Origin of the sequence: Desulfovibrio subterraneus, assembly GCF_013340285.1 — a bacterium.
GTDB classification, from domain to species: domain Bacteria; phylum Desulfobacterota; class Desulfovibrionia; order Desulfovibrionales; family Desulfovibrionaceae; genus Halodesulfovibrio; species Halodesulfovibrio subterraneus.
In genome coordinates, this window is the sequence record NZ_BLVO01000013.1 from 1,153,101 (window position 1) to 1,197,568 (window position 44,468).

Below are 44,468 nucleotides of genomic sequence, written 5' to 3' on the forward strand. Positions count from 1 at the left end.
CACAATTCCTTATGTGGCGGGCACTGCACGCCAGTTTCATAAAACGGTAAATGCCTTGCTACAGGACGCAAGGATAATTTGCAAGCAGATGAAAATGTGTATTTTTTCACACAATTCAACAGAAAACAGCCTGAACACCAACAGCATGTTGCGATGATTATCCAAGCTGCAGCCATGCTTTTAAAAAACTACTGAATCACTCCCCGGCAAGGGGCAGAACTGTCAGCACATTCCGACGGGCCTCTTCAGGCATTTCCGACCAGTCCACAGGAGCAAAGCGAGGTTCATCGGCCCTTCCGGTGCGGGAGACCGAACCGAAAAATTCATCATACGGGCGTGTAAACAAAGCATATTCAGAGGCATACAGAGTGCGGTACACCACCACGAGCCCTTCGGTCGCGGTATCCAGCGCTGTGCCTATTACCTGATAATACTTCCCCTTGAAATGTCGATAGTAGCTGCTCATGTTTTCCTCCGGCAAAGTGATAAGACGGGTGCCGTCCGGCTCATATCCGTTCAGAGAGCAGGAAGCAATACCACACGCGCTCTGGCAACCCCTTGAAAAAAAGCGCCGGAAGAAATCTTCCGGCGCTCTGATTTGCGAGTCGGCGAACCGACGGCTGCGTTTAGTCTACAACGAACACGATCAGGTCCGTGGGACCGTGCACGCCGAACTGCAGAATCAGTTCGATATCTGCAGTCTTGGAAGGACCGGAGATGAGCAGCGCGTTGGTGGGAGCCTTAGCGTTCCAGTCCAGAGCTTCAATGGCTTCAGCAAAGGAAGTCCAGATCTTGTCGGCCTTGACCACGGCAAAGTGTACCGGAGGAACAAGGGACAGAAGACGGGGTTCCTGAGGAGAAGGCCACAGAATCATGGCTGCGGATTCTGCGATACCGCCCATGGTGGTGGTGATGCCGGCAGAAGCTTCGAAAAGCTCATCGCGGAATTCTTCCACATCGGCAGTCCACGGAACGAGCGGAGCGATATCCTTCTTGCCCTTCCATGCGGATTCAAGCTTCTTGGAGATATCGGTATCCTGACCATATACGAGGTTCTTGAGACCACGTTCGGCCATGATTTCCTGAAGCTTGCCGATCCATTCGTCGCCCTTGACCTGATGCACTTCCGTGCGCATGGCGCTCATCAGTTCCACAAAGCGTGCAACGCGTGCGGCCTTGTCTTCGATGGGAGCGGGAACCCACTTCTCGGCAGCGGGAACATAGGAAGCACCGGAGATGCTGGCACTGTGGAGACGGGCGAATATATTTTCGCGGGCGCTAGTATTACTCATTACGGATACCCTCTTTCTTCGCCAGATCCTTCAGGCTCTGACGGGCGAACTTGGGAGAGGTGCGGACACTGGTCCACGCCTTCAACGGACCAACCTTGGGAAGCATGTTGCCGAACCACTGCACGCCCATGAGCATGAGCTTGTTGCAGGTAGAGTTCACCTGAGTGAGCTTCCAGCCCTTCCAGACCATGGTTTCCACAAGGCTTTTCTTGTAACCGTGGCCCTTCACAACGCCGTCGCCGTCCATGTCGTAGCTTTCGTCACGCAGGCGGCGGATAAGGTTGGGGATCGGAATCATGACCGGACATACTTCTTCACAGGCATTACACAGCGAAGAGGCTGTGGGCAGGCTGCCCTTCTTGTCCAGACCTTCCACCTGCGGCATCAGGATTTCACCGATGGGGCCGGGGTAGGTGGAACCGTATGCATGGCCGCCGATGCGGGTATATACGGGGCAGTGGTTCAGACAGGTACCGCAGCGGATACACTGCAGGGTCTGGCGCAGCTGCTTGTCGGCAAGGATCTTGGAGCGGCCGTTGTCCAGAATGATGAGGTGGACTTCCTTGGGGCCGTCCTTTTCGCCGGGCTTGCGGGGTCCCTTGATCATGTTGAAATAGGTGGTGATACGCTGGCCGGTGGCAGAACCACACAGCAGGCGATACAGCGGAGGAATGTCTTCCAGCTTTTCAACCACCTTCTCAAGGCCCATCAGGGCAACATGCACGGGCGGAACAGCAGTACACATACGACCGTTGCCTTCGTTTTCCACCAGGCACAGGGTGCCGGATTCGGCAATGGCGAAGTTCACGCCGGAAAGGCCGATGTCTGCGGTGCGGTAATGTTCGCGCAGCTGACGGCGGGCAATAACGAGAAGTTCGGAAGTGTCTTCGGTGTAGGAAACACCGGGGATGTTATCGGCAAAGATCTGGGCGATCTGCTTGCGGTTCTTGTGCACCGCGGGAACAATGATGTGCGACGGAGGCTCATTGTTCAGCTGAATGATGTATTCGCCAAGGTCAGTTTCCAGAGGCAGCTTGCCCTTGTCTTCGAGGAACTTGTTCAGGTGCATTTCCTCGGACACCATGGACTTGCCCTTCACCATCTTGTGGGCGCTGTGCTTTTCCATGAGGTCGAGCACAATATTGTTGGCTTCGTCCACGGTTTCAGCCCAGTGAACGATGATGCCGTTTTCCTTGCACTTGGCTTCGAGCTGTTCGAGCAGCTGGGGCAGCTTGGTCAGCACGTTACGCTTAAGACCGTTGCCTACCTTGCGCAGATGTGCAGTTTCAACGGGGTCAGAGAACACTGCAAGGCGCTTGCCGCGCAGGGCATCGGTGGCAAACTTGAAGTTGGCGCGCAGCTGCTTGTCGGCAAGGGCTGCATTAATGCTCTGCTTGAAATTGAATTTTGCGTTGCTAGCCATTGATGCGCTCCAGAATGAATTCAGCAATGTGCTGGCCTTCGATGGCTACTTTCTCTTTTCCCATGTGGCCGGTGATGTTCATCATGCAACCGCAGTCGCCGGTGAGGAACTTGCGGGTGCCGGTGTTCTTGATATCTTCGACCTTATCATGAACCATTGCCGCAGAGATCTCAGGCTGCTTGATGGAGAAGGTGCCGCCGAAACCGCAGCACTCGTGCTCGCGCTCGATCTCAACCAGCTCAACGTTCTTGAGCTGACGGATAAGGGCCTTGGAATCATCCGTGCAGCCCATTTCGCGACGGGCATGACAGGAAGAATGCCAGGTCAGCTTAACAGGATTACCCTTATCGGTGTACTGCACGTTGAGAACAGTGTTGAGGAAAGAAGTGAGTTCGTGCACGCGGTCACAGAACTTCTTCACTTCGTAGTATTCCGGATCATCCTTGAACAACTCGAGATAGTGATACTTCATCATGCCGGCACAGGACCCGGAAGGCACGATGATAGGATAGTTGTTGCCGGAGAAAATCTGTACCTGCTTCCATGCAACATCCTTTGCTTCCTGACGGAAACCGGAGTTGTAGGCAGGCTGGCCGCAGCAGCCTTGTTCCTGCGGGAAAATAACTTCCACGCCTTCACGCTGCAGCAGTTTGATACCGGCCATACCTGCTTTGGGATAGGCCATATCCACCAGACAGGTGCCAAAATAGTAGACTGTTTTCACTTTTGCTGGATTATTACCCATTATTCCTCTCGCTTCGTTAATCAGGCCCGAAACCGTAGAATACGGCACCGGACCCTGCTGATATGTCCCTTGAGCCATCGGGCAAACCCCAAGCCGGATGAGGGACATGTGACGGACTTGAACCATACCATAAAAACCCGAAGATCGTCGACATATCGATTGGTTGAACCAATGATAAATCATGGTTGTTTTATCAATCAACCCCTTGAAGACACAGGAACAAGAGCGTACAAGCCTTTCGTCTTCACAAATCACTTTTTTTTCACAACCCGCCGGAACCCGGATCTTCAAAGATTCGAAAACGTGTAACTATCTGAAATAACAAGAAGCAGAAAAAACCATCCACCAGTGGTTTGACCAATTACATTTTGTGTTCCTTTCGCCTTCCCATTGGGATATAGAATGGAATTACCCTACTTGCCGCAACTCACAAACAAGGAAACCATCATGGAACACATCACGCTGTTCATTTCCACATATATCAAGATGTTCTTCGTGCTTGCCCCGTTTTTTGTCATGACCATGTTTCTGGCCCTGACAAAGGACATGCCGGCACAGCGACAGAAGAAAATCGCGCTACGTGTCACCCTTGCAGTTGTCATCATCTGCATCACCCTGTTCTTCTTCGGTGACACAATCTTTGCCATCTTCGGCATTACGCTGGATTCCTTCCGCATCGGTGCAGGCGCTCTGCTCTTTCTTTCCGCTGTTGAGCTTGTGCGCGGCACCAAGACAGCCGTGAAGCCGGATCTGGAAGGCGACATAAGCGTTGTTCCGCTTGCCATTCCCATTACGGTTGGCCCCGCCACCACCGGTGCCCTGCTCATTCTTGGTGCACAGATGAAGGGGGTTACCGCCTTAGCTGTAGGCACCGCCGCTCTGGTTGCCGCCATCCTTTCTCTGGGCACCCTGCTCTACCTTGCCCCCAAGGTGGAGAAGATCATCGGCGGCATCGGCCTTTCCATCATGACCAAGATCACCGGTCTGGTACTGGCAGCTCTTTCCGCGCAGATCATATTCACCGGCGTAAAGAACTTTCTTTCTTAGCTTCTCCCACAAAGAACTTTGCGGCCCGGATGGTAGAAGTACCTTCCGGGCTTTTCTTTTTCCGATCCGCTCTATCCATACTCCGCCATGAACTTCTCTTTGTAGCCCACCTCGTCCCCCGAAGCTTTCCACACCGTCTCTGGCGACCGCTTAAAAGACCGATGGCGGACTTGCTTCCGCGCTCCCCTGGACACCCTTGAGCACCGCATTTGAGCTATTACACGTTCCTTCCGGCAGCGGGACCCATCCCCCCTGCCCGTCCCGCAGAATAATAAAAAAGGCCGGAGCGTTACACTCCGGCCTTTCAGAATTCTTATGCAGTGCGGCTTAGCCGCTTACATGAACAATACCCAGACGGCTCTTGATGAACTGCTTCATCAGGTCGTTGATCAGCTCATCTTTATTAAGGTGATCGGCATAGCCCGCATCCTTGATAAGCTTCTGGAACTCGCTGCGGGAAAGTACGTCGTCCTTGGCAGCCACGAGCTCAACCTTGCGACAGAAGGGCTGCAGAGAAGCCACGAGTTCAGCTTCGGGAGCAGACTCGAAATGCCGCATCTGCTGTGCAATGTCCTCTGCCGGAGGCAGGTTGGAATCCTCGATGATACGGCGGAAGCCGTCGAGGAAACGCCGCGTACCGGAAATGATGTGGCTGCGCTTTACCACGTTGAGATTCGCCCAGCCCGCCTTCAACCATTTGAACACGGTATACTGGGTGGTCCTGCTGCCGGGGCCCTTATCAAAGAATACGGTCACAGTGGAGGAATCGTACATATACGTGTCCATCCAGCCTATACCACGGGCTGTGGCACCGTCTTCGTTGGTATAGACATAGTCCCAGTTGGTATCCTTGCCGACAATCGCTCCCTTCTTGCCGACGGAGGAAGTATCCTGCTGACGGGAGACGGAAACGAACATCCGGTGTCCTTTGTAGGGCATCACGATGAGCAGTCTGTCAAGGTTATAGCCGTAGTAGGAGCCGCTGAACTCGTCAGGAGTGATTTCCTCGTATTCAACGCCGCGCATAACCACAGGTTCTTCCAGCCCGCCGAGCACTTCCCACAACTTTGCCCCCTTGGTGAGGATATCGCTGCCCGCGAGCCAGTGGCCTCTGCGGATGGAGTTGGGAAAGAGTACCGACGGCGGAATGGCCGGATCGTAGCAATAGCGGACCAGCTTCTCCATGGGAACCTGAATCTCTTCACGCATGAAGATGCCGTATCCCTGCTCGCGCTTGCGGGGCATTTCCTTCTGTGCATCGGGAGTGTTTGATGCCAGAGCGAAGTCCAGAACAGGGGCAAAGTCGGCTGCATCCACTGCGCCGTTTTTGTCCCTCACGGCCTTGATGAGAGTATCAAGGCCCGCCTCCACGTCCTTTGCCATGCCGGTTTCTACAGAATCAGCAGCACGGGAATCGTGCAGGGCAACTCCGCAAACCAGAAACGCCATAACAGCAAAACAGACTATTGATCGGGTAATAATGGAATTTCGAATCAAGGATGTTCTCCGGAAAGGTCAGAAAAAAGAAGCTGGATGCTCCTTGTGAGCAAAACAGTAATGCGTTACCTTTAATGCGTCAAGGAACGACAAGGCCGGAAAAAGGGGCTTTTCCGCCCCGGGCAGATGATTCCGAACACGGATGGTGAGGGATGCTGCGGAGATGTCATGTAAGGACAATTCCATTGCATGGGGGAAAACACCATGACGTTCGACAGATCCACAATGTGGGATGCCATCACCGCGCTGGCAACGGTTTCCCATTCCTACGCGAGCAATAATCAGCGCATGCTGAGCAAGGTTTTCAAAAACCTCAATTCGCTGGGGCTTGCATCGCCTCAAATGCCGCAGACTGTGAGCATACACCCCACCATCGAAGCCACGACCGGCAAAGTCATCAGCAAAATAACCTGATTACCGGCCAGCTCTTTCTGCTACCGGAGCATTCGGCCCATCAGCCGGAAAGAATTCATCATCCGTATACTGGCAGACTACAGGCAGCTCTGCGGGCATGCGTAACGCATGTCCGTGAAGCAGGTTCTGTTGTGTCGAATACAGACGAATAAACCTGCTCCCTTCCCCCCCTCCGACGCTCAATCCCCCCCTGTCGGCGTTGCTCCATCTCCTGCTTCCTGCTATTGCGTGGCAAAACAATTCTCCATAGGAATACCACAATGATCTGGCTACTGATTAAGCTCTATTTCGCGGTCATGATTATCATATCCCTCATCTCGTATTTGCTTTTCTGGTACGAGGAGGGCAGCCGTCCCTATGGCCCCCATCCGGGTGTCTGCACCCGTGCAGGCTGCATTCTGCGTGGTCTGGGTATGAGCTTGATGAGTCTCATCATGGTTACCGCAACCTACCCGTTGGCGTTTTTTCCAACCCGGCTACGTGTAAAAAAACAATCCCCGGCCTCTTCCACCAATCCTCCCATACTGTTTGTTCACGGCCTCTATCACAACGCATCGGCATGGCTGGCATACCTCCGCTGGTTCGAACAGGCGGGCTTCTCGAATCTGCACTCTTTTACCTATCTGAGCTTTCTGACCAACGTTGAGCATCTGGTGAACAAGCTGGATGAGAATGTAGCCAAACTGGAAGCAAGTGCGCCTGACCACAAACCGGTGCTTGTGGGGCATAGTCTGGGCGGACTCATTATACGGGCTTGGCTCTCCCGTGCGGAGAATGATCAACGTGTGGCCGGGGTCATTACCCTTGGTACCCCTCATCAAGGCAGCAAACTAGCCGGATTAGGTGCCGGAGGCTTGTGCCGCAGCATCATTTTCAGAGGGCCGCTGATTCGTACCATTGAAGCCAACGATATCTCGCCAAGCATCCCCTGCTACAGCCTGTCATCCGCACTGGATAACATGGTCCTCCCGCAGGAGGGGCTGCATATCCGCAATGCCGCATGGATTGAAGAACGCACGCCGCTGGTAAGCCACATAGGCATGCTCTACCACAAACCCACAGCCCGTCAGGTCCTGGGGATTCTTCGTGATATAGTGGAAGAACAGGTTGAGCCCTGCGATGTGCTTGCAGGTGTGGAAGCTGGCGAAGACAGGTAATACCCTGATGCACTGATTACTGCATAGACAGGGTGCGGCAGAACAGAATGGATGCCCCAGCCGCCGCTGCACTACAGGCGTTTCAATTATGCCTGCAGCACGCGGGCATAAAGGGCAAGGTAGCCCCGCACCATTCTATCCTGCGTGAACTTGCGGGCATATGCCTCAATACCGGCAGCAACAAGAGCACGGCGTGTTCCCGCTGAACTGAGCACGGATACGCAGGCATTCACAAAGCCCGGCCAGTCGCCCGCAGGGACAAGAAGGCCGGTTTCACCATGTTGCACCTGCTCCCGCAGCCCCCCGACATCAAAGGCAACCACGGGACAGCCGAGCGACATGGCTTCCAGCACCACCAGCGGGTGATTATCCGCAATGGTCGGATAAGCAAAGCAGTCGGCCGCGGCCATGCAAAGCTGCGCGTGTTCACGATCCAGATAGGGCCAGCGTATACAGTCTCCGCCCCTGTCATGCACCTCGCCCCCGACCATGAAGCCCAACACTCCGTCCGCACGCTGCCGGATGGACTGCCATACTTCCTGCCACCGGTCGCCGGATTTATAGGCGGCCTGCTCTCCCCCATGCGCCATGAAGAGAACCAGCTTTGCGTCGGGGTCTATGCCAAGCTTCTTTCGGGCCGCACTACGCGTAACGCCCTGCATGGGAGGCTCCACCCCGTTGGGCACCACCGAGCATGGCATCTGCGGAAGCACGGACCTGACCAGCCCTTTCAGCCAGCCGGAAGGGGAAACGAGCTGCACGCCTGCAAGACGATGCGCCTCGGCCAAGGCTTTGTGCCGCCTGCGTTGTTCGGTTGTGGCGTTTGCATACCCGCGCGGGCAGGGAGTCAGACAGCCCTCGAAAATTCCGGGGCAGTCGAGCGGATAGGGGCAGCCCCCCGTCAGAAGGGAACAGTCGTGCAGTGTGATAACGGCGGGCCGTGCCGCTTTGGCGATCGACTCAAGGCAGGCGACCCAATCAAGGGAACCGTGCACATGCAGCAACCGCCCTGCCCCCACGGAACCGACATTGGAACCGGTAATGGGACCGGCAATGGATGCCCCGGCTACCGGAGTGTGCGGCATGGTGTTATCTTGCGCCGTTCCTGCGTCGTTCACCTCGCAGCTGGCGGAGCAGCGTACGTCACAGGCCTCAAGACCGTACCGGAGCATGGACGCCACCCTTGCGGCACCGCCACGCCACGCCAACACCGTGTGCATATGCACTCCAAGCAGTGCGCCGTGCAGCACACCTTGCCGTGTATCAGCTGCACACGGGGAGCGGGAAATATCATCGGCAGCGTGGTGCGCGTCAGCCTCCGAGCCATCGGCCCCGTGGCAGCCCATATCCAGACCGCCCATACCGGCTCCTTGCATCCCCTCTGTTCTACTCATTGCGGTATCCGCTCCAGAAAGTCGTGCTTGAGCGCCCAGAGCAGCAGCGCCTGCGCACGGCACTCTATCATAGGCGAATCCGTCACGCCCGGGGCGGGCTGAGAGAGGTCAGACACGGACGGGTCAGGCTCAAACGAGTCAGGTAGTGCCGAGTCAGGTAGTGCCGAGTCAGGTAGTGCCGAGTCAGCGTTTCCGAAACCGGGTTCCGCGCCGCTTTCAGCAGAAGAGTTTGCCCGTTCTGCCCGTTCTACCTGTCGCATTCTGTCTGCGACAAGTACGGTCAACGCTCCCGCAGAAATTCCCTTGCGGGCGCTGAAGAGCATGAACCGGAGAAGCTCCGCATCCACAATATCCGCCACACCTTCATAGACAACCGGCTGCTCGACTCCCCGATACACAGCCTCACCGGAGCGGCTCCACCTGATCTGCATGTCAGCGGTAAGTCCTGCAGAAGGATACCCGCCGAACAGATCAGCATACGCCGTGCGCAAAGGATGCTGGGCAGAGCGGAGGGCAGACTCATTCACGGGCAGGCTGTTCAGCCTGTCCCACAGGGCCAGATACTGCCCGATAACGGCTTCCCAGCCGTAGTTTGCCCGTACATGACGGGCCGCCTGCGCGCCCATACGCCGCCTTGCCTCCGGATCTGCTATCAGCGCATGCAGAGCCCCGGCCAGAGCTGGCACATCCACCACCGTACGCTGGGCCATTTCCAGATGCGTAGCGGTATCAAAGACGAGGTGTGACAACATATCAATATCAAGCGTGGCGGCGGGACCGAGCGTCGGCACCAGCAGTCCCGTTTCTCCATCAACCACAAGATCGCGGTAGCCGTCGTAGTCTGAAGCAACGACAGGCAGCCCCATGGCCCCTGCCTCAAGCAACGTCAGGCCAAACGTCTCCTGCATGTTATCCACAGGAGACACAAATATATCCGCCGCGCCGTACAGCCTGTTCCGCTCCGTATCGGAGGGAGCAGGAATAACGTGCAGCCGTATGCCGAGCGCCTTGGCAAAGCCTCCCAGCACATGCGGCGTGGTATCGCCCTGCTGCATGAAACCGGCAACAACCAGATGCAGGGTTTCCTGACCTATCCCCATGCGGCCAAGCCGCTGGATAGCGCGCAGCAAGGGCAGCAGGTCCATCTTGGAATAGTGGGAGATGCGGGCAAATGCCAGAAGGATTGTATCATTATCTCCTGCCCCCAGCCCCGCACGAACAGCATGCCGTGTAGCCCTGTCAGGCAGAGGAAGTGAAGACAGGTCAATGCCGAGAGGAATGCGCTCTATGTCCGGCAATGCAAAGCCGTTACATTCCGCGCCATATTCCCTGCCCAGCCGTGCAAAAACGGAAGAAACCATACCCACGGCAGCGCGCGATGTTGCTATCACCACATCCCGTGCGCTTGTTCCCGCCCACATCTGCTGCAGAAACAGAGGCATATAGCGGGCATAGCTGAGGGTATGGGTACAACCCGTAACGGGAAAAATACGCCGTGCATACCGGTTGCGCAGCATGGCGAGCTGGCTGTTATGCAACAGACAGTCTGACAGATGAAAACAGTGAAAATCGTACTGCCTGAGAGCCTGCGGCAACTGAGCATGAGTACCCAGCACGAACCGACCATCACGCAGCATGCCGCCGAACTCCTTGGCGAGCCGCTCACGCAGGATGGAAAGCTGGTTGTTGTCGGAAAGATAGAAATGATACGCGGCAAAGGGGTCTTTCCGTAACAACGCACGGATGAATCCTTCGTTGGCCACGCTGCGGCCCATAATCTCGCCACCCTCGAAAAAAGGATGCAAGGTTCCCCAAATACCAGTGTTTTTCATGAAATGAAAAGGACACATATTCCGGCCATTGTCAAACCGGTTTTTCCACGCGCCAGTCTCGCCCGCCCTCTGCCTTTTTAGCACATTCCTCTTCCTGTCATTCGGTTTCCGGCAATGCTCATGCCACCAGAGGCACATGGTGCCATTTTTCTGACAGCATTATCAATTGCCTGAACTCCCGCCGAACCGTCTTGCACTCGTCGGCAGCAAGAAACCTTACAGCAATTCAAACTCTTCTCAGCAAAACCAAGCCCAACAGCTCAAATACATTGAAATATCCCGAACCCGGCTAAATACGGGGCCTGATATGGTCCTCATCTTGCAAGGTTAGTGGCAACGCCACGTCTAATTTGAAAGAATGGGCAGATTATGCCGTTTCTCCGGGAGGGATTCACGCTATGCGCGGTACTAACAAAAAGACAATGTGGGGCCTCGGACTTCTGCCCGATGATGCCGCCCTCATTGACTCGGTCGGCAACACCGAGTTCACTCTTATCTCGTTGCCATCGGGAACCGTCCCTGACGCCGAAGCCATGGACAAGGACGAGCCCTGTATCCTGTGGATATCCAAGACAGCATGGGATGAGATCAAAACTCTGCCTCATACGGCCACGCGCCATCTCGATATCATTCCACGCGTTCTTCTGCTCGGCGGCGAATACCGCATGGAGGAGCTTGAAGAAGCGCTCGATAACGGCTTTACCGATGTCATCAAACCGCCGTTGACCGAATCACGCATCAAGGACGTGCTCATGCGTACGTCCGAAACGCATAATCTGTATCACGACATCATGCGCATGACGCGCGAAATATGTCTTGAACGGGAGCTGCTTGAGCGCAAGAACGACATTCTGTCCTTCATTGTGTCCTTTCTTTCCCGTGCAACGGAAAGCCTTGAGCCGTCCGAGATTCTGCAAAGCGCCCAGGAAGAGCTTGCCACCCTGCTGCCGATAGCAGCCATGGGTGCCATATGCTGGGCACCCGGCACAGGGCGTGACCTTGATGCGAGCCTCTATATTTCAGCCAACGATGATCACCCCGCCCGCAAGGAATGGGAAAATCTGCTCCTCGGCGGCGCTGAAAAACTCTCCGGCAGAAAGGTGAGGAACTACACGAGCGAACAGATCCATTGTCAGGAAGAGGCAGACGACCTTATGCCCGAGCCCGGCAAGGTGGCCATTCTGCCCCTGAAGACCGCAGGCGAGACATTTGGTGCAGTGGCTCTGCTCTCCCGTTCCGACCTGCATCTGGGCAAAGATCAGGTGCAGATACTCAAGTCTGCCATGAAGCATCTTGCGCTGGCTTTGAAAAACGCCATGCTCTACCGCCAGATGAAGCAGCATGCCGACCTGGACGGTCTGACGCTCGTACACAACCGAAGGCACTTTGATAACCGGCTCAAGGAAGAGGTTGACCGGCACATCCGCTATAGTCACCCCCTGTCGCTGCTCATACTGGACATTGACCATTTCAAGCAGATCAACGACATGCATGGCCATCAGGCCGGAGACACGGTACTCAAGGAGCTGGCAGCCCTGCTGCGCAGCACGCTGCGCACCACGGACTATGTCGCCCGCTACGGCGGAGAGGAGTTCACAATCATCCTCCCGCACACACAGGAAGAACCTGCTGCCCAGCTGGCGGAACGCCTGCGTATCACAGTAGCGGACTATACGTTCATGCATGAGGCGGTCCGCATTCCGATCACAATCAGCATCGGTCTTTCCAGCCAGAAGGAATCGACGCAGCTTCCCGCAGACCTTATCCTTGAAGCAGATAAAGCCCTTTACAGGGCCAAGGCGCAGGGAAGAAACAAGGTCTGCATGCCCGACTACTGTCTGAACAAGTGCAGCTCCGCCGCGATCTGACACAAGGGGGGCTCAGCTTGACGCCCTTTCGCAAATAAGACAAAACGATCCCCGCATCCCCGATCATTCAAGACAGGGGCTGGTTCTTCCGGCCCCTTTTACTATTTGTGAGGACATGTTTCGTGAACGAGATCCTGTGGATAGGCTTTGCCATCGTCGATCTGACCTTAACGCTTGCCGTATACCGCCTGTTCGGAAAGACCGGCCTGTTCGGCCTCATCGTCTTCAACCTGCTGCTATGCAACATACAGGTGCTCAAAACGGTTGAGCTTTTCGGCATGACCACCACACTCGGCAATATCCTGTACGCGGGTGTGTTTCTTGCCACGGATATTCTGGGTGAATTCCATGGAAAAAAGGAAGCCCGCAAAGGCGTGCTTCTGGGATTTGTCACCCTGCTCATGGCCACTCTCTACATGCAGGTAGCGCTCAAGTTCATTCCCGCGCAGAACGACTTTGCCCAGCCCTTGCTTGAAGGCATCTTCGGTTTCATGCCTCGGCTGGCGTTCGCATCTCTGGCAGCCTATCTCCTTTCCCAGATGCACGACGTATGGGCCTACCATTTCTGGAAGCGCGTTACCAACGGACGCGCGTTGTGGCTGCGCAACAACGCATCTACCCTTGTATCCCAGATGCTGGATTCCACCGTCTTCTGCGTGCTCGCATTCTGGGGTGAATATCCTGCGGAAGTCCTTTTTGAGATCGTAATTACAACCTACATTTTCAAAAGCATTGTCGCCCTGCTGGATACGCCTTTCATCTATCTTGCAAAACGCTTCCGCCCTGAAGAAGCAGACTGCGCAGCATAAAATAGACCCATCAACACCAATAAAAAGGCCGCTTCCCCGGGGAAGCGGCCTTTATTACATTTGCTATAAACCTGTCGGCTTCAGAGCAGAACAAGCGAGGCAAGCCCCAGAAAGATGAAGAAGCCTGCGCCGTCAGTAAGCGTAGTCAGGAATATGCTGGAAGCCTGAGCAGGGTCACGCCCCAGTTCCTTCAGAATAAGCGGAATGGATGCCCCGGCAAGCGCTCCCAGCAGCATGTCCAGAGCAAGTGCTACGGACATGACCTGCGCAAGGCGCAGATTGTGGGTAAAGCCGAATACGGCGAACATAACCACAATACCGATAATCAGACCACTCAAAAGCCCGATTTTGGCCTCACGCAGCACCGCGACCCACGACTTTCTGCGGTCGAATTTCTCAACGGCGAGCTGCCGGATCATAACGGCAAGTGCCTGCTGCCCGGTGTTACCCGCCTGGTTGGCCACAATGGGCATCAGCACGGCCAGAATGGCCATGGATGCAATGGAGCCTTCAAACATGTACACCACGCAGGCGGAAATCGCCGAGTTGAACATGTTCACCAGCAGCCATGGCAGGCGCACCTTCACGGATTCCAGCCACGGAGTATCCACGGTTTCGTCCTGACCGGCACCCACCATGCCGAGCATGTCTTCCGATGCCTCGTCATGGATGATGTCGATGACGTCGTCGTACGTTACAACACCGAGCAGACGCCCTTCGTAGTCGACGATTGGCAGTGCCATGAAGTCGTATCGGGCAAGGGCATGAGCCACTTCTTCTCTGTCCACGTCAAAGAGTACGGAGATCAGGCTCTGGTCGGAAAGTTCATTCTTGAGAATCGAACCGGGACGGCACAGCAGAAGGTCGCGCAACGACAGCACGCCCGCAAGACGCTGCTTTTCGTCCACGATGTAGGCGTAATACGGAATTTCCTTATCTTCCATCTCGCGGCGGATGTGCATGATGGCCTGATCCGCAGTGAGGTGGTCATTCAGGATGATGATTTCCGTGTTCATGACGCCGCCCGCAGTGTCCTCGTCAAAGGACAACAGGGTGCGGATTTCCTCGGCGTCTTCGGCTTCGACGAATTCGAGCAACTTGTCACGGTGCACGCTGTCGAGTTCACTCAGAACGTCTGCCGCATCGTCAGGAGACATCTCGCCCAGGATTCGGGCCGCAACGTCGGGATCAAGGTTCTGCAGAATGTCCGTCTGCGCGCGCTCTTCCATTTCGGCAAGCGCTTCCGCGGCATCTTCCGCAGTAAGACGGCGCATCATGCAGACCTGCTTCTCAAGCGTCAGGTTCTGGATGTGCTCGGCCGCGTCCGCGGGGTGGGCAAATTCCTCTGCTGAGAGGCCTGCCACTTCCTCGCGACAATCGACTATATGTATGGTATTGTCAGCAGCGCCGCCCGAGGAATCGTTGGAACCACCGGGCGGAGTGTCGGCCGCAACAGGAGCGGCCCCCCCTGAAAGGGTATCGGGAGCAACTGCTGGCGCTACTTCAGGTTCTGTGGGAGTTTTCTTGGGAGTATCGGTCATAACCTGTGTCCTGCCGGAGTTGCTTTCGCGTGTTGCAACCGCTGCCTCAAGATTGCTTGACGAAACGGTTACAGGCACCTAAACACGCAGAGAGAAGAAATAAGACTGCCGCTCCTCACTCGGCATACAGCCTCTATCATTAAGACGTCTCTATCACAATCCATGAATATTGAAAAATTTTCCAGCTTCTTTCAGGGCGAGGCCCTACGCTTCCTTGAAGAAGCCATCGAACTTGCTCTTCGTGAAGATGGCCGCGACCTTACCTCGGAAGGGGTATTCCCCCCCGACCACAGGCTCGGTGCCAAAATCATCGCCAAGGAAGACACCCTTGTTGCGGGCCTGCCCATAATACCGCTGGTCATGGAACGTTGCGGCCACGGCGAATGGTCATGGAAAGCCTTTGTCCATGACGGCGACCTCGTAGCCGACCGCACTGTCGTGGCCACCATCGAGGCAGACGCAGCCCGCCTACTCAAGGCAGAGCGCATCATCCTCAACTTCATCACCCACATGTCGGGCATTGCCAACCTCACCCGCCGCTATGTTCAGGCGCTGAGTGGAACAGGTACCCGTCTTCTGGATACCCGCAAGACCCTGCCCTGCCTGCGGTATCCCGAAAAATACGCGGTGCTTGTGGGGGGCGGCCTGAACCACCGCAAAAACCTTGAGGAAATGCTCATGCTCAAGGACAACCATGTCGACCTTGCAGGGGGCATAACTCCTGCTGTCAGCAAGCTGCGGGCAACCTACTCACCCTGCCCCCCCATTGAAGTAGAGTGCCGGACCCTGGCGGAAGTGCAGGAAGCCGTGCTTTGCAAGGTGGAGCGCATCATGCTCGACAACATGGATACCGCGCAGATGTGCGAAGCGCTTGAGCTCATCCCCGAATCCATAGAAACCGAGGTTAGTGGCGGAGTCACTCTGGAGACCATACACGCCCTTGCGAGCGCATCGACCAAAGGGCCGGATTTCATCTCCGTGGGCAGACTCACCCATTCCGCTCCGGTAGCGGACTTCAGCATGCTCGTTCAATAAGATAAGGATGCCACACATGACCACACATTCCGAAATCATACGCCGCCTGCGCGACGAACTGGGTGATTCCCTTGTCATCATGGGCCACCACTATCAGTCAGACAGCGTGATTCAGCATGTAGACCTGAAGGGCGATTCGCTGGAACTGGCGCGCAAGGTCGAATCAGTGCACGCCGAGCATATTGTTTTCTGCGGTGTCTACTTCATGGGAGAATCCGCAGCCCTGCTCGCCCGTGAAGGCCAGAATGTGTATCTGCCGGAACCCGATGCGAACTGTGTCATGTCGCAAATGGCTCCCGCAGCGCGGGTAGACAAGGTGCTGACCAGCCTTGCGGCATCCGGCAGAACCATCGTGCCCCTCACCTACGTCAACTCATCCGTGGGTGTGAAGGCCGTATGCGGCAAACACGGCGGTTCTGTGTGTACCTCTGCCAACGCAGAAACCATGATGCGCTGGGCAATGGATCGCGGCGACGCCGTGCTCTTCATTCCCGACAAGAACCTTGCCCGAAACACGGCCAACAGGCTGGGCATTGCCCAGTCCGACTGGCACATGCTGGATATCAGAAAAGACGGCACCGCAGTTGATCTGGAGACTGCCAACAAGGGCAAGCTGCTGCTGTGGCCCGGCCTGTGCGCCATTCACGCCCGGTTCAACCTGCGCCAGATACAGACCGCGCGTGACACGCACCCCGGCATTACCGTTGTGGTGCATCCCGAATGCTCGCCCGAAGTCGTGGCGCAGGCAGATGCGGCAGGTTCCACGTCCTTCATCATCAATTACGTCCGTCAGGCTCCCGAAGGCGCTGCAATAGCCATAGGAACCGAAATCAATCTTGTGGAACGTCTCGCCAAGGAGTATGCAGGGCGCAAGACCATTGTGCCGCTTCTGGAAAGCAGCTGCTCGCACATGGCCAGTGTAACCGAGGATAAACTCTCCATCACCCTGCAGGAAGTACGCAACGGCACTGCCGACCCCGTGCGCATTCCCATCGGGTTCACTGAACACGCCCGCGCCGCGCTGGAACGCATGCTCAAAGCCTGCGCCTAGCTGCGGGCTTTCATCATTCAAAGGATCATTTCGCACATGACCACCTATCGTCACACAACCCCCGTTCTCATCATCGGTTCCGGCATCGCGGGATGCACCACGGCTCTTTCGCTCGCCGACAGCGGTGTGGAATGCACGCTCATAACAACCGGAGACAGACTGGACGGAGGCAACTCTGCCCTTGCACAGGGTGGCATTGTGTTCAAGGCGGAAGAAGGCGACCCAAGACTCCTTGAAAAGGACATTCTCACAGCCGGTCACAACCGCAACTACAAGACTGCCGTGCGCTATCTGTGCACACGCGGTCCGGAATCGGTGAAAAGGATTCTGGTCGAGCGCCTGAATATTCCCTTTGCCCGCAGCAAGGACGACTGCGAATGCGAATGGGACCTGACCCGCGAAGGGGGCCACGGCGTTCCCCGCATCCTGCACTGCGCGGATTATACCGGACGCGCCATCATGGACGGTCTTGTGGCGGCGGTTCAGGCGCACCCCAATATCACGGTGCTAACCAACCGCACGGCTGTTGACCTGCTCACCAGCCACCACCACGCGCGCGACCTTGAATTCCGCTACCAGCTCAATAACCAGTGCGTCGGTGCTTACGTCTTCAACGAGCAGCTCAAGCGCGTGGAAACGGTGCTGGCCCACTACACGGTGCTGGCAACAGGCGGTGTGGGGCAGATATACCTGCACACCACGAACAGCGCATCATCCATCGGCTCCGGTCTGGCCATGGCCTACAGAGCCGGTGCACGCATACACAACGCCGAGTATGTGCAATTTCACCCAACGGCACTCTACCACCGTTCCGACAGACGCTTCCTCATCACTGAGGCCATGCGCGGCGAAGGAGCACGGCTGGTGGATGCCAAGGGCGCTCCCTTCATGCAGCACCACGATGCCCGCGCCGACCTTGCCCCCCGCGATATCGTGGCACGCGCCATTGTGGAAGAGATGCTCAAGAGCGGTGAAGACTGCGTCTACCTTGATACCAGCGATGTAAAGCACGACCTCGCCACCCGCTTCCCCACCATTTTCAGACGTTGTCTGGAGCTCGGCATAGACATCAAGAGTCAGCCCATTCCTGTCGTACCCGCTGCCCACTATTTCTGCGGCGGCATTCTGGCCGACCCGAGGGGGCGCACGACCGTGGAACGCCTCTATGCCGTCGGCGAATGCAACTGCACGGGGGTTCACGGGGCCAACCGTCTGGCTTCCACCTCGCTGCTTGAAGCCCTCCTCTGGGGTCAGTCATCCGCTGAAGACATCAGCAAACGCATTAGCCGCAAGATCAGCAAGCGCCTGAAAGACGCCATGCCCGACTGGGACCCCGCCGGAGAGGAACACAACGACGACCCGGCCCTCATTGCGCAGGACTGGGCGCGCATTCGCCATACCATGTGGAACTATGTGGGCATAACCCGCACCCAGAGCCGCCTGAGCCGTGCCGTCGAGGACATGCGCGAGCTTTCCAAGAACGTACACGATTTCTACAAACGAACCCCGCTTTCAAAGCGGCTCATAGATCTTTTCCACGGATGTCAGGCCGCCCATGTCATCACCCTTGCTGCCAAGCGCAACAAGGAGAGCATAGGCTGCCACTATCGCGTGGACTAACCCATTCCGACCCTACAAAGGTGGATCAATGACATTTACGGAATTCAGACTGTTGCTTGGCAACGATTGGGGGCTCATGCTCCTTTCCTGCATTCTGCTGTACATGTTCATCCTGCGCCTACGCCGCGCAGGTGGCTTTCTGGGCATAGCCGGAACCGTGGGCACTTCGGTGCTGCTGGTCATGCTGCTCTGGATGCAGTGGAACAAGTATACGGTAGGTCAGGAAATTCTGAGTATCGTCGCGCAGCAGTCTGCAGGCTATCATATCATCAATATGGAGCAGAAGCCTCTTGCTTCTCCCCGAATACTCGAAGTGAACGGCATGCGTTACGTGATAGACGCTGCCCAGCAGCATCAGACCCGCTACCTGCCATGGACGCTTATTGCCCTGCCGCAATAGTCCATCCGCCAACTGCGGCTATCTCTGCACAAACAAACGGCCCGTCATGCGACGGGCCGTTCTTGTGTTCAGCGACAGGTATATGGATCGAGAATTATGATCATATATGAGGTAACAACGTTCCGCATTGCAGGAATGGCGTGGGCGGTTACCTGTGTTCTGCCTTCACCGAACGGTGCAAAATCAATCCACGCATCCACACGAAAAGTTCTGGCATCCACCTGACGACCCCAGACAATCTGTCTTGGCTCGCCCTCTTTCGCCGGTTTCATCCAGCGGGCATTACCGCACCGTGCCTGGTACTCAAGCAGGTTGCTTTCTATTTCATCTGTGGAAAGCAGCAGCACCTTCTGCGTGGTGGAATATTGCTGCGTTCGCTCCTCCACAATGGGAGAAGTGAGACACCCGCCAAGAATCACCAGCAACAGCATTGCCGGCAACGTGCGAAAGTACGCCCTTCTGCGGTAAAGGAAGTCAGCCCATGCGTGAATCATAGCAACGCCCCTTTCCTTGAACATAGTACAGGAAAAGGGGCGTGACCAGACGGAATTTAACAGCAATACTCCGGCATTGCCTCAGATCGCACAAGCCTGCACATTATGCGGCCTTGGGACCACCCAATCTGCCGAGCGAACACAGCACACCAAGAGTGCAGAGACCGGCGAAAATGCCCAGCGCAAGCTGCATGCTTTTCAAAAAGGCGGGATACGTTTCCACGGATATGGCATGACCGCCCAGCAAGATGGAGAACACCACCGTAATGATGGTCATACTGGTCATCATGCCCAGCGTGCGCATGCTTGCTACAAGCCCCGAAGCAACGCCCAGATAGCGCGATTCAACACTGCCCATGATAACTGTCGTATTGGGAGACGAGAACAGGGCAAATCCGGCACCGAGCAATGCAAGCATGCCGTACAGCACCCAGATGGAAGTAGCTTCGTTCACACTTGCCGCAATGACCAGCCCCCCAACGCACAAGCTCATGCCCACGGTGGCCACGTTGGCCGCGGGATAGCGGTCTGCCAGCCTGCCGCAAAAAGGCGAAAGCCCGGCCTGCACCAGAGACTGCACCATGAGCACGGTTCCTGCTTCTGCCGGAGTCATGCCCTTTATGTACTGAAGATACAGGCTCACGAAGAACGCAACACCGAACGTAGCAGCATAGTTGAGCAATGCTGCAAGGTTGCTGAACGCAAAAACCCTGTTGCCCTTGAACAGTGACACAGGCAGCAGAGGATATGCCTGGCGGGATTCAAACATGACGAAACCCACAAGCCCGGCCACACCGGCAACCAGAGCGGCATACGCCCACACCCCGAAGTCGAGGTTGGAAGCACCCGCTATGAGTACCAGTATGGAAAATGCGTAGATGATGCTCCCCTTCCAGTCGAAGGGTTCCCTGACCACGTCACGCACTTCAGGACGCAGACGGAACGTGGTCAGCAGAAACGCGGCAAGGCCGAGCGGGACACAGAGCAGAAAGACGTAACGCCATCCGAGATGACTGACGATAACTCCGCCAATAAAGGGGCCGCACGACACGCCCGCATACACGCAGGAAACGGATATGCCGAGCGCCCTGCCCCGTACGCTGACGGGAAAGGCTTCCACTATCATGGCAACGGATGTGGCCATGACCATGGAGCCGCCCACGCCCTGCAGGAAGCGAAGCACGATTATGCTCTCGGCAGACCAGCCAGTGGCAAGAATGCCGCCCATGCAGGTAAAAAGTGCCAGACCAAGCTGAAATACACGGCGTCGGCCATACATATCCGCCAGCTTGCCCATGGAAAGCAGAAAAATGGAGGCAGACAGCACATATACCGTCTCCACCAGCCCCATTTGCGTTGCCGTTGCATGAAATTCCCTTCCCATGGTCGGCAGAGCAATACCCACCGCCGACATCATGAACGGCATGAGAAAATGCGCCACGCACACGACAAACAGCGTGGCCCTTTGTGATGAAACCTGATTTTCCACTCTTAATCACCATCTGCGGCTGTTTTGCTGACGAGCATATTCGTGATCATGCGATCAAGAAATTCGAGGGCCATCGGTCGTTCGCGTTCCGAGAAACCCGCGCCAAGGGCCTCAGTGAGCGCATTCAGATGACAGAAAAACTCTTCCCTGCGGACTCGTATATCTTCAGCCAGAAACACCAGTTTCTGCCTTTTGTTCTCCATATTAACGCGCCTGACAATGAGGCCACTCTGCTCCATGCGTGCAAGCTGCCGTGCCGTAACGCCCTTGTCTATGAACAGACGCGAGGCCAGAACTTCCTGCGGCACGCCCTCTTCATGAAACAGTTCTGCCAGAAAAGGCACCTGCCCCTGCTCTATGCCCATTTCGGACATCCGTTCCCGGATAAAACGGGCCACGAGCCTGTGCAATGTGCTTATGCGATAGCCGAACGATGTTCTTCTCGAATGCATGGACCCTCCATTGTTGCCAAGGCAACAGACAGCTATATTCGAGTCGCCTTCAAGTCAAGCCTCTTTCCCGCCGAGCCGACCGGCATCTTGAAGAGGCTGGTCTTTTATCCCGAAATTTGTATATGATACGTAGAAAGGACGCCGGAGAATCCGACGCACACGAATAACGGCGAAGAATGGAGCCATCCATGGAATTCAGCACAATTCTCGAACGCAGACGGGCCATCAATTTTTTCGATCCTTCGAAGGATGTCCCTCAACCTTTGCTTGAACAAATAATACAGGACGCCAGCCTCACACCTTCCAGCTACAACCTGCAGCCATGGAACCTGATTGCCCTGCGGGAGCTGGATGACAAAATGCGCCTGCGCAAGGTGGCCATGAACCAGCCCAAAGTCAGCGAAGCCCCTGTGGTGCTGATTGTTCTGGCCGATACGGGCGGCTGGGATAAGGGCCACCCCGCCGTTGAAAGGAACTTTGAAGAAATGCTCAAGGCGGGCAGCATCAAGCCCGAACGGCGCGACTGGTTTTACGGGGCCTGCGCCAAACTCTATGGCAAAAGCGCCGAGAGCCAGCTGGCCTTCGGCCTGAAGAATGCCGCCTTCTTCGCCATGTCGCTCATGTATGCCGCCGCCAATCTGGGCCTTGATACCCACCCCATGGACGGCTTCGACCACGACGGCGTGATGCGCGAATTCAATATTCCCGCGCGGTACCGCATACCACTGCTCATGGCTGTGGGGTATTTCAACGAAGAAGAGAAGAAGCCCGCTCCCAAATGGCGCAAATCTCCGGCAGACATTCTCGTACGATTCGATTAAGCGCCGCAAAACAAACGCCCCGTTCCGACAAGGAACGGGGCGTTAACATGTTCATGGCGTAGCTGAAAAAACTACTTCAGCCCTACCCTGTCGGCAATCTCAAGGCACATACCGGCTTTGTTCAGGGTATACAGATGAATGCCGGGGGCACCACCGTCGATCAACCTGCGAATCTGGTCAACCGCAAAGGCAAGACCGGCTTCCTTCACTGCGGCATCGCCGCCCTTGTCGTTGGCCTCTTCAAGCGCAAGGTACAACTTGCCCGGAATGTTGGCCCCGCACAACGTAAGGATACGGCGGACAGAGGCAAGGCTCTGAATTGGCAGAATACCGGGAAGTACAGGGGTGTTTACCCCCATGGCCCGCAACTGCTCAACAAAGCTGAAATATTCGCGAACATCAAAGAACAGCTGGGTAACGATGAATTCGCTGCCCGCGTCCACCTTCACCTTTGTAAAGGCAAGATCGTCGCGGAAGGTCTGCGATTCAGGATGTGCTGCGGGGTAGCCGGCTGCGCCTATACCAAAATCCGGACAGCAGGTACGGACAAAGGAAACAAGGTCCGAAGCATATTTGAATTCCTGATCATCCCAGCTGAAATCACCCGTACGGGGAGCATCGCCACGCAGCGCAAGAATGTTGTTCACACCCTCGGCGCGCAGGCGCTGCAGAAAATCGCGAATCTTTGCGCCGTCAGCACCTACACAGGTCAGGTGCGCCATAGGCTCTATGCCTATCACATTCTTGATATGCGCAGTAATTTCAAGCGTGTTGTCCTGCGTTGATCCGCCTGCGCCATAGGTTACCGAGGCAAACAGAGGGTTCAGTGCCTTGAGCCGCTCAACAGTACGGAAGAAGGCCGGCCAGTTCTCACGTTCCTTCGGCGGGAAGAACTCGAGAGAATAAAACGGGGTACTCCGGGCTTTGATAAGGTCTATGATCTTCAATGTTCTATCCTCGTAAGATTGCGGAGCTTGCGTTGCGAAACAGCGCGAAGAGGTGAGCATCCGGCTTCCTGAAAACTATTCGCTGTTTCACGATCGATGTCGAACCATATATCAGGAAATCTTGATACGTCAATATCTAATTATGTTGATTCCTGCAAATAGCATTTCCTCAAGCTGGACATTGAATGGACGGAGATGTACGTCTCAGAAAACGACCGCTGATTCTGCGGGGATATAAGCATTTCCCCGTTTGCGGGCTATTCCGGTATAACTCTGAAACAGGACGAGATATGTATATCTGGCAAGTTCTTCTTCTCCTTCTGGCTGCGACGGTTGCCACCTACGTTCACCTTCGCCCTCAATCGGGCTCCATGGTTGGCCATCTGCGCAAACTGATGATATGGTTCTTCCCTTACGCATTCATTACTGTAGGACTGTGCGCTCTGTTCCTTCAGGCCGCATGGGTTGCCGTGGTTTTTCTGCTCAGCGCAGCAGCGTGCTTCATCCTCTTCCTGAAGAAGGATCTGAGCTAACAAAGGTTGGCACAGAACGTCTCCCCCCAGCAAGGCACAAACGCATGATTATGGCCGGCAAGCGCAACACCACGGAAAACTCCCGGAAACACCTTTGCTCCTTCCTGAGCTGGTGTCTTCTGGTCTTTCTGCTGGTCGGCAGCACCGCCCACGCCGCCGAACCATGGATAGAGCTTGAACCCGGACTCAACCTGGCCTCTTTTCCGGCTTACATCCCGAGCGGTCCCGATGATGCTTATCTGCAGAAAGATGCCATCACCGTTCTACGCATTCAGCCGGACAAATTCGAATTCGTGCTGCTCACCAGTTCTGAAAAAGGCACTCAGCTCACCCCTGCCCAGTGGGCGGAGCACAATGGCCTCACGGCTGTGATCAACGCATCCATGTATCTGCCGGATAACCGCACCAGCACGGGCTACCTGCGCAACGGCGATCATATAAACAACGGCTATGTCAACAAACGCTTCGGTTCTTTCTTTGTGGCCTCGCCCGTGGAAAACGTTGCAGACAACACCACAAACAGCACCCTGCCGACCGGTTCACGTACAGCCCCACAAAGCAACGCAACACTGCAGACCAACAGCACTGCACAGCCCACGCCTCTGCCTCTTGCCGCCATACTGGACAAGCAGGCTGATGACTGGGAGCGCCTCATCAAGCATTATCGTATCGTCGTGCAGAACTTCCGCATGATCAATGCTGCCAGAGTCCCCCTGTGGCCGGAAGACGGAGATGCCTTTTCCATCGCCGCTGTTGCCATGAACGATACGCAGGACATTCTCTTCATCCACTGCCGCCCTCCGCTGACCGTGCGCCAACTGACGGACTCCCTGCTGGAACTTCCTCTCGGCATCGTGCGGGCCATGTATGTTGAAGGCGGGCCACAGGCCAGCCTGCATATCAGAACCGGGTCCATGCGCAAAACATGGTCCGGCAGACACGCAAGTGACTTCTGGAGCGGTGCGCAAACGGAATGGATGCTGCCCAACATCCTTGGTATACGCAGACGATAGGCCCTAACCTGCGTGCGAAGGTTGCCTTACCCGCCAAGAGGTATTAGGTTTCCCCCATCTGAACGAGACAGCCTGAGGAGTTTTTCATGCCTTTATATGATTTCATGTGCCGCGACTGCGGTGAGATATTCGAAGAGATTGCCAGCCCCGACTGTACCGGCGGAGAACCCTGCCCTTCCTGCGGCAGCAAGCAGACAGACCGCAGACTCAGCGCCCATTGCGCCATTCCCGGCTCCGGTGTGAACCGCCTTCCTTCCGGCCTGCTGCGTGGCGGCGGTGCAAAGATGGAAAAAGTTCCCATGCCCAAAAAGGCTATTCCCCAACGACCGAAGATGGGGGGATGCCCAAGTGCAGGCGGATGCCCCGGTGCCGGTGGCTGCAGCGCCAAGTAGATTTGAACCCAAAGGCCGGAAGCGTGATTCCGGCCTTTTTCATGCCCAAGCGCCTGTGCCGCACTCAATTGCAGACATAAAAAAGGCCGGAACAGTGTTCCGGCCTGATTTGTTGCAGTAGCCTTGCCCTACATGGCCTTGGACGTGGCCAGCAGGTATATTTCGTGCGGATCGAGAATCAGGATAACCGAGCCGTCTCCCATGATGGTGGCACCGGATATACCCTTCACGTCCCCAAGATATTCGCCAAGGGGCTTGATAACTATTTCCTGCCGCTCATGCAGCTTGTCCACCACTATGCCCAGCCTGCGCTGGTTGTCGTGGATAACCACAACGGAGAGAACCTCGGGCTGCTCATCCGGTTCCGGCAGTTCAAGAAGTTCTGCCATGCTCACAATACCGAGCACTTCGCCACGCAGGGTTACAGCCTTGCGTCCCTTCACATCCGTAAGGCGACGGGCCTCGATCTTGGTGGTCTCGGAAACGGCATCCAGCGGAATGGCGTAGTTTTCACCGGCCACATTGACCATCAGCGCATCAATAATTGCCAGAGTCAGCGGCAGAGACAGCGTGAACCGTGTGCCCTTGCCGACTTCTGAAGAGATGGTAACGCTGCCCTTCAGGTTCTTGATGTTGGTCCGGACAACGTCCATACCTACGCCACGACCTGAAATATCCGTAATCGTCTCGGCAGACGAGAAGCCCGGAGCGAAGATCAGTTCCATGGCTTCACGGTCATCAAGGTTCTTCGCCTCTTCAGGGGTGATGACCCCCTTGCGGATGGCGACTTCGCGCATCTTTTCAGGATCAATGCCCTTGCCATCGTCTTCGATTTCAATGGCCACCGAGTTGCCGCGGTGATAGGCACGCAGCCAGACCTTGCCCTTTGCGGGCTTGCCTGCGGCAATGCGCACATCTTCCGCCTCTACACCATGGTCCATGGCGTTACGGATGAGATGGACAAGCGGGTCGCCGATAACTTCAACCACGCTCTTGTCCAGTTCCGTTTCCTCGCCTTCCATGATCAGGTCCACTTCCTTGCCGCTCTTGCGGGAAAGGTCGCGCACAAGGCGCGGGAAGCGCGAAAACACGGAAGACACGGGCACCATGCGGACTTTCATGATGGTGTCCTGCAGGTCGTCGGAAATTCGGGCCATGGCATACGTGGTTTCAGTAAGGTTCTGCGCCACGTCGGCCACGTCCACATCCTGCCCGCTTTCAAGATGCCGTGCGAGCATGGTATAACGGTTCCGGTTGATGATGAGTTCGCCGATGAGGTTCATCAGGTGGTCGAGTTTCTCATGATCAACACGGATGGTTGATGAAGATTTACCCTTGCTCTGGTCCGCCCCTTGAGCCGGCTGATTCGAAGGAGGCGAAGCAGGAGCCGCAGGTTTGGCCGGTCCCGGCTTTGCAACCGGTGCAGCGGGCTTGGGCTGGGCTGCTGCTGGCTTGGGAGCCGGTGCAGCCGGTTTGGGAGCGGCCGGAGCCGCAGGCTTAGGCTGCGGCTTTGGTTCCGGTTTGGGTTCCGGCTTGGGTTCCGGCTTCTTTTCCTGCTGCGGAGCAGGCTTGGGAGCCGGAGCAGCCGCTTCGGCCTTGGGAGGCACGACAGCACCAACGGCCACAGGAGCACTAGTCATCCTGCTCTTGTCTATGCCCAGCTTGTCCAGTTCTTCGCCAAGCATATCGAACATGATTTCGATTTCCTGCGACAGAATGGGAAGCATAAGGCTGAAATCAAGATCGCTGTTGCGTGCGTTATCCACCAGCCCTGCCGTACGCCCTGCATGCACCTTGACGGCTTCAAAGCCCATATAGCCGCAGGAATTCTGCACAGTCGTGAGGCTGCGGAACAGCACGTCGATGTAATCCCGCTGTGATCCGTCCTTTTCCAACTCACTCATGGCCAGCTCAATGGCACCGTTCTGCTGTGAAGTGGTGGACAGGAAAAGTTCAATATCCTCTGCATCCAGCCCGCTTTCGCCTTCTCCGGCCACTTCGGGTTCCGGGGCGGTATCGGCAACAGGCGCAGGGGCCGCAGCCTCCTGCCTTCCTCTCACAGGAGCCGCAATAACACCTTCATTCACGGCCCTCTGCAGCACAGTCACGGCATCCGTGATAACAAGCGGGATCACGGTACCGGTAGCCGGATCAACCTTGGCCACCAGGCTCTCGATGATATCGACGACGAACAGCAGAAGGTCTATCAGCCCCTGTGTTACCGCAAGCTCTCCCTTGCGGGCGCGGTTCAGCAGGGTTTCGGCCTCATGCGTGATGCTGTTCAGCTCATTGAACCCGATAATGCCGCTGTTTCCTTTCAAGTTGTGGAAATAGCGGAAAATATCGTTAACCAGTTCTCCCGGTTCCAGAGGGTTCTTCTCCAGTTCCAGCAGGCCGCTGCTCAAACTCTCAGTCATCTCGCGCGCTTCTTCTATGAAATCACGGAGATGGCCTTCGCCGAAAGCGGTAAGCGCGTAGGGTGTGCCCTCTTCCATTTCAAGAGCCACACTGTCTACCGAAATGCCTTCCACAGCCGGAGAAGCTTCTTCAACTGCCGCCTTTTGGGCGGGAGCTTCAAGAACTGTAGGAGCAGGCGCAGGGTCACCTGCAAGCAACGCATCAAGCGTGTGGATGATGGATTCCGTCGCCACCTCTCCCTCGCCACCCTCGGTTTCCAGATTGTCTATCATCTGGCGCAGGGCGTCTGTAGCCGAAAGGATTACATCCATGATTTCGGCAGTTACGCTCATATCACCCTTGCGCAACTCGTCCATGATGTTCTCGGCCTTGTGCGCAAGGACGTTTATCTTATTCAACCCCAGAAAGCCGGAGGCCCCTTTGAGGGAATGCATGGGACGGAAAATTTCGTTGAGCAGGGATATGTTTCCCGGCTCTTTCTCAAGCTCAAGAAGGTTAGGCTCGATGGTTTCGAGATGCTCTTTCGCTTCAATAATAAAATCAGCAAATATTTCCGGATCCATGAAATCTTGACTCATGTCGCATCCTCAACGTTGGAGAGCCCTGCTATTAGCGAACAATAACCAACTGTTTTTTCAAACTCTTCACACCCATCGATCAAACATACAGTAAAAATGCCTGTTGTTGCGACAACATATCGGCATCTGAAGAAAAAAGCTTAGCCCAAAAGCATTTTTACGTTCTTGACCATCTTCTCGGGCTGCGCCGGCTTTACCATGTACAGGTTCGCGCCAAGGCTCATACCCATCTGAATATCCTTGTCCTGTCCTTCAGTGGAAAGCATGACAATGGGCAGATCCCTGTATGCATCCTGCTCCCGAACGGTCTTGATAAAGGTAAAACCATCCATACGGGGCATGTTCACGTCGGAAATGATAAGGTCGATACGGTCAGCGGAATAGAGCTTCTCAAGCCCGTCCAGTCCGTCTTCAGCCGTGGTCACCTTAAATCCTTCTTTTTTCATGATGAAGGCCACAAGGTTACGAACAGTCTTTGAATCGTCTACAATAAGAATATGCTTGCTCATTCCGGCCTCCTAAATCTGAAGCACGCTATCGACTATATGGTCAACCGAGATTATTCCTATCAGTTCATCCCCGGACTTCATAAGACCGGAAATGAAGTCTACATTCACGCCCAGATGCGACTCAATGGCCCAGTCGATCATGTCCTGAGTGGCCCTGTACATCGTGTGCACCGCTTCGATCATCAGGCCCAGCTGCAGCCCGTGCCTGCGGCACACCACAATGAACTGGTCCTGATTCTCCTTTGTCGAAGGAATGCCGAGCAAGTCGCGCAGACGAACAAGAGGCGTAACCCTGCCGCGAAGATTGACCACACCGGCAATGAACGAAGGTGCGGTGGGCAATCTGGTGGGCGGCATGTATCGCAACACTTCCTGCACAGTCATGATCGGCACGGTAAATTCCTGCGATCCCACATAAAAACTGACAAGCTGCAACTCGGGCGCATTTCGCAGCTGTTCTCCGAGATCAGGTTCCCTTTCGATAACGGGGCCCGCAGGCCTGCCCTTTCCCTGCGCGGCGGCAGGCGGAACGGCCGATGAGGGAACGTTCAGTCCGGGTGCGGCAACCGCTTGCGGCTGCACGGGTTCCAGCCCGAGCTTCTTCAGCGCCGCAGCCTGATCCATGCCGAGGTATTTCTGCATGAAAGCAAGCTCGGCAGGAGTGAATTGCCCTTTGTCGCCGGGAGGAGTTGTTTCGAACTCCTGATCCTGAAAATATTCTTCCGGTGTCTTGATCATAATAACGCCACTATCTCGTTTGCGAGGAGCTCATACCCTTTTGCCCCGCGGCATTCCGGGTCAACATCAAACACAACCTTGCCAAGGGCGCTCGCATCGCGAAAACGCGTATCTATGCCTATGATCGTTTTGAACATGTTGTCGCCCATCTTCTTTCCCAACAGCTCCAGAACTCTGCGGCAGGCTCCTGCTCGTTTATCGTACATAGTCGGCAGTGCGCGATACCGAATGGGTTCCGGCAACACCTTGTTCAGCAGGCGAATGCTGTCAAACAACAACTTCAGACCGTGCAAAGCCAGAAAATCCGTCTGGATGGGAATAATCAGCAAATCACAGGCAACCAGCGCATTGATCTGCAAAAGCCCGAGTTGCGGGGGACAATCCAGAATGATGTAGTCATAATCATTACGGACCAGCTCCAATGACAGCTTGAGAATGCCACCCTTTCCCGGTCTGTCCCGCAGATCGCCTTCCAGCTCGGAAAGCCGGATGGAAGCGGGAACCATATCGAAGATCTGTGCTTCCTGCCGGTAGCGTATTTTCTGCCAGACCTCCATCCAGTTTTCTTCCGGACTCGTGAACAAATCATACACAGAGTGTTCAATCGAATCAGGATAATACCTCTGATGCACCGATGCACAGGCATGAGGGTCAAGGTCCATGACCATGACTTTTTTGCCCATCCTAGCCAGCGCAGCTCCCAGAGACAGGGCAGTCGTGGTTTTGCCGACACCGCCCTTCTGATTTGCCACCGCCAGAATTTTACCGTTCATTACAGCACCCCTGCAGCCAGAAGTCAGACACTCTTCCTCCGTTACTCCAGTTTCCTGTAAACGATGGCTCCCTTGTGGTGTTCCGGCTTGAAGGCCCGAGTGATGTTGTGCAGCGACTCGGAGTGTCCGATAAGCATGGAACCGCCGGGCAGCAGGTTGTCGTAAAACGAACCGATAACCTGCTTCTTCATGTTGTCGTCAAAGTAAATGATGACGTTACGGCAGAAAACGATGTGAGAAGGTTCCACACGTTTCAACTGCATGCGGTCGCTCAGGTTGATCTGCCCGAAGTTGACAAGACGCTTCACTTCCGGATTCACCTTGTAGGTCAGGTCCGTCTGGGTGAAGTAGCGCGAGACCACTTCCTTCGGCGTCGTCCGCAGGGCATATTCAGTGTAAATCCCTCTGCGGGCAGACATGAGCACGGCTTCGGAAAGGTCGTTGGCCGAGATCTTTATGTCCCAGGTGGCGATTTCAGACTTCAGCACGTCATGAAGGATCATGGCGATGGTGTAGGGTTCTTCGCCCGTGGAGCAACCGGCAGACCAGATGCGGAGCTTCTTCTGCCGTTTCTTGCGCAGATCATCCAGAAGCGGAGGCAGAACGCTCTCTTCAAACACCTTGAGCTGAGGAGGATTTCTGTAAAAGCTGGTTTCGTTGGTTGTTACCACCTCAAACAGCTTGCTCAACTCCTGACGCTTGCTCGCATCGTAGCGCAGGAAGTAATAGTATTCCCCGAATGTCTTGAGATTCAGATCCTTGAGCCGGTTGGCGAGACGATTCTCGATGAGGTATTTACGGTTGTCCGCAATGTAGATGCCGCACTGTTCGTAGATGAAATCGCGAAGTTGTCGGAACTCATCGTCGGACACCTTCTGGTCCTTCTTCAAGGTTATCGTCTTCGAAAACAATGAAGACATCTACTCTCCCTCCCCTTCGTTCTGCCGGATCTTTTCCGCGGCTTCCTGCGCGGCCTCCTGCAGTTCCTGATCGCCTGAATCCATAAGAGCCAGCAAAGACCGGAAAGCAGCCTTGCCGCCTATTTCACCCAAGGCCTCAATAGCCTTCAGCCGCACAAGCGGACTAGTGGATTCGAGCAATTCGATCAGATTAGGCACCCCGCTCTTGCTGCGCCTCTTTCCGAACGCTTCAATGGCACGGACTATGACCCAGTCGTCGGTATCTTGAAGGGCTTCTATCAGATAGGGTTCCACACCTTCCGAAGTGCAGCCGCCGATAAGGTCCACAAGGGCAAGACGAACCTCGCGGTTTTCATCATGCAGGCGCGGCACAACGAGTGCGAGTCTGTCAAAGTCGCACAGACACCCCTGGAACAGGGATTCCAGTGCAATTTTGCGGATATCGGGAACCTCATCTTCAAGTGCGGCTGTGAGAATTTCGAGATTTTCGTCCACTCCCAGCTTGCCAAGGGCATATACGGCCATCATGCGCTGAATGGGGTCGGGGCTGTTGTGGTAGAAACGGAAACGCTCAACCATGCCGGGATCTTCCAGCGCGATGCATGCTTCCAGTGCGGCTTCCTTGACGTCGTCATAGGGATGCTCAAGCATGGCAAACAGCTGGTCACCGCTTTCCACAGACCGTATGCGTTCGCCGAGGAAGTACAGAGCCGCCTTGAGCACATTTCCATCCCTGTGACGCTCAAGCACATCAAGGAAAAAGTCTTTGGCGCCTTCATCGGCCTTTTCGGCAAGAGCGTGGATAATGGCACGCTGCTCATCCCGGCTTTTGTTCCAGAATTCATCCATGAGCAGCTGCACAGCTGCCTTGTCCTCCATATGCAGGATGGCTTCCACAGCAATACGCACGGAAAATTCGTCGCCCGAACGGACAACGTTTTCCAGAGCGGGATTGAAGCCGATGGAGGCGATACTCTGCACAAAGGCAAGCAGACGTTCGTGGTCCCTGTCGGGGTCCAGCGTTGATGCCAGCCGCAGAAGCTCCGCAGAGGCTTTTTCTCCCCCCACATAACCAAGGCCGAGAACTGCTGCGTCCTGAATATCCTCGTCTTCATCTTCGAGCGCCGCCAGCAGGTACTGGCGGAACTTGTCCCGCTCCTTGTCCACCAGCAGATTGAGCGACTTGCCGCCCAGAATCTGCACAATGGCCTTCACAATCTTGTTGCGCAGAGGGCCGGGGGATGAATCGAGCCGTTTCATAAGCACACTGACAGCCTTGATGTTCCCCATCTCGCCGAGGGCTTCCACAATCATGGAGCCGACAAGGTCGGAACTTGTATCAAGAGCACGGGCCAATGCGTTGACCGAAGAATCCGCGCCTATTTTCGACAGCGCTTCAATAACGGAAAACTGCACCCATTCCTCATCCTTCATGGCCTTGTTGAGACAGTCAGCCGCATCAACGAATCCAAGAGTGCCGAGGCTGACCGCAGCCTGATACCGCACGTTGACTTCCGGGTCCTTGAGCAGAGCCTCGCACAACGGGGCCACGGCTATACGGTTATCCGACGTACCCAGAATATCGGACATGAAGATGCGGATATCGGGATCGTCGTCATGCAGAAGATCAATCAGCGTCTGCAGGTCATGGGCACCCACCTCGCGCAGGATATCCATGGATATATTTCTCAGGGGTGCGTCGTCGGAACGCAGCAGGGGCACAACCGCCTGCACGACAGCATCGCCGCCGATCTGCCTCAGGGCTCTGTCGGCCGCTTCCTGAACGCCCAGATTGGAACTCCGTATGTGCCCTGCAAGCAACGGGATGGCTTCCGTCATCTTCGCCTGCCCTGCGGCAAAGGCTGCCTCACGGATCTCCGAAGGCTCTGAACTGTTCAATTGCTTCATTATATCGATGTGCTCAGACATGTCCCCATCCTTACTGCAAGGTCGATCAGCATATCCGGTCGAACAACTGCCGGACTATTTGTACAAACCAGCCATGATGGCTTCCGCGATATCATCAATGTCATGAATCTCGTCTGCCAGACCGGCGTCAACAATGGCCTTGGGCATACCATAGACAACACAGCTCGCGTCGTTCTGCGCTATGGCACGTCCCCCCTTCTGCTTCAATACGCGCATGCCTTCTGCGCCGTCGCTCCCCATACCGGTAAGAATAACGCCAAGCGCTTTGCGTCCCACACTGTTGCCCACCGACTCCATAAGCACGTTGGCCGAAGGCTTGTAGAGCGCATCGGTCGGCTCCGTCGTAACAACCAGTTCCATGCGGCCACCGCGCAGGTCCAGACGGATATGCTTTCCGCCCGGAGCCACATAGGCCACACCGGGAACAATTCTGTCACCGGTTTCGGCTTCCTTGACCGTTATCTTGCAAACGCCGTCCAGACGTTTGGCAAAGGGGCCGGTAAAGGCAGCAGGCATATGCTGGGCAATCAGGATGGTGGCAGGAAAATCTGCCGGCAGCTGCGAAAGCACCTTCTGCACGGCTGGCGGTCCACCGGTGGAAACGCCTATCGCCACGATATCCCTCACCGGTCTGCCCGTACGGGATACCACCGGCCTGGGTACTGCGTGCGCCGCCGCAACGGCTGTTCCGTTGGTAGCAACGGCCGGGCGCACCGGGCGGGAAGGACGAGGCGGAACAAAACGCCTGCGGGAAATCTGCTTCACCTTTTCCTGAAGGTCCTCTTCTATCTTTACTATATCCAGAGAGACCTTGGAAAGCTGTTTAGGAATAAAATCAACAGCCCCGAGCTCCATGGCCTTCAGGGTGGCTTCTGCTCCCTCAACAGTCAGCGAGCTGACCATGAGAACGGGCCGGGGCATTTCCATCATGATATGACGAAGCGCCGTAAGGCCGTCCATGCGGGGCATTTCAATATCAAGGGTCACGACATCGGGGTTATGTTTACGGATCAGGTCCAGACCTTCCTGTCCGTCACGGGCAGTGGCAACAACCCTGATTTCAGGGTCCTTTTCAAGCATACTGCTCAACGCTTTTCTCATGAAAGCGGAATCATCTACTACTACGACTGTAATCACCCGTCACTCCTTGCGAATCTCGGTGACAAACGGAACTTGTACTTGTGTGGTTGAAAGAGCGAACCGATTGCGCCGCAGGCGCTTTCGATCCTCGCTGCATACGGGACGATTCTGGTCCTCATAGCACTATGGTAGAGAATTTCGAATGTTAATCAATACTAAATAAAATAAAATATTTTGGCAACGCACGAAAAAAAGCTTGCATTCATTTGGGAGCTACGTTAGTTACCACCTCCTCACGGGATGTGGCTCAGTTTGGTAGAGCGCTGCGTTCGGGACGCAGAGATCGAAGGTTCGAATCCTTTCATCCCGACCATGAAGGTCATAGGGCTTGCGGAAACTCCGCAGGCCCTTTTTTGATACTGCCGAACAGGCTGAGGCGTGCAGGCGCGCTCCCCGGCCGAGATGGAACCATATATAGTGCCTTGAAAAGGAGAAATACACAGATGCGCTACATCATCTCTTCTCTGCTGATTCTGGCTCTGTGTTCCGCATGCACCGCCAGAAGCATGAAGCAGTACAAACCCAGCGACATTCAGTGGGAATCCGGCAACGTGGTTTACGCTGTCGTGGACAGGGAAAAGAAAGACCACGTGAAGGTTGACGCCTCTCTGCAGAAGGTGTCGTTCACGGGTGATTCCGTTCAGGCCCGCTACACCTTTGCCGCCCCCGGCAAAATGGTCATTATCGACGCCGGGATCGTCACGGTGGACAACGGCTCCCCGTATACCGAAACCCAGTACAGCGAAAAAGCAACCATCTTCGGTCTGTATGACGGATTTTCGGTACTGACGGTAAACAACGTCTCCTCCCTCTGCGATGGAAGCAACCCGCGCAAGCAAACCCGCATAGCCACAAAATACTGTGAACTGCTCCCTCCGGACGAAGACAAGTGGGACTGGAGACGACTCGACGAAGATGCGCTCATGAATGACGAGCACAAGCTGGATATTCTGAAATCGCTGAGAGAACGCAGAAACAGCATGCTGACGTTCTGGTAGCACCCCCCCAAGCATACGGCCCGGTTCATCCGGGCCTTTCTTATTTGCGCGCCCCACCGGCCGCCGGAACAACCGCGACCGCATGCAGCTGACACGCTTTTCCCACGGCAAGACGCCGGTCGCCGCACCATTTATACTTGCGGACAGATGCCCGATGGCAACATGTTCATATTCCGCAGGCGCATGTCGGCACACATGCCTAAGCTCACACGCCCATGCAACAATCGCTGACCCCCATTGCCAGAACGCAGATTTCAAGCCGACGAAGGATCTGCAGCACCACAAGCCGATATCACGCATCTGCCGGACAAACTTGAAAGGATTTATTCAAAGTTGGCGTAACAGTTCACCATACCGGCCATATCGAGAGGAAAAACACAGCCGCCCCTGCTTAAAATGCTGGACAATGACAATATCAGGATATAAGGAAAAGCGCATATACTTTTCCGGAGACAAAAACACTCCGCAATCGAATTCTGCAACGGAGCGAAAACCATGAACACCCCGTCACCAAATCAAAGCACCAGCGGCGTAGCGCTGCTACCGCTACTCCTCTTCCTGATCATCTTCATTGGCACAGGATCACTGCTCACCATGCAGGGCGTGAGCATGGCTTTCTATCAGCTCTCCGCTGCGGTTGCCATTCTGCCTGCCATCGCCTTGTCCCTCATGCTGGGTAAAGGTAAGCTGGATAAGAAGATCAATATTTTCCTTTCCGGTGTGGGCGACATCAACATTGTCACCATGTGTGTGATCTACCTTCTTGCGGGTGGTTTTGCATCCGTTGCCAAAACCATCGGCGGTGTTGATGCCACGGTAAACATGGGTCTTGCCCTTGTGCCTGCACAGCTGGTGCTGCCGGGGCTGTTTGTCATCTCTGCCTTTGTCTCCACCGCCATGGGCACCTCCATGGGCACCATCGCAGCCATAGCTCCCATTGCCGCAGGCGTGGGTGATCAGACAGGCATGTCCGCAGCCCTTCTCATGGGTGCGGTGCTCGGCGGGGCCATGTTCGGCGACAACCTTTCCATGATTTCAGATACCACCATCGCTGCCACCCGTACGCAGGGGTGTGCCATGAGTGACAAGTTCCGCATGAACGTGCTCATAGCCCTGCCCGCCGCCATTGCCACGGCCGCTCTTCTGACCGTTTTCGGCGATACGGGCGCAGCTTCCTCTCCGGCGGATTGGGAGTTCATCCGGGTTGTACCCTATATTGCCATTCTTGCTCTTGCCGTGGCGGGCATAAACGTCTTTGTCGTTCTTGCCACCGGCATTGTTTTGTGCGGCGCTGTGGGACTTGCCGTCCAGCCCGACTTTACCCTGCTCTCCTTCTCCCAGAGCATTTACAACGGCTTTACCGGCATGCATGAAATTCTCGTGCTCTCCATGCTCGTGGGCGGCCTCGGCGAGCTCATCCGCCATCAGGGCGGCCTGCTCTGGCTGCTTGAACGCATCAACAAGCTTGCGCACCGCGCCGGCAGAAGCAACACCCGCCGTTCCGGTGAAGTGAGCATTGCCGCACTGGTATCCCTTGCAGACGTCTGCACCGCGAACAACACCGTGGCCATCATCCTTAGCGGCGGTCTGGCAAAAGAGATTGCCGAAGACAACGGTGTTGATCCCCGCCGCAGCGCAAGCATTCTCGATATCTTCTCCTGCATCGTGCAGGGCCTTGTTCCCTATGCGGCGCAGGTGTTGCTGGCTGGCTCCATTGCCAAGATTTCTCCTGTAACCGTTGCCGCCAACAACTGGTACTGCCTGATCCTTGCGGTAGTCTCGGTCGGCGCCATCATCACCGGCTGGCCGCGCCACAAGAAATAGACATTCTTCAACACAGCCCCCCTTGCAATGAAAAGCCCGCCCCTGCCAAACAGGAGCGGGCTTTTTTCATGCCTGGGTCAAACCTATCAAAATTAGCACACGCTCAATATTCCGTAATTTTTGCAAGCAAAAGAGCATTTCAGGCTTGCTATGCAAATAATTTTAATAATATCTATACATAGATACATAAAAAATTAAAAAAATTAAGCAAAACACCTAAAGGGATCTGAACCTAAAGCCGATATGCATGGCGAGTGGGGAGGGGAGAATCTATGGTCAGAAGGAGGTTCATCGCACCTGACCGTATCCCCGATTGGCATGGAAGCCGTGACCTATTCAAGGAGGAATGGTCATGAGTCTTATCATCAATCACAACATGATGGCCAATAACGCCGCCCGCAACCTGAGTACCTCGTACAACGGCCTTTCGACCTCGATTCGCCGCCTGTCTTCCGGTCTCCGGGTGGGTACCGCAGCTGATGACGCCGCAGGTCTCGCAATTCGCGAACTCATGCGCTCCGACATCGCCTCGCTGAACCAGGGCGTACGTAATGCCAACGACGCTATCTCGCTTATTCAGACCGCCGACGGCGCGCTCTCCGTAATCGACGAGAAGCTCATTCGAATGAAGGAACTGGCAGAACAGGCGGCAACGGGTACCTACACCTCCGACCAGCGTCTGATCATCGATTCCGAATATCAGGCAATGGCATCGGAAATTACCCGAATCGCCAACTCGACGGACTTCAACGGTGTGCACCTGCTGAACGGGCATCTGTCCAGCGACACGCATTCCGGTTCGGGCATTCAGGCAACCGGCAAGATGAAGATCCACTTCGGCACCAAGAACGACTCCGCCGAAGACTATTATTACATCAAGATCGGTACGGCCACGGCATCGGCTCTGGGCATTGGATCGCAAGCCAGCGCGACCAGCCAGGGCTACACCATCTCAACCCAGTCCGCCGCACAGGCAGCACTGGTTGGACTTGAAAACGCAATCGTTTCGAAGGACAAGATTCGCGCGGCTCTGGGTGCCATCCAGAACCGGTTGGAAAACACCATCTCCAACCTGCAGATTCAGGCTGAAAACCTGCAGGCCGCAGAATCCCGCATCTCCGACGTGGACGTATCGACTGAAATGACTGAATTTGTGCGCCAGCAGATTCTGTCGCAGTCCGCAATAGCCATGCTCTCGCAGGCAAACACCCTGCCCCGTCTCGCCCTCAATCTGCTGGGCGGTTAACGGACAGGATAGCGGACTTCAGTAGCACAGACGACCCCATATTCAGGGCTTCTTAGAATTGCCCGGGTATATGGAGCGATGCAAACGACTTCATGGAACGACCAGATCCTCCTCACTCATTTTCCAAGCGCCAGAAGAGCCCCCGAAAGGGGGCTCTTTATTTTTACTGTCGGCCGGAAAAGAAAGAACTTGTAAGAGAAGCTAGCGTACCTTCACCACAGGGAACCGTGGTTTGAGTTCTATGCCCGCCCTGCGGCGGATATGCCCAGCCCTCTCCTGCGCCTCCGCAAGAATGGCAGCCTCATCAAGCCCCGCAACCACCCTGTCCTGCATAAGCCAGCGGCCGTTGCACATGCTGTGCGTCACATTGCTTGAATGCATGCTGTAGACAAGGCTGGAAACCGGATCATGCACAGGAACGGAACCGGGGCCGTTCATGGGATCGATTACAATAAGGTCGGCCTTCTTCCCCGGTGTCAGCGAGCCTATCTGGTCATCCCAGAGCACGGCCCGCGCGCCGTTCACAGTGGCCATTTCCAGCATCCTTTCCGCAGGCACGGTGGTCGGGTCCAGTGTACGGCCCTTATGGATAACCGCAGCAAGATACATTTCATCCATCATGTCCATGCGGTTGTTGCAGGGGGCGCCGTCGGTTCCCAGAGAAACACATATACCCCGCGCCAGCATCTCCGGCACATGGGCAAAACCGAGCACCCGCATGGCCGCACCGGGGTTATGAGATACCTTCACATCATGCAGGCGGAACAGGTCCAGCTCGCGCGGCGTAAGCCATACCGTATGCACGGCAAGCAGGTTCGGCCCCAGCACGCCTAGATTATTCAGGTGCTCAACAGTGGAAGCCCCGCGCGTGGCACGGGCGAAATCTACCTCTTCCTTCACCTCGGAAACATGCATGTGCATGCCGATGCCACGGGCATCCGCAATTTCCTTGGTCCGGCACAGCAACTCATTCGAGTTGTTGAAAATGGTACGCAGGCCCATCCAGTACCGTATGCGCCCTTCCGCCGTATCATGCCAGCGGTCATGCAGTTCAAGCTGCACGGCCAGCGCCTCATCCGTGGATTCCCTATGCTCAGGACGGATGCCCTCGCCGCAGTCCATGGTGGAACGGGCCAGAATGCCGCGTATGCCCGCCTCGCGCACGGCGCGACCCATGGCATCCACATGCCGGCCACCGGGTTCGGCAAAGCAGGTAACACCGGACTTTATCAGTTCAAGGCAGCAGGCAAGCGCCGAGACATGCACGTCCTCTTCAGTCATGGCAAGCTCGTAAGGCCATGTACGGTCGTGCAGCCATGTGAGCAGATCTACATCGTCCCCAAGCCCGCGCCCCAGCTGCTGGCAGAGATGCACATGGGTGTTCACCAGCCCCGGAAGCACCATGCGCCCGCTGACATCCACCACCTCTGTTCCTTCCGGAATGCTCTCTTCCGGAATGGCACCAACGGCCTTGATGATGTCGTTTTCCACCAGAACATCGCCGCCTTCGAACATCTCGCGCCGCTCGTTCATGGAAAGAATCAAACCATTGCGCAGTAATATATGGGACATGCCGCCTCCTGAGTAATCGTGAATGCCATGAAAGGCCGTGGCTTACCGACTTGGCAAGGGGGTGTCAACGCCCGTATTCCGCCAACTTCCCCTTAACATACTTCTCGGACAAAACAGAAAGCCCTCCGTACGGAGGACTTTTCTTATACTATCCATATTTTCAACTACTATTCCGACGACGAGAATCTCGACACCTCGATCATGCCGGGCAGTGTGCGCAGCCTGTCGATGGTGTGGTAGAGGTGGGCAACGTCTCGCACCTCCACTGTCAGTTCAATTTCGGAATTCCCATCCACGGTGGAATGGAAGGTGCCGGAATCGATGTTCACATTCTCGCTGGCAAGCATGGTGGAAACACGCGAAAGCCCGCCCACCACGTTCTTGGAAATGATGCGGATGCGTGCCGGATACGGCTTGTCCACCTGACCATCCCAGAACACCGGGATAAGCCGCTCTGCTTCAAGGTTCTGAACGTTGACGCAATCCGAGGTATGCACGGTTACGCCGCGGCCACGGCTGATGAAGCCCACAATGGGGTCTCCCGGAAGCGGGTTACAACACTTGGCAAAACGCACAAGCACGTCATCAACACCTCTGATGCTGATGCTTTCCGCATGCTTGTTCTTCTTGGCGGCAGCATCCTGAGGACGCACTTCTTCAACCTGCGGCTCAGGCTGCTCTTCCGGCTTGGGCATAAGCTTGCGCAGCACCTTCTGCGCGGTGATGCGCGCATAGCCCACATGCGAAAGCAGGTCTTCCACGGTCTTGAGGGAGAAGTCTTCTGCGATAATCTCCAGCAGACCTTCCTTCATGACCTTGGTAAAGTTGATGCCCATGCGCCTGCCCTGCTTTTCGAGCATTTCCTTGCCTAAGGATATGCTGCGGGTCCTTTCTTCGGTACGGATGAAGTGACCGATTCTGGTGCGGGCTTTTGCGGTCTTGACGAACTTCAACCAGTCACGGCTCGGATGACGGTTGGTGTCCGTTATTATTTCGACGGTATCTCCGTTCTTGAGCGGTGTATGAAGGGGAACGAGCTTGCCGTTCACCTTGGCGCCGGAACAGTGGTTGCCCACCTCCGTGTGGATGGAATAGGCAAAGTCCACGGGTGATGCGTCTTCCGGCAGCTCAACGACCGTACCCTTGGGCGTGAAGACGTATACTTCATCCTTGAACAGATCATACTTGAGCGAACGCATGAACTCATGCGAATCGCTTTCCATCTTCTGCCAGTCAACAAGTTCGCGCAACCATGAGAACTGCTTGGCATCTTTGGCCTTGAGCTTGCCACCTTCTTTATATTGCCAGTGCGAGGCAAGGCCGTGCTCGGCAAGCTGATCCATCTCTTTCGTGCGGATCTGAATCTCTATGCGCTCGGCCTCCGGCCCTATCACGGTGGTGTGCAGGCTCTGGTACATGTTGGCCTTGGGCATGGAAATATAGTCCTTGAACCGCCCGTGAACCGGCTTCCAGATGGCATGCACAAGACCGAGAATGGCATAGCACTGCTTTACATCTTCCACGATAACGCGGAAGGCGATGATGTCGTGCACCTGATCCAGCGTAAGATTCTGCTGCACCATCTTGCGATAGATGGAATACCGGTGCTTGATACGCCCCTTGATAACGGCGGTCATGCCGTTTTCCTCAAGCATGCTGCGTATCATGTCCCGCACACGGTCCATGTACTCGGTGCCGGACTTCTGGTTGTTTTCAAGCCATTCCGAAATGGAATTGAAGATGTCGGGCTTGAGATACTTGAAGCTCAGGTCTTCCAGTTCAAGTTTGATGCGGTGCAGGCCAAGGCGGTTGGCCAACGGCACGTAGATATCCAGCGTCTCCTGCGCAATGAGCTTCTGCTTGTGCGGCTTCTGGAAATCCAGCGTGTTCATGTTGTGCATGCGGTCTGCCAGCTTGACCACCAGCACGCGGATATCTTCCGCCATGGCGAGAATCATCTTGCGGATATTCTCTGCCTGCGCCTGCTCCTTGCTGTCGAAGGTCATCAGGCTGATCTTGGTGACGCCGTCCACAATATCCGCAACGTTTTCACCAAACTGGGTATCGATATCTTCAATAGTCGCGCTGGTATCTTCAACCGTATCGTGCAGCAGGCCGGCACAAATGGTTGCTTCATCCATGCGTAGTTCCGCCAGCTTGTACGCCACGGAAAGGGGATGCGAAAGATAGGGTTCGCCGGAAAGCCGCGTCTGCCCCGCATGGGCGGCAGCCGAGAAGACGTAGGCCTTCTGTATCAGCGCCACATCTGCATTGGGACGGGATTCCGTAACCTTATCGAGTATTTCCTGTATCCGGATCATATGGTTAGTTTGCAACCTCGTACAACCGCTCACTCTTGGGAATCCACCAGCGGTCTATATTGTGGGTAATACCTGCGGGTGCAGGGTCTATACCCTTTATACGTCCATGCACTATGGGCAGCGAGTACGGCACGTACAGGAAGCTATAAGGCTGATCCTCGTGCAGAATACGCTGAACTCCGTCATAGGCTTCCTTGCGGGCGGCACGGTCAAGGGTGGTTCTTCCCTTATCAAGCAAGGCATCCAACTCGGAATTGCGGTACTTGCCGTGGTTCAATCCGCCGGGACGGGCCTGCGAAGAATGCCATACCTGAGCAATATCCGGATCCTGAAGGATATTCCAGCCCAGAATAAGCGCATCAAAACGCCCCTTCTCCACAAATTCCTTCAAAAATGCCGCCCATTCAACCGTGCGTATCTTCACAACTATGCCCACATCTCTGAGCATGCTCTGGATGATCGTCGCCGTCTTGATGCGCTGCTCGTTGCCCTGATTGGTCAGAATGGTGAACTCGAAAGGCTGGCCGTCCTTGTCTATGACGCCGTCACCGTTGGTGTCCGTCCACCCTGCTTCCGCCAGCATCTGCCGTGCTTTGGCGGGATCATAGGGATAGTCTTCAATGGTATCGTTGTAAACCCAGGTACCCGGCTTGTAAGGCCCCACCGTGGGCTCGCCCTGCCCGAGAAGAACGCCTTTGATGAGCCCCTGCCGGTCTATGGCTGTGGTGAGGGCCTGACGCACCTTCTTGTCCTTGAACCTGGCTTCTTCGAGATTGTAGCCAAGATAAGCGTATCCGAAGGAAAGGTACCGGAACTTGTTATATTTGCCGTCCCAGTCCGCCCCCTTGGTCTGGAACAGGTACTGCTGCGGAGTAAGGTTCATCATATCGAGCTTTCCGGCCTTGAGCTCAAGGAACATGGTGGAAAGATCGGGAATGACGCGATACACAATTTCACTGATATACGGCTTGCCGAGAAAATAGGTATCGCTTGCTCCAAGCACCAGCTTGGAACCGCGTTCCCATTCCTTGAAACGGTAGGGGCCTGCTCCCACGGGTTTTTCCGTCAGCGGAGAGGAGACCACATCCTTGCCTTCCAGCAGATGACGCGGAAGAATATCGTGCATCCACGTAATCAGCGAACGCGCAAAAGGCGTGTCGTATTCAACTTCAAACGTATAATCGTCCACCAACGTGAACTTCTTGATCTGCAGATAGTCGTCCGCATAGGGTGTGGGGGTTTTCGGATCTATCATGAGCTTGTAGGTAAATTCCACGTCACGTGCCGTGAGCGGTTCACCGTCTTCCCACTTCACATCCTTGCGCATGACTATGCGGATGCGCTTTCCGTCATCCTGCACATCATAACGCTCCGCAGCCCAGGGCTCCACTTCAAGATCCTTGTTGTAGCGAAGCGGCGCAACGTAAATATAGCTGGCAATATCATGCGATCCTGCATCGGCAGTAAGGATGGGAATCATATTGGCAAAGTCGCCGATGGTTCCCAGAATGAGTCTTCCGCCGTATTCCGGCTTGCTCACCGGAAACTTTTCAACTTTTTTTTCTTCAGCCGCAGGGGCAGCTTCCACGGTTGTTTTCTGCTTTTCCTCTGCCGGTTTTTCCTGAGTTGCGGAGTCTCCACAACCAGCCAGCAAAAGAAATATGCCCAATGAAAACATTACAATACCATTTCGCAGGACATCCACATTCAACGTGCGCGTCATTATTTCCTCGTGCTATTGCCAATTCCGGCGGATAAGGTATTCTAACAAACGTATGGTCAATATTGCGCTTAAAAACGCCAAGTTTCAAGCCAACAAGCAGACACCCTATTGAAAATCTGGATGAAATCGAATAAATTCGCAGTCCGCTTCATGTTTGGGGGCCTCTGAAGCGGTCTACACGTATCATCCGACATATATCCTGTTTGCAAAGGAGCCTCGTACAGTTATGGACGAAGCATCAGCGAGACGACTGCTCAACACACTCGTGGAAGACACCATTCCGGAATACATCATTGATGGTTCCCGATATATCCTTGAATCCGGAGGCGTTCAGAAGATCAGCCTCAAGAAGAGCGAGGGCTATTGGGACATCGAAGGAACCGTTCAGGGTGAGGACTTCCAGATATACTCCCCCAAGCTCAATGTCGACTTTGAAGAAGATTCAGTCAACTACATGTGCAATTGTCCGGAGGCCTTTTCCGGTGCCTGCCGCCATGTAGGCGCTGCCGCCAT

General features: G+C 55.4%; 39 protein-coding genes and 1 tRNA gene. 18 read left to right on the top strand and 22 right to left on the bottom strand.

What is annotated here, in order from left to right:
- Window positions 1–196: 196 nt before the first annotated feature.
- The 4 genes from HUV30_RS12135 to HUV30_RS12150 all read right to left on the bottom strand — a co-directional run bounded on the left by HUV30_RS12135 (window position 197) and on the right by HUV30_RS12150 (window position 3,460).
- Window positions 197–466 carry a DUF1653 domain-containing protein gene (locus tag HUV30_RS12135; protein WP_174405702.1) on the bottom strand — a complete coding sequence of 90 codons (270 nt, stop codon included), beginning with the start codon at window positions 464–466 and terminating at the stop codon, window positions 197–199.
- Window positions 467–626: 160 nt separating this feature from the next.
- Complete coding sequence (locus HUV30_RS12140; protein WP_174405703.1) at window positions 627–1,292, bottom strand: LutC/YkgG family protein; 666 nt, start codon at window positions 1,290–1,292, stop codon at window positions 627–629.
- Window positions 1,285–2,715 carry a LutB/LldF family L-lactate oxidation iron-sulfur protein gene (locus HUV30_RS12145; RefSeq protein ID WP_174405704.1) on the bottom strand — a complete coding sequence of 477 codons (1,431 nt, stop codon included), beginning with the start codon at window positions 2,713–2,715 and terminating at the stop codon, window positions 1,285–1,287. The genes HUV30_RS12140 and HUV30_RS12145 overlap by 8 nt, the downstream gene beginning before the upstream one ends.
- A complete protein-coding gene (locus HUV30_RS12150) occupies window positions 2,708–3,460 on the bottom strand; it encodes a (Fe-S)-binding protein (protein ID WP_205245215.1) in 753 nt (250 codons plus the stop codon). The genes HUV30_RS12145 and HUV30_RS12150 overlap by 8 nt, the downstream gene beginning before the upstream one ends.
- A gap of 447 nt (window positions 3,461–3,907) precedes the next feature.
- Between HUV30_RS12150 and HUV30_RS12155 the strand changes: the two genes are divergently transcribed.
- Window positions 3,908–4,507: a MarC family protein gene (locus HUV30_RS12155; RefSeq protein ID WP_174405706.1), complete on the top strand. Its 600-nt coding sequence runs from the start codon at window positions 3,908–3,910 to the stop codon at window positions 4,505–4,507.
- 327 nt (window positions 4,508–4,834) lie between these two features.
- Here the strand turns inward: HUV30_RS12155 and HUV30_RS12160 are convergent, their stop codons facing one another.
- Window positions 4,835–6,004 carry a hypothetical protein gene (locus HUV30_RS12160; RefSeq protein WP_174405707.1) on the bottom strand — a complete coding sequence of 390 codons (1,170 nt, stop codon included), beginning with the start codon at window positions 6,002–6,004 and terminating at the stop codon, window positions 4,835–4,837.
- Window positions 6,005–6,208: 204 nt separating this feature from the next.
- Here HUV30_RS12160 and HUV30_RS12165 point away from each other — a divergent pair, with 204 nt between their 5' ends.
- Together HUV30_RS12165 and HUV30_RS12170 are read left to right on the top strand one after the other, a co-directional pair.
- Complete coding sequence (locus HUV30_RS12165) at window positions 6,209–6,418, top strand: hypothetical protein (protein ID WP_174405708.1); 210 nt, start codon at window positions 6,209–6,211, stop codon at window positions 6,416–6,418.
- 260 nt (window positions 6,419–6,678) lie between these two features.
- Window positions 6,679–7,575, top strand: a complete 897-nt coding sequence (locus HUV30_RS12170; RefSeq protein WP_174405709.1) for an esterase/lipase family protein — start codon at window positions 6,679–6,681, stop codon at window positions 7,573–7,575.
- Window positions 7,576–7,661: 86 nt separating this feature from the next.
- Here HUV30_RS12170 and HUV30_RS12175 read toward each other — a convergent pair whose 3' ends face one another.
- Both HUV30_RS12175 and HUV30_RS12180 read right to left on the bottom strand, forming a co-directional pair.
- Window positions 7,662–8,936 (bottom strand): glycosyltransferase, encoded by a 1,275-nt coding sequence (locus tag HUV30_RS12175; RefSeq protein ID WP_174405710.1) that lies wholly within the window; start codon window positions 8,934–8,936, stop codon window positions 7,662–7,664.
- Window positions 8,937–8,965: 29 nt separating this feature from the next.
- Entirely contained in the window at window positions 8,966–10,744 is a 1,779-nt protein-coding gene (locus tag HUV30_RS12180) for a glycosyltransferase family 4 protein (RefSeq protein ID WP_174405711.1), read from the bottom strand.
- 455 nt (window positions 10,745–11,199) lie between these two features.
- Here HUV30_RS12180 and HUV30_RS12185 point away from each other — a divergent pair, with 455 nt between their 5' ends.
- Both HUV30_RS12185 and HUV30_RS12190 read left to right on the top strand, forming a co-directional pair.
- On the top strand, window positions 11,200–12,669 hold the full coding sequence (locus tag HUV30_RS12185) for a sensor domain-containing diguanylate cyclase (RefSeq protein WP_174405712.1): 1,470 nt from the start codon (window positions 11,200–11,202) through the stop codon (window positions 12,667–12,669).
- A gap of 122 nt (window positions 12,670–12,791) precedes the next feature.
- Window positions 12,792–13,478, top strand: a complete 687-nt coding sequence (locus HUV30_RS12190) for a queuosine precursor transporter (RefSeq protein ID WP_174405713.1) — start codon at window positions 12,792–12,794, stop codon at window positions 13,476–13,478.
- A gap of 80 nt (window positions 13,479–13,558) precedes the next feature.
- On the opposite strand, the gene mgtE is transcribed toward HUV30_RS12190, so the two are convergent.
- Window positions 13,559–15,019, bottom strand: a complete 1,461-nt coding sequence (gene mgtE / locus HUV30_RS12195) for a magnesium transporter (protein ID WP_174405714.1) — start codon at window positions 15,017–15,019, stop codon at window positions 13,559–13,561.
- A gap of 162 nt (window positions 15,020–15,181) precedes the next feature.
- Between mgtE and nadC the strand changes: the two genes are divergently transcribed.
- From nadC to HUV30_RS12215, 4 genes are read left to right on the top strand one after another with little or no spacing between them, the layout of a single operon-like run.
- Window positions 15,182–16,054 carry a carboxylating nicotinate-nucleotide diphosphorylase gene (nadC, locus tag HUV30_RS12200; protein ID WP_174405715.1) on the top strand — a complete coding sequence of 291 codons (873 nt, stop codon included), beginning with the start codon at window positions 15,182–15,184 and terminating at the stop codon, window positions 16,052–16,054.
- A 16-nt stretch (window positions 16,055–16,070) separates the two neighbouring features.
- Complete coding sequence (locus tag HUV30_RS12205; RefSeq protein ID WP_243452168.1) at window positions 16,071–17,105, top strand: quinolinate synthase; 1,035 nt, start codon at window positions 16,071–16,073, stop codon at window positions 17,103–17,105.
- Window positions 17,106–17,141: 36 nt separating this feature from the next.
- Window positions 17,142–18,725: an L-aspartate oxidase gene (nadB, locus tag HUV30_RS12210; protein ID WP_174405717.1), complete on the top strand. Its 1,584-nt coding sequence runs from the start codon at window positions 17,142–17,144 to the stop codon at window positions 18,723–18,725.
- Window positions 18,726–18,753: 28 nt separating this feature from the next.
- Complete coding sequence (locus tag HUV30_RS12215) at window positions 18,754–19,125, top strand: hypothetical protein (RefSeq protein WP_174405718.1); 372 nt, start codon at window positions 18,754–18,756, stop codon at window positions 19,123–19,125.
- 68 nt (window positions 19,126–19,193) lie between these two features.
- Here the strand turns inward: HUV30_RS12215 and HUV30_RS12220 are convergent, their stop codons facing one another.
- From HUV30_RS12220 to HUV30_RS12230, 3 genes are all read right to left on the bottom strand, one after another.
- Window positions 19,194–19,619: a hypothetical protein gene (locus HUV30_RS12220; RefSeq protein ID WP_174405719.1), complete on the bottom strand. Its 426-nt coding sequence runs from the start codon at window positions 19,617–19,619 to the stop codon at window positions 19,194–19,196.
- A 103-nt stretch (window positions 19,620–19,722) separates the two neighbouring features.
- Window positions 19,723–21,108, bottom strand: a complete 1,386-nt coding sequence (locus HUV30_RS12225) for an MFS transporter (protein WP_205245216.1) — start codon at window positions 21,106–21,108, stop codon at window positions 19,723–19,725.
- Between the two features lie 2 nt (window positions 21,109–21,110).
- Window positions 21,111–21,560: a MarR family winged helix-turn-helix transcriptional regulator gene (locus HUV30_RS12230; RefSeq protein ID WP_174405720.1), complete on the bottom strand. Its 450-nt coding sequence runs from the start codon at window positions 21,558–21,560 to the stop codon at window positions 21,111–21,113.
- A gap of 188 nt (window positions 21,561–21,748) precedes the next feature.
- On the opposite strand from HUV30_RS12230, the gene HUV30_RS12235 reads away from it, so the two are divergent.
- Entirely contained in the window at window positions 21,749–22,381 is a 633-nt protein-coding gene (locus HUV30_RS12235) for a nitroreductase family protein (RefSeq protein WP_174405721.1), read from the top strand.
- A 71-nt stretch (window positions 22,382–22,452) separates the two neighbouring features.
- Here the strand turns inward: HUV30_RS12235 and metF are convergent, their stop codons facing one another.
- Window positions 22,453–23,328, bottom strand: coding sequence for a methylenetetrahydrofolate reductase [NAD(P)H] (metF, locus tag HUV30_RS12240; protein WP_174405722.1), 876 nt, complete (start codon window positions 23,326–23,328; stop codon window positions 22,453–22,455).
- Between the two features lie 290 nt (window positions 23,329–23,618).
- Here metF and HUV30_RS12245 point away from each other — a divergent pair, with 290 nt between their 5' ends.
- The 3 genes from HUV30_RS12245 to HUV30_RS12255 all read left to right on the top strand — a co-directional run bounded on the left by HUV30_RS12245 (window position 23,619) and on the right by HUV30_RS12255 (window position 25,266).
- Entirely contained in the window at window positions 23,619–23,861 is a 243-nt protein-coding gene (locus tag HUV30_RS12245; RefSeq protein WP_174405723.1) for a hypothetical protein, read from the top strand.
- Between the two features lie 44 nt (window positions 23,862–23,905).
- The gene (locus HUV30_RS12250; protein ID WP_174405724.1) at window positions 23,906–24,874 is read left to right on the top strand and encodes a phosphodiester glycosidase family protein; all 969 of its coding nucleotides are present in this window, start codon (window positions 23,906–23,908) and stop codon (window positions 24,872–24,874) included.
- An 86-nt stretch (window positions 24,875–24,960) separates the two neighbouring features.
- Window positions 24,961–25,266 (top strand): FmdB family zinc ribbon protein, encoded by a 306-nt coding sequence (locus HUV30_RS12255; RefSeq protein ID WP_174405725.1) that lies wholly within the window; start codon window positions 24,961–24,963, stop codon window positions 25,264–25,266.
- Between the two features lie 128 nt (window positions 25,267–25,394).
- On the opposite strand, the gene HUV30_RS12260 is transcribed toward HUV30_RS12255, so the two are convergent.
- From HUV30_RS12260 to HUV30_RS12290, 7 genes are all read right to left on the bottom strand, one after another.
- Window positions 25,395–28,262: a chemotaxis protein CheA gene (locus tag HUV30_RS12260; protein ID WP_174405726.1), complete on the bottom strand. Its 2,868-nt coding sequence runs from the start codon at window positions 28,260–28,262 to the stop codon at window positions 25,395–25,397.
- Window positions 28,263–28,402: 140 nt separating this feature from the next.
- A complete protein-coding gene (locus HUV30_RS12265) occupies window positions 28,403–28,771 on the bottom strand; it encodes a response regulator (protein ID WP_174405727.1) in 369 nt (122 codons plus the stop codon).
- Window positions 28,772–28,780: 9 nt separating this feature from the next.
- Window positions 28,781–29,509: a chemotaxis protein CheW gene (locus tag HUV30_RS12270; RefSeq protein WP_174405728.1), complete on the bottom strand. Its 729-nt coding sequence runs from the start codon at window positions 29,507–29,509 to the stop codon at window positions 28,781–28,783.
- Window positions 29,506–30,282 (bottom strand): ParA family protein, encoded by a 777-nt coding sequence (locus HUV30_RS12275; protein WP_174405729.1) that lies wholly within the window; start codon window positions 30,280–30,282, stop codon window positions 29,506–29,508. The genes HUV30_RS12270 and HUV30_RS12275 overlap by 4 nt, the downstream gene beginning before the upstream one ends.
- A 41-nt stretch (window positions 30,283–30,323) precedes the next feature.
- Window positions 30,324–31,202, bottom strand: coding sequence for a CheR family methyltransferase (locus HUV30_RS12280; RefSeq protein WP_174405730.1), 879 nt, complete (start codon window positions 31,200–31,202; stop codon window positions 30,324–30,326).
- Window positions 31,203–33,131: a HEAT repeat domain-containing protein gene (locus HUV30_RS12285; protein ID WP_174405731.1), complete on the bottom strand. Its 1,929-nt coding sequence runs from the start codon at window positions 33,129–33,131 to the stop codon at window positions 31,203–31,205.
- A gap of 54 nt (window positions 33,132–33,185) precedes the next feature.
- Window positions 33,186–34,268 carry a protein-glutamate methylesterase/protein-glutamine glutaminase gene (locus HUV30_RS12290; RefSeq protein ID WP_174405732.1) on the bottom strand — a complete coding sequence of 361 codons (1,083 nt, stop codon included), beginning with the start codon at window positions 34,266–34,268 and terminating at the stop codon, window positions 33,186–33,188.
- Window positions 34,269–34,507: 239 nt separating this feature from the next.
- Here HUV30_RS12290 and HUV30_RS12295 point away from each other — a divergent pair.
- The 4 genes from HUV30_RS12295 (at window position 34,508) to HUV30_RS12310 (ending at window position 38,339) form a co-directional block, all read left to right on the top strand.
- A tRNA-Pro gene (locus HUV30_RS12295) sits at window positions 34,508–34,584 on the top strand.
- Window positions 34,585–34,714: 130 nt separating this feature from the next.
- Window positions 34,715–35,269, top strand: coding sequence for a hypothetical protein (locus tag HUV30_RS12300; protein ID WP_174405733.1), 555 nt, complete (start codon window positions 34,715–34,717; stop codon window positions 35,267–35,269).
- Window positions 35,270–35,764: 495 nt separating this feature from the next.
- The gene (locus tag HUV30_RS12305; RefSeq protein WP_174405734.1) at window positions 35,765–37,093 is read left to right on the top strand and encodes a Na+/H+ antiporter NhaC family protein; all 1,329 of its coding nucleotides are present in this window, start codon (window positions 35,765–35,767) and stop codon (window positions 37,091–37,093) included.
- 352 nt (window positions 37,094–37,445) lie between these two features.
- Entirely contained in the window at window positions 37,446–38,339 is an 894-nt protein-coding gene (locus HUV30_RS12310) for a flagellin N-terminal helical domain-containing protein (RefSeq protein ID WP_174405735.1), read from the top strand.
- Window positions 38,340–38,540: 201 nt separating this feature from the next.
- Here the strand turns inward: HUV30_RS12310 and HUV30_RS12315 are convergent, their stop codons facing one another.
- The 3 genes from HUV30_RS12315 to HUV30_RS12325 all read right to left on the bottom strand — a co-directional run bounded on the left by HUV30_RS12315 (window position 38,541) and on the right by HUV30_RS12325 (window position 43,955).
- On the bottom strand, window positions 38,541–39,911 hold the full coding sequence (locus HUV30_RS12315; RefSeq protein ID WP_174405736.1) for an amidohydrolase: 1,371 nt from the start codon (window positions 39,909–39,911) through the stop codon (window positions 38,541–38,543).
- Window positions 39,912–40,078: 167 nt separating this feature from the next.
- On the bottom strand, window positions 40,079–42,232 hold the full coding sequence (locus HUV30_RS12320; RefSeq protein WP_174405737.1) for a RelA/SpoT family protein: 2,154 nt from the start codon (window positions 42,230–42,232) through the stop codon (window positions 40,079–40,081).
- A 4-nt stretch (window positions 42,233–42,236) separates the two neighbouring features.
- Complete coding sequence (locus HUV30_RS12325) at window positions 42,237–43,955, bottom strand: peptide-binding protein (RefSeq protein WP_243452169.1); 1,719 nt, start codon at window positions 43,953–43,955, stop codon at window positions 42,237–42,239.
- 226 nt (window positions 43,956–44,181) lie between these two features.
- Between HUV30_RS12325 and HUV30_RS12330 the strand changes: the two genes are divergently transcribed.
- Window positions 44,182–44,468: hypothetical protein (locus HUV30_RS12330; RefSeq protein ID WP_174405738.1), on the top strand; the 287-nt coding region annotated here is incomplete at its 3' end.

Coding starts and splice junctions, on each gene's coding strand:
- HUV30_RS12170 (WP_174405709.1), top strand. CDS start 6,679: ATGATCTGGCTACTGATTAAGCTCTATTTCGCGGTCATGATTATCATA.
- HUV30_RS12250 (WP_174405724.1), top strand. CDS start 23,906: ATGATTATGGCCGGCAAGCGCAACACCACGGAAAACTCCCGGAAACAC.
- HUV30_RS12145 (WP_174405704.1), bottom strand. CDS start 2,715: ATGGCTAGCAACGCAAAATTCAATTTCAAGCAGAGCATTAATGCAGCC.
- HUV30_RS12265 (WP_174405727.1), bottom strand. CDS start 28,771: ATGAGCAAGCATATTCTTATTGTAGACGATTCAAAGACTGTTCGTAAC.
- HUV30_RS12235 (WP_174405721.1), top strand. CDS start 21,749: ATGGAATTCAGCACAATTCTCGAACGCAGACGGGCCATCAATTTTTTC.
- HUV30_RS12185 (WP_174405712.1), top strand. CDS start 11,200: ATGCGCGGTACTAACAAAAAGACAATGTGGGGCCTCGGACTTCTGCCC.
- HUV30_RS12305 (WP_174405734.1), top strand. CDS start 35,765: ATGAACACCCCGTCACCAAATCAAAGCACCAGCGGCGTAGCGCTGCTA.
- HUV30_RS12220 (WP_174405719.1), bottom strand. CDS start 19,619: ATGATTCACGCATGGGCTGACTTCCTTTACCGCAGAAGGGCGTACTTT.
- HUV30_RS12245 (WP_174405723.1), top strand. CDS start 23,619: ATGTATATCTGGCAAGTTCTTCTTCTCCTTCTGGCTGCGACGGTTGCC.
- HUV30_RS12180 (WP_174405711.1), bottom strand. CDS start 10,744: ATGGGCCGCAGCGTGGCCAACGAAGGATTCATCCGTGCGTTGTTACGG.
- HUV30_RS12150 (WP_205245215.1), bottom strand. CDS start 3,460: ATGGGTAATAATCCAGCAAAAGTGAAAACAGTCTACTATTTTGGCACC.
- HUV30_RS12260 (WP_174405726.1), bottom strand. CDS start 28,262: ATGAGTCAAGATTTCATGGATCCGGAAATATTTGCTGATTTTATTATT.
- nadC (WP_174405715.1), top strand. CDS start 15,182: ATGAATATTGAAAAATTTTCCAGCTTCTTTCAGGGCGAGGCCCTACGC.
- HUV30_RS12230 (WP_174405720.1), bottom strand. CDS start 21,560: ATGCATTCGAGAAGAACATCGTTCGGCTATCGCATAAGCACATTGCAC.
- HUV30_RS12205 (WP_243452168.1), top strand. CDS start 16,071: ATGACCACACATTCCGAAATCATACGCCGCCTGCGCGACGAACTGGGT.
- HUV30_RS12300 (WP_174405733.1), top strand. CDS start 34,715: ATGCGCTACATCATCTCTTCTCTGCTGATTCTGGCTCTGTGTTCCGCA.
- HUV30_RS12165 (WP_174405708.1), top strand. CDS start 6,209: ATGACGTTCGACAGATCCACAATGTGGGATGCCATCACCGCGCTGGCA.
- HUV30_RS12155 (WP_174405706.1), top strand. CDS start 3,908: ATGGAACACATCACGCTGTTCATTTCCACATATATCAAGATGTTCTTC.
- HUV30_RS12275 (WP_174405729.1), bottom strand. CDS start 30,282: ATGAACGGTAAAATTCTGGCGGTGGCAAATCAGAAGGGCGGTGTCGGC.
- HUV30_RS12320 (WP_174405737.1), bottom strand. CDS start 42,232: ATGATCCGGATACAGGAAATACTCGATAAGGTTACGGAATCCCGTCCC.
- nadB (WP_174405717.1), top strand. CDS start 17,142: ATGACCACCTATCGTCACACAACCCCCGTTCTCATCATCGGTTCCGGC.
- HUV30_RS12270 (WP_174405728.1), bottom strand. CDS start 29,509: ATGATCAAGACACCGGAAGAATATTTTCAGGATCAGGAGTTCGAAACA.
- HUV30_RS12285 (WP_174405731.1), bottom strand. CDS start 33,131: ATGTCTGAGCACATCGATATAATGAAGCAATTGAACAGTTCAGAGCCT.
- HUV30_RS12135 (WP_174405702.1), bottom strand. CDS start 466: ATGAGCAGCTACTATCGACATTTCAAGGGGAAGTATTATCAGGTAATA.
- HUV30_RS12255 (WP_174405725.1), top strand. CDS start 24,961: ATGCCTTTATATGATTTCATGTGCCGCGACTGCGGTGAGATATTCGAA.
- HUV30_RS12280 (WP_174405730.1), bottom strand. CDS start 31,202: ATGTCTTCATTGTTTTCGAAGACGATAACCTTGAAGAAGGACCAGAAG.
- HUV30_RS12325 (WP_243452169.1), bottom strand. CDS start 43,955: ATGACGCGCACGTTGAATGTGGATGTCCTGCGAAATGGTATTGTAATG.
- HUV30_RS12140 (WP_174405703.1), bottom strand. CDS start 1,292: ATGAGTAATACTAGCGCCCGCGAAAATATATTCGCCCGTCTCCACAGT.
- HUV30_RS12315 (WP_174405736.1), bottom strand. CDS start 39,911: ATGTCCCATATATTACTGCGCAATGGTTTGATTCTTTCCATGAACGAG.
- mgtE (WP_174405714.1), bottom strand. CDS start 15,019: ATGACCGATACTCCCAAGAAAACTCCCACAGAACCTGAAGTAGCGCCA.
- HUV30_RS12310 (WP_174405735.1), top strand. CDS start 37,446: ATGAGTCTTATCATCAATCACAACATGATGGCCAATAACGCCGCCCGC.
- HUV30_RS12175 (WP_174405710.1), bottom strand. CDS start 8,936: ATGGGCGGTCTGGATATGGGCTGCCACGGGGCCGATGGCTCGGAGGCT.
- HUV30_RS12215 (WP_174405718.1), top strand. CDS start 18,754: ATGACATTTACGGAATTCAGACTGTTGCTTGGCAACGATTGGGGGCTC.